The organism is Streptomyces sp. NPDC090442 (genome assembly GCF_044769405.1).
Lineage (GTDB): Bacteria > Actinomycetota > Actinomycetes > Streptomycetales > Streptomycetaceae > Streptomyces.
Genome location: NZ_JBIVXW010000081.1, coordinates 1 through 43,723, shown reverse-complemented (window position 1 = coordinate 43,723; position 43,723 = coordinate 1). Strand labels below are relative to the sequence as shown.

The 43,723-nt window shown below is 72.2% G+C and carries 38 protein-coding genes and 1 riboswitch; of the genes, 21 read left to right on the top strand and 17 right to left on the bottom strand.

Features of this window, described 5'->3' with window-relative positions; translation table 11 throughout:
• Nucleotides 1–95 precede the first annotated feature (95 nt).
• Together ACIQU6_RS37470 and ACIQU6_RS37465 are read left to right on the top strand one after the other, a co-directional pair.
• The gene (locus ACIQU6_RS37470) at nt 96–485 is read left to right on the top strand and encodes a hypothetical protein (protein WP_403486207.1); all 390 of its coding nucleotides are present in this window, start codon (nt 96–98) and stop codon (nt 483–485) included.
• A gap of 83 nt (nt 486–568) precedes the next feature.
• Nucleotides 569–1,858, top strand: a complete 1,290-nt coding sequence (locus ACIQU6_RS37465; protein WP_403486206.1) for a cytochrome P450 — start codon at nt 569–571, stop codon at nt 1,856–1,858.
• A 163-nt stretch (nt 1,859–2,021) separates the two neighbouring features.
• Here ACIQU6_RS37465 and ACIQU6_RS37460 read toward each other — a convergent pair whose 3' ends face one another.
• The 5 genes from ACIQU6_RS37460 to ACIQU6_RS37440 form a co-directional block, all read right to left on the bottom strand.
• Nucleotides 2,022–5,405 (bottom strand): CHAT domain-containing protein, encoded by a 3,384-nt coding sequence (locus tag ACIQU6_RS37460; protein ID WP_403486205.1) that lies wholly within the window; start codon nt 5,403–5,405, stop codon nt 2,022–2,024.
• A gap of 614 nt (nt 5,406–6,019) precedes the next feature.
• Nucleotides 6,020–6,448 (bottom strand): MerR family transcriptional regulator, encoded by a 429-nt coding sequence (locus tag ACIQU6_RS37455; protein ID WP_403486204.1) that lies wholly within the window; start codon nt 6,446–6,448, stop codon nt 6,020–6,022.
• A gap of 126 nt (nt 6,449–6,574) precedes the next feature.
• Nucleotides 6,575–7,177, bottom strand: coding sequence for a nitroreductase family deazaflavin-dependent oxidoreductase (locus tag ACIQU6_RS37450; protein ID WP_403486203.1), 603 nt, complete (start codon nt 7,175–7,177; stop codon nt 6,575–6,577).
• A gap of 416 nt (nt 7,178–7,593) precedes the next feature.
• Nucleotides 7,594–8,007 carry an MFS transporter gene (locus tag ACIQU6_RS37445; protein WP_403486202.1) on the bottom strand — a complete coding sequence of 138 codons (414 nt, stop codon included), beginning with the start codon at nt 8,005–8,007 and terminating at the stop codon, nt 7,594–7,596.
• Nucleotides 8,008–8,303: 296 nt separating this feature from the next.
• A complete protein-coding gene (locus ACIQU6_RS37440; protein ID WP_403486201.1) occupies nt 8,304–8,597 on the bottom strand; it encodes a hypothetical protein in 294 nt (97 codons plus the stop codon).
• Between the two features lie 90 nt (nt 8,598–8,687).
• Between ACIQU6_RS37440 and ACIQU6_RS37435 the strand changes: the two genes are divergently transcribed.
• Complete coding sequence (locus tag ACIQU6_RS37435; RefSeq protein WP_403486209.1) at nt 8,688–9,206, top strand: GNAT family N-acetyltransferase; 519 nt, start codon at nt 8,688–8,690, stop codon at nt 9,204–9,206.
• 235 nt (nt 9,207–9,441) lie between these two features.
• Nucleotides 9,442–10,500, top strand: coding sequence for a chitinase (locus ACIQU6_RS37430; protein ID WP_403486200.1), 1,059 nt, complete (start codon nt 9,442–9,444; stop codon nt 10,498–10,500).
• Between the two features lie 28 nt (nt 10,501–10,528).
• Here ACIQU6_RS37430 and ACIQU6_RS37425 read toward each other — a convergent pair whose 3' ends face one another.
• Nucleotides 10,529–11,317: a LysR family substrate-binding domain-containing protein gene (locus ACIQU6_RS37425; RefSeq protein ID WP_403486199.1), complete on the bottom strand. Its 789-nt coding sequence runs from the start codon at nt 11,315–11,317 to the stop codon at nt 10,529–10,531.
• A 70-nt stretch (nt 11,318–11,387) separates the two neighbouring features.
• Between ACIQU6_RS37425 and ACIQU6_RS37420 the strand changes: the two genes are divergently transcribed.
• Complete coding sequence (locus tag ACIQU6_RS37420; protein WP_403486198.1) at nt 11,388–11,774, top strand: DUF5997 family protein; 387 nt, start codon at nt 11,388–11,390, stop codon at nt 11,772–11,774.
• Between the two features lie 127 nt (nt 11,775–11,901).
• Nucleotides 11,902–12,306 carry a thiol-disulfide oxidoreductase DCC family protein gene (locus ACIQU6_RS37415; RefSeq protein ID WP_403486197.1) on the top strand — a complete coding sequence of 135 codons (405 nt, stop codon included), beginning with the start codon at nt 11,902–11,904 and terminating at the stop codon, nt 12,304–12,306.
• Nucleotides 12,307–12,545: 239 nt separating this feature from the next.
• On the opposite strand, the gene ACIQU6_RS37410 is transcribed toward ACIQU6_RS37415, so the two are convergent.
• Nucleotides 12,546–13,553 (bottom strand): hypothetical protein, encoded by a 1,008-nt coding sequence (locus tag ACIQU6_RS37410; RefSeq protein ID WP_403486196.1) that lies wholly within the window; start codon nt 13,551–13,553, stop codon nt 12,546–12,548.
• A gap of 274 nt (nt 13,554–13,827) precedes the next feature.
• Here ACIQU6_RS37410 and ACIQU6_RS37405 point away from each other — a divergent pair, with 274 nt between their 5' ends.
• From ACIQU6_RS37405 to ACIQU6_RS37390, 4 genes are read left to right on the top strand one after another with little or no spacing between them, the layout of a single operon-like run.
• Complete coding sequence (locus ACIQU6_RS37405) at nt 13,828–16,011, top strand: HAMP domain-containing protein (protein ID WP_403486208.1); 2,184 nt, start codon at nt 13,828–13,830, stop codon at nt 16,009–16,011.
• 4 nt (nt 16,012–16,015) lie between these two features.
• The gene (gene pgsB / locus ACIQU6_RS37400; protein WP_403486195.1) at nt 16,016–17,467 is read left to right on the top strand and encodes a poly-gamma-glutamate synthase PgsB; all 1,452 of its coding nucleotides are present in this window, start codon (nt 16,016–16,018) and stop codon (nt 17,465–17,467) included.
• On the top strand, nt 17,464–17,946 hold the full coding sequence (locus ACIQU6_RS37395; protein ID WP_383418519.1) for a poly-gamma-glutamate biosynthesis protein PgsC/CapC: 483 nt from the start codon (nt 17,464–17,466) through the stop codon (nt 17,944–17,946). Before pgsB ends, ACIQU6_RS37395 begins: the two co-directional genes overlap by 4 nt.
• Before the next feature lie 22 nt (nt 17,947–17,968).
• A complete protein-coding gene (locus ACIQU6_RS37390; RefSeq protein ID WP_403486194.1) occupies nt 17,969–19,039 on the top strand; it encodes an NlpC/P60 family protein in 1,071 nt (356 codons plus the stop codon).
• A 34-nt stretch (nt 19,040–19,073) separates the two neighbouring features.
• Here ACIQU6_RS37390 and ACIQU6_RS37385 read toward each other — a convergent pair whose 3' ends face one another.
• Complete coding sequence (locus ACIQU6_RS37385) at nt 19,074–19,775, bottom strand: metal-dependent hydrolase (protein ID WP_403486193.1); 702 nt, start codon at nt 19,773–19,775, stop codon at nt 19,074–19,076.
• Nucleotides 19,776–19,989: 214 nt separating this feature from the next.
• A riboswitch (cobalamin riboswitch) is annotated at nt 19,990–20,210 on the top strand.
• A gap of 209 nt (nt 20,211–20,419) precedes the next feature.
• On the opposite strand from ACIQU6_RS37385, the gene metE reads away from it, so the two are divergent.
• The gene (gene metE, locus ACIQU6_RS37380) at nt 20,420–22,729 is read left to right on the top strand and encodes a 5-methyltetrahydropteroyltriglutamate--homocysteine S-methyltransferase (protein ID WP_403486192.1); all 2,310 of its coding nucleotides are present in this window, start codon (nt 20,420–20,422) and stop codon (nt 22,727–22,729) included.
• Nucleotides 22,730–22,870: 141 nt separating this feature from the next.
• On the opposite strand, the gene ACIQU6_RS37375 is transcribed toward metE, so the two are convergent.
• The 3 genes from ACIQU6_RS37375 to ACIQU6_RS37365 form a co-directional block, all read right to left on the bottom strand.
• Complete coding sequence (locus ACIQU6_RS37375; RefSeq protein ID WP_403486191.1) at nt 22,871–23,755, bottom strand: DUF4190 domain-containing protein; 885 nt, start codon at nt 23,753–23,755, stop codon at nt 22,871–22,873.
• A gap of 184 nt (nt 23,756–23,939) precedes the next feature.
• Nucleotides 23,940–24,473, bottom strand: a complete 534-nt coding sequence (cpt, locus tag ACIQU6_RS37370; protein ID WP_403486190.1) for a chloramphenicol phosphotransferase CPT — start codon at nt 24,471–24,473, stop codon at nt 23,940–23,942.
• 154 nt (nt 24,474–24,627) lie between these two features.
• The gene (locus ACIQU6_RS37365; RefSeq protein ID WP_403486189.1) at nt 24,628–24,825 is read right to left on the bottom strand and encodes a hypothetical protein; all 198 of its coding nucleotides are present in this window, start codon (nt 24,823–24,825) and stop codon (nt 24,628–24,630) included.
• Between the two features lie 303 nt (nt 24,826–25,128).
• Here ACIQU6_RS37365 and ACIQU6_RS37360 point away from each other — a divergent pair, with 303 nt between their 5' ends.
• A complete protein-coding gene (locus ACIQU6_RS37360; protein WP_403486188.1) occupies nt 25,129–28,062 on the top strand; it encodes an AfsR/SARP family transcriptional regulator in 2,934 nt (977 codons plus the stop codon).
• A gap of 227 nt (nt 28,063–28,289) precedes the next feature.
• Here ACIQU6_RS37360 and ACIQU6_RS37355 read toward each other — a convergent pair whose 3' ends face one another.
• From ACIQU6_RS37355 to ACIQU6_RS37345, 3 genes are all read right to left on the bottom strand, one after another.
• Complete coding sequence (locus ACIQU6_RS37355; RefSeq protein WP_403486187.1) at nt 28,290–29,057, bottom strand: serine hydrolase; 768 nt, start codon at nt 29,055–29,057, stop codon at nt 28,290–28,292.
• 413 nt (nt 29,058–29,470) lie between these two features.
• Nucleotides 29,471–29,893 carry a secondary thiamine-phosphate synthase enzyme YjbQ gene (locus tag ACIQU6_RS37350; protein ID WP_403486186.1) on the bottom strand — a complete coding sequence of 141 codons (423 nt, stop codon included), beginning with the start codon at nt 29,891–29,893 and terminating at the stop codon, nt 29,471–29,473.
• Nucleotides 29,894–30,006: 113 nt separating this feature from the next.
• Nucleotides 30,007–30,216: a hypothetical protein gene (locus ACIQU6_RS37345; RefSeq protein WP_403486185.1), complete on the bottom strand. Its 210-nt coding sequence runs from the start codon at nt 30,214–30,216 to the stop codon at nt 30,007–30,009.
• Nucleotides 30,217–30,519: 303 nt separating this feature from the next.
• Here ACIQU6_RS37345 and ACIQU6_RS37340 point away from each other — a divergent pair, with 303 nt between their 5' ends.
• The 6 genes from ACIQU6_RS37340 (at nt 30,520) to ACIQU6_RS37315 (ending at nt 36,492) form a co-directional block, all read left to right on the top strand.
• On the top strand, nt 30,520–30,615 hold the full coding sequence (locus ACIQU6_RS37340) for a putative leader peptide (RefSeq protein ID WP_403486184.1): 96 nt from the start codon (nt 30,520–30,522) through the stop codon (nt 30,613–30,615).
• A 324-nt stretch (nt 30,616–30,939) separates the two neighbouring features.
• Nucleotides 30,940–31,815, top strand: a complete 876-nt coding sequence (locus ACIQU6_RS37335) for an ABC transporter permease (protein WP_403486183.1) — start codon at nt 30,940–30,942, stop codon at nt 31,813–31,815.
• Nucleotides 31,788–32,747 (top strand): ABC transporter ATP-binding protein, encoded by a 960-nt coding sequence (locus ACIQU6_RS37330; protein ID WP_403486182.1) that lies wholly within the window; start codon nt 31,788–31,790, stop codon nt 32,745–32,747. Before ACIQU6_RS37335 ends, ACIQU6_RS37330 begins: the two co-directional genes overlap by 28 nt.
• A 101-nt stretch (nt 32,748–32,848) precedes the next feature.
• Nucleotides 32,849–33,991, top strand: a complete 1,143-nt coding sequence (locus ACIQU6_RS37325) for an ABC transporter substrate-binding protein (protein ID WP_403486181.1) — start codon at nt 32,849–32,851, stop codon at nt 33,989–33,991.
• Between the two features lies 1 nt (nt 33,992).
• Nucleotides 33,993–35,198: an LLM class flavin-dependent oxidoreductase gene (locus ACIQU6_RS37320; protein WP_403486180.1), complete on the top strand. Its 1,206-nt coding sequence runs from the start codon at nt 33,993–33,995 to the stop codon at nt 35,196–35,198.
• 67 nt (nt 35,199–35,265) lie between these two features.
• A complete protein-coding gene (locus ACIQU6_RS37315) occupies nt 35,266–36,492 on the top strand; it encodes an NAD(P)-binding domain-containing protein (RefSeq protein ID WP_403486179.1) in 1,227 nt (408 codons plus the stop codon).
• On the opposite strand, the gene ACIQU6_RS37310 is transcribed toward ACIQU6_RS37315, so the two are convergent.
• From ACIQU6_RS37310 to ACIQU6_RS37300, 3 genes are all read right to left on the bottom strand, one after another.
• Nucleotides 36,420–37,592 carry an adenosine deaminase gene (locus ACIQU6_RS37310; protein ID WP_403486178.1) on the bottom strand — a complete coding sequence of 391 codons (1,173 nt, stop codon included), beginning with the start codon at nt 37,590–37,592 and terminating at the stop codon, nt 36,420–36,422. The two genes, ACIQU6_RS37315 and ACIQU6_RS37310, sit on opposite strands and share 73 nt — an antisense overlap.
• 90 nt (nt 37,593–37,682) lie before the next feature.
• Nucleotides 37,683–38,429, bottom strand: coding sequence for a GntR family transcriptional regulator (locus ACIQU6_RS37305; RefSeq protein WP_403486177.1), 747 nt, complete (start codon nt 38,427–38,429; stop codon nt 37,683–37,685).
• Between the two features lie 537 nt (nt 38,430–38,966).
• Nucleotides 38,967–40,277 carry an MFS transporter gene (locus ACIQU6_RS37300; RefSeq protein ID WP_403486176.1) on the bottom strand — a complete coding sequence of 437 codons (1,311 nt, stop codon included), beginning with the start codon at nt 40,275–40,277 and terminating at the stop codon, nt 38,967–38,969.
• A gap of 266 nt (nt 40,278–40,543) precedes the next feature.
• Between ACIQU6_RS37300 and ACIQU6_RS37295 the strand changes: the two genes are divergently transcribed.
• Genes ACIQU6_RS37295 through ACIQU6_RS37285 form a run of 3 tightly spaced genes read left to right on the top strand, consistent with a single transcriptional unit; the run spans nt 40,544 to nt 43,478 of the window.
• Entirely contained in the window at nt 40,544–41,326 is a 783-nt protein-coding gene (locus tag ACIQU6_RS37295; protein ID WP_403486175.1) for a (Fe-S)-binding protein, read from the top strand.
• Complete coding sequence (locus ACIQU6_RS37290) at nt 41,323–42,816, top strand: lactate utilization protein B (protein WP_403486174.1); 1,494 nt, start codon at nt 41,323–41,325, stop codon at nt 42,814–42,816. The genes ACIQU6_RS37295 and ACIQU6_RS37290 overlap by 4 nt, the downstream gene beginning before the upstream one ends.
• Nucleotides 42,813–43,478, top strand: a complete 666-nt coding sequence (locus ACIQU6_RS37285) for a lactate utilization protein C (protein ID WP_403486173.1) — start codon at nt 42,813–42,815, stop codon at nt 43,476–43,478. The genes ACIQU6_RS37290 and ACIQU6_RS37285 overlap by 4 nt, the downstream gene beginning before the upstream one ends.
• The last annotated feature ends 245 nt before the right edge of the window (nt 43,479–43,723 follow it).

The window sequence follows — 43,723 nt, the reverse complement described above, 5'->3', positions numbered from 1 at the left end:
CCTGCCCAACCACGGAGGTGCCCCGCGCGTTCTCCCCTGCGTCAACCTCATAGCCACACCCAACCCTCCAGAGCTACAGATGGAAAAGGCTCCTGATGGCGCTCAACGACCAGGTCCTGCTGCGCTATCTCGAAGTGCTGCGGTACCACGGGCTGATCCGTTCCGACCTCGACGTGCAGCACCAGCAATACGCGCTCCTGTCCACGGCCACCGGGTTCTTCATGGCCGAGGCCATGCTCTACGACCGGGCGCCGGAGAATCCGGAGGTGCGCGGCGACCTCCTCGCCGAGACGCTCCGCAGGATGCTGGAAACGTCGGCGGAGGAATTCCGCGCGGCCCGGACCGAGTCCAACGCGCTCGTCCAGCCGCTGCGTCACAGCAGCATGCAGGAGGCGGCGGCCGCAGCCGCGCCCGAAGTCATCGCCCTGTACGAGCAGTTGGAGGAATGCAGTGCCAGGGAGATGCGCCGGCAACTGCGCGAGTGACCTCCCCTGCGGGCCGCGGGCCCGCCCCGGCCGCGGCCCATCGCGGCTCCGTTTCGCCCAGGCTCATTTCACGGGAGAAAGACATGACCGAATCGGCGGACAACCCCTTCAACGCATACGTCGGCAAACACCCCGGCGAGCCGAACGTGCTGGAACCGGCCCTGCTCACCGACCCGTTCACCGGATACGGCGAGTTGCGCGAGCAGGGGCCCGTGATCCGCGGCCGCTTCGTCGACGACACCCCCGTGTGGTTCATCACCCGCTTCGATGAGGCTCGCGCGGTTCTGCGCGACCACCGGTTCGCCAACAACCCCGCGTTCTCCAAGGACACCGCGGGCGGGGGAAACCCGCGCAACCGACTGATGGAGATGATGGGGCTGCCCGAGCACTACCGGGTGTATGTCGACGGCTCCATCCTCACCATGGACGCCCCCGACCACACCCGGCTCCGGCGGCTGGTCTCCCGCGCCTTCACCGCCCGTAAGATCACCGATCTGCGGCCCCGGGTGGAGGACATCGCGGACGATCTGCTGAGCCGGCTCCCGGAGCACACCGAGGACGGTGTCGTCGACCTCATCACGCACTTCGCCTATCCGTTGCCCATCACGGTCATCTGCGAACTGGTGGGGATCCCGGAGGCGGACCGGCCGCAGTGGCGGGCATGGAGCTCCCAACTCGCCTCGCTGCGGCCGGATCGGCTCAAGTACTCGTTCCCGGCGATGATCGACCACATCCACGAGCTCATCCGTGAGCGGCGCGCGGCGCTCAGCGACGACCTGCTCAGCGAGCTGATCCGCACGCACGACGACGACGGCAGCCGGCTCAGCGACGTCGAAATGGTCACGCTGGTACTGACCCTGGTCATCGCGGGGCACGAGACCACCGCCCACCTCATCACCAACGGCACGGCCGCCCTGCTCACTCACCCCGACCAGTTGCGGCTGCTGAAGGCGGATTCGGGACTGCTCCCCCGCGCGGTGCACGAGCTGATGCGCTGGTGCGGCCCGGTGCACCTGACGCAACTGCGCTACGCCACCGAGGACACCGAACTGGCGGGCGTGCGGATCGCGAAGGGCGAAGCCGTCATGCCCATCCTGGTCTCGGCGAACCACGACCCCCGCCACTACGCCGACCCCGCCCGACTCGACGTCACCCGCCACCCGGCGGGCCGCGCCGAGGACCACGTCGGCTTCGGCCACGGCATGCACTACTGCCTGGGCGCCACCCTGGCCCGGCAGGAGGGCGAGGTGGCCTTCGGCAAGCTGCTCGCGCACTATCCGGACGTGTCGCTGGCGGTGGAGCCGGAGGACCTCCGACGCATACCCCTGCCGGGCAACTGGCGGCTGAGCGAGCTCCCGATCCGGCTCGGCTGAGTCTCCGGGACGCGGGCCGGGTGCCGCCGCCCCTCGGCAGGGGCGGCGGTGCCCGGTCCCACCGTGGGGCGGCACGGTGTCGCCGCCGGTTGCACGCGCGTCTTTACCGATCTTGTCTGTCTTGCTGGGCTCTGGGCTCCGGGCCGGTGGGCGTGGTGCTTCCTCAGGGGCCGTAATGGGCGTGGGCCGCCCACTGGTTCGGGTGCGAGGGGGCGGCCGACCGAAGGGTGCGGACGGTCTGGTGGAGGGCGTGCGCGGGGGTGGGGTGGGGGCTGGTGTGGAAGAGGCGAGCGGTGTGGGTGGCGGTGGTGTCCGTTACGGGCCAGAGGGGCGCGACGACCTGGGTGAAGCCGGCGAGGTGCATGGCGGCACCGAGGTGGACGGCCTCGTCGGCGAGGGGGTCGGGGCCGGTGGTGGTGCAGGTCGAGAGGTAGCAGGACTCGGCGTCGGTGAGGCGGAGTCGGGATATCTCGGAGAGGGTGAGCGGCTGGTCGTGGAGGACCAGGTGGTCGATGTGGGGGTGGGTCGGGTCGGCGACCGCATGGCCGACGAAGTGGAGGTGGTTGGTGAGGGGGAGGACCGCCAACAGCCTTGTGTGGGTGGATTCTTCGTCGTCCAGCAGGACGGTGTCGGGGCCGTAGTGACGGGCGGCGTCCTGGGCCTGGGTCGGGGCGTCCGGCAAGGGGGCGAAGCCGGGGGTGTGGGGCAGTGCCACCACCAGGGGTGCGAGCCAGTGCGGCCGGGCGTCTCGACGGGAGGTGACGCGGACGGCCGCGGCGAGTGCCGCGACGGACGGGGTGTAGGAGGGGACCGTCCGGTCGAGGAGGCTACGGGTGCCGTCCGGGTCGGTGTGGTGGCCGGCGGCGTGCAGGGGGAGCAGGGCCAGTGGGCCGGTGGCGGAGAGCCAGATGCGGGGCAGTTGGGGGGCGTCGGTGTGGTCGTCGGGGGTGTGGTGATCGGGAGTGCGGGCGAGGTGGTTCAGGACGGGGGCAGCCGTGGTGTCCCAGAGCCATTCCAGGGTTGCGCGGAGGTACGCCTGAGCCGCGTGGCGCTCGGCCGGCGCGGCGTCGGGGTTCTCGGCGGTGCGCCACGCCTCGGCGAAGCGTGCGGCGCGGGTCTCCGCCTCGTCGTACGAGAGGGCGGGGAGCGGTACGGCGGTCACTCCGCTGCTGGTGAGGATCAGCGCGTCGCAGCGCAGCGGGCTGGTGTTGACGGTCACCACCGGGCCGCCGGCGGCCGCCGGGCGGAGTGTGGCGAGCCGCGGCGGCCTGCGGAAGCCTTCCAGACCGGGCCGACGCCGGACCTCGGCGAGCAACGCGTGCCATTCCTCACCCAGTTGGTGACGGCGGTCGGATGCGGCCGGGACGGTGGCGAGGGCGATGCGCAGCTCCGCCAGTCGGGCCGCTAGCTGCGGGGCGGTGGCCCGGAGGGCCTCGTCCTCGCCGTGAAATCCGAGGGCGCTGGTGAGCAGGGTGGCGCGGGCCCGTTCGAGGAGTTCCAGGGCGCGGGCGGGGGCGTCGGGGCCGCCGGCGGTGAGGACGGCCGCCGCTGCGTCGGCGGCCAGGCCCCGGGCGTGTCCGTTCGGTTGGGTCTCCGAGGTGCTGCCGTGGAGTTGGTGGGGCACCACCTGGGGCAGCGGCGCGACGGCCCGGGCGTACGCCGCCGCGGCCTCCTGGTGGCGGCCGGTGGCGGCCGCCAACTCCGCCAGTGTCCGGTGCAGCCGGATCAGTTCGTGGGGAGGACCGGTGGCGTGGCGGGCGGCGGCCTCGGCGAAGGCGTGTGCCTCTCCCAGGAGCTTGGTCTCCGGTGCGTCGCCCTCGGTGTGGCGTTGGCGTTCCAGGAGGGCGGCGGTCAGGTGGGCCAGCATGCCCGAGCGGACACCGTGGGCGGGGATGGCGGTCTCAATGGCCTCGCGCAGCAGGGCGATCGCCTCGTCGAGGGCTTCCGGGCGGCCGGTCCGACGGGCCCGCTCGCACAGGCTGCGGGCGAGGTCACGGAGGTAGCCGGGCCGCTGCGGGTCGTCGGCCCCGCTCGCCGCGACCGCTTCGCGGTGGACCGCGATCGCCTCGCGCAGCAAGGGAGGTTCGACGGGCCGTTGGTCAGCCGGGGCGGGAACGGAGTGGTCGGAGGGGGCGGAGTGGTCGGGGCGCTCAAGTGGATCGAAGTGGCCGGCGTGATCGGAAGGGTCGGGGTGGTCCGAGCTGTTGGGATGGTCGAAGTGCTCGGCCTGGTCGGGGTGGTCGTCGTTGTGGGAGTCGGCGCAGTGGTCGTGCAGGGCGTTGCCCAGACGGCTGAGGGCGTTCGCCAGGGCGGTGGAGTTGCCGCGGCGGGCCCGCCGTTCCTCGGCCGCCTGGCGGTACAGCGCGATGGCGTCGTGCAGTACGTCCGCCAGCCCGGTGCGCCGGTAGTGGGCGTGCAGCACCTCCGCGTGCTGGTCGAGGACCCCGTCGCGGCCCGGGGTGGGGAGCGGTTGGGGCTCCCCGCGGACCAGTTGCACGGCTTCGTCCAGTGCGGCTCCGTCGCCGGTGGCTCGGTGGCGCTTCACCAACAGGCCGGCCAGGCGGGCCCGGTAGGGCGTGACGTCCGGGGAGCCGGCGGGGGTGGCCCGGACGGCGCCGCGGCAGGCGTCGATCGCCGCGTTGAGATCGGCTATGGCGCCGGTGACGTCGTGGCGCAGGGACAGGTGCAGGCCGAAGGTGTCCAGTCGGGCCGCCAACCGCTCGCTGTCCGGCGGGGTGTGCCGGAGGGCTTCCCGACCGCGGTCGATCGCCTCGTCGAGGTCGTGGCGCTCGTGGGTGTGCCGGTAGTGGTCACCGATCACCCGGGCGTGGTGGGCGACCGCGTCGGCCCAGTGCGCTCCACCGGCGGGGATGAGCAGCAGCAACTCGCGGCCGAGGCGGACGGCTTCAGCCAGCGCGGCGGCGTCGCCCGTCTCGCGGTATGCCGTCTGGAGGGTGACCGTCAACAGGCGCAAGGACCGTACGCGGTCCGGGCGATGGCGTGGTGTCAGGTCGAGGAAGGGGCGCAGGGCCTCGGCGTCCTGGTATGGCCGACCGCCGTGTGGATCGAGCCCGCGGGCGACCGTGACGAACTCCTGGGACAGTTCCTCGCGCCGCCGCAGGCCGGCCAGCGCCTGGCGGCGCACCTCCCGGGACACCCGGGGGCCGTTCAGGCGGCGCCCGGACCGCAGCGCCTCCAGCACCGCGGCGGCCTCGGACGGCACCGCGTCCCGCTCCCGGGCGTAGACGTGTGCCAACGGCCTTAGGGACGCCTCCCGTTCGGCGTGGTAGGCGCCCTCGGCGCCGGCGACGTGCTGGAGCCAGCGGGCCACACCGATGGCGTGCAGGGCCGCGAGGTCCGGCCAGTCGGTGTCGGCCGTGGTGATCACCAGCCGGGTGATCGAACCCTGGCGCTCCAGCAACCGGAGCTCGGCGAGGTCGCCGGTGTCGCGGACGGCGGCGATGGCTCGCCGCACCGCGATGAGCAGCCGGTCCCGTGAACCGTCCCGCGAGGAGTCCCTCGCCGGGTCCCGTGAATGCTCTCGCATGACGCCCCCGTTGGACCGAGAAGGCGGTGGCCGATACTCACCCCCATGGAGCCGCACGGCGGTTCCCCTGCCGCACGGTCCCTGCGGACTCTCTAGGCAGCCCAGCATAGGACTCATCGGACCGGCAGCACATGCCTTCCGCAGCACCGAGGGGCGGTGGCGAAGAATCCGCGCCACGGCCGTCGTCACCCATCTCAGTGCGCCGCGCCAGGAGTTCGGGCGGCGCGGGGCGCGGGGCGCCGTCGGCGGCTCACCCGCTGGGTTCCGGACATGGCCGTGGCCATGGCTGCGGAGACGGGCGACGCTGTGGCTGCAGGCACAGGTACAGGTACAGGTACAGAAACGGTCGCGGTTGCCGTCGTGGCTGAGGTGGGTGGTACGGCTGCTCGGCCGTGTGGGCAGGAGTCGGTTGGCTTCGATCACGACTCAACCGTGCCCGGCGGGGCCGGTCGGTCGCGTCAACCCGTGGTGCGCACTTGGCGGGCCCGTCGACTCAACCCCAGGTATGGGGCTAGCCCCCTGGTACCAAGGCGTCCGGGGCGGGGGCGGATCCAGGTGTGCGGGTGGTGTCCCCATGAGTCGACCGGCGGGTCGGGTTAGAGGCACCGTCCGGCTCACGCCGCGGTGGCGTGTTCGGCTCGTGGGGTCGTCGGCGGGCAGTGCGGGCGCCCGGGCCGGGCCGGCTGCCCGCGCAGGTCGGACAGCCGGTCCAGGAGTTGGTCGCGGACCGCGGCCAGGTCGTCGACGCGGCTCTGGAGCAGGGCGAGCCGCTGCTCGAAGACCTCGATCTTGGGGTTGGGGTCGGCGCAGGCGTGCGAGCCGGTCAACTCGTCGCGCAGGCAGCCGTCGAGCAGCCGCAGGTCGTCGGTCGTCAGGCCGGCGGCCAGTAGCAGTCGGATGTTCGCCACCACCCGCACGGCGCCCTCTCCGTAGCTGCGGTAGCCGTTGGTCGAGCGGTCGGGGCGGAGCAGGCCCTGCTCCTCGTAGTAGCGCAGCGCCCGAGTGGTGGTACCGGTGATACGGGCGAGTTCCCCGATGCGCATGGTGTTCTCTCTCCTGGTGGCTGACGTCCAGAGGGAGCGTAAACCTTGCCGCCGACGTGAAGGTCAAGTCGGTGACGGTGACGCCGGGCCGCGGTCATGCCTGGCCGCGGTCATGCCGGGTCATCGTCAAGCCAGGGCGTCGTCAAGTGGGGGCTCGTCAAGTGGGGGCTCGTCGAGCGGGGTGAGGACGACGACCGGGATGGGGCGTCCAGCGCGCTCCCGGAAGGTGGCGAACTGCGGGTCGGCCGCGACCTGTCGGCCCCAGAGGCGGGCCCGGTCGGCGCCGGTGGTCTCGGTCGCGCGGGCCCGGTAGACACGGGTGCCGAGCTCCACGGTGACCTCGGGGTGGGCGATCAGGTTCCGGTACCAGGCCGGCGGGGTGGTCGCGCCGCCGTTGGAGGCGAAGACGGCGAGCCGCCCCGGGCCGTCGGTCAGATGGCAGACCGGCGTGGTGCGCGGCCGGCCGGTCCTGGCTCCCCAGGTGGTCAGCAGGAGCAGCGGCCGCCCCGCGAACGGGCCGCCGACCGCGCCCCCGTTGGCGCGGAACTCCGCGATGACGCGACGGTTGACCTCGTTGTCACCCGAGGCGAGTGGGTTGCCGTGCGGCCCCCTCGGGGCGCCATGCGGCTGCCGGCCGGTTTCCTGCGTCGGCCGCTCGGTGTCATGCGGCTTCGATCCGACTCCCTTCCCATGCGGTTCCGTTGTGACGGTGTCGTGGTTCTTGTCCATGGTGGTGTCCTTGTCCTCCTGCCAGTCGCGTCGGCTGAGGCTGCTTGCGCCGGTGGATGTGGGCTGGAGCTTGTGGTCCGACGGTCGTGGGTTGATGGTTGAGGGCTGAGAGCTGATGGTTGAGGGCTGGAGCTGGTGGGCTGGCGACTGCGAGCTGGCGGCTCTGGGCGGTGCGCTGCGCTTGGCATGTGGGGCTTGGGCTTCATGTGGTGCCCGTGGGTGGCGAGTTGGGGTGCCGCATGTCGTCGTGGTCCTCGTCGACGGCGTGCCGGGCTGCGTTCGAGGTGATGTCCCGGGCGCCTTGCTGGTCACGCTCCGGGGGCGTGCGGGGCCGCGTTCGAGGTCATGTGCCGCCGTTCGCCTCGGTGTTTCGACACGGGCGACCACCAGGGCGAACAGGGCCACCAGCCCGCCGGTCACGGGTACCCAACGCAGCGCCGCCCCATGGCGATCACCTGGCCGCCGAGCCAACCGCCCACCGCAATACCCGAGTTGAACGCCGAGCTCTGCACGGTCAGGGCCAGGGTCCTGGCCCGTTGCGGCGCCACGGTCAGCGTCCGGGTGTTGACCGCGGGGATGACGGCGTAGTACGCGGCCCCGAAGAGGAAGGGGGAGCCGACCGCCACGGGCGTGACGTCCACCGAAGCCCCCAGGAGGAGCAGCGATCCGGTGAGCGCCAGTATGTCGATGCGCACCGCGCCGGTCACCGAACGGTCCGCCAGCCTCCCGCCGACCAGGTTGCCGACCGTACCGCCGACGCCGAAGAGCAGCAGCAGGACGGTGGCGGCCGGGGCGCTGACGCCGATGGTGTCGGTGAGCAGGGGCGCCACCTAGCTGTACGCGGTGAATGCGGCGGCGGCGCTCAGCGCGGTGGCCGTCACCACGGACCGCACGCGGCACTCCCCCAACACCCGCAGTTCGCCGGCCCGGGGGCGGTCGGCGTCGGTGTCCGGGGCGGTATCCGAGGCGATGCCCGGGGCGGCGTTCGCGTCGGATGCGGCGGGCCGCCCCTCTCGGGCCAGGGCGAGCGGGGCCCGTGACGGCGGCGGTGAGGAGCGCCACCGCTACGAAGGGGGCGCGCCAGGAGAGCCACTGGCCGAGGGCCGTGCCATCGGCAGGCCGGCGCTCACGGCCAGGCTGAGGCCCGGGGAGACGCGGGCCACCGCGGTCCGCGTTGGCGCGCGGGCACCGCGTCCGCGGCCAGGCCGAAGAAGAGCGGCATCAGACCGGCGTGCGCCAGCGCGGCCACGACCAGGCCGGCCGCGATCACGGCGAAGGCCGGCGTCGCGGCGGACACCGCGTTGCCCAGCACGAACAGCGTCAGCCACACGGCCAGTAGGGTCCGTCGGCGGGCCCCGGTGGTGGCCGGCGCCAGCAGCGGCCAGCCGACGACCACGGTCGACGCGAAGGCGCTGACCAAGAGGCCGGCCGTGGGCAGGGAGAGGCCGGCATCCGCCGCGAGCGCCGGCAGGATCCCGGCGATGTGGAGCTCGACAGCGACCCGGCGGTCATGCGATACCTCACCGGTGGCCGCCCGATGACGCGGGAGGAGATCCGGGCCGAGTCCTTCCAGCGGATGCTGCCGGGCGGCTTCTGGGCCACTCAACTGCGCGCCACCGGCGAATTCCTGGGCTGGCACTGCCTCAGTCCGGTCGAGGACAGCCTGATCGAGGACCGGCAGGTCAAAGGCAGTCAGGTCGCGGACGGTCGGGTCAAGGGCAACCGGACCAAGGACAGTCCGGTGAACTCGGCCGATCTGGGCTACCGGCTGCGCAGCTCCGCCTGGGGCAAGGGGTTCGCCACCGAGGGCGCGCTCGCCCTCGTTCGGAAGGGTTTCGGCGAGCTGGGGTACGACCGGATCATCGCGGACACCATGTTCGTCAACGCGCGCTCCCGCCGGGTGATGGAGAAGTGCGGACTCTCCTACGTTCGCACCTGCTTCGGGGAGTGGCCCGACCCGATCGAGGGCGCCGACCAGGGCGATGTGGTGTACGCGCTGACCCGCGAGGAGTGGCTGGCGCGCCAGTAGGGGACGCCCCCCGCCCGTGGCGGCGAGTCACCACCGCGGCCCGGCCCGACCGCGCCCCGGCCCGGCGCCTGGCGTCCACCAACGCCTCCCCCAACTCCACTACGCGCCCCACCCATTGACGAAAGGTATGGACCAATCTACGGTGTGCGCACCACCCCCCAATCCCCCGATTCCCCGCCCTGATTCCCCGTCACTGACGCTGACGCATGCCGTCGGGGCGCGAAGGGAGCCCAGCGTGACCGGTCGGATAGCGCGTCTGCTGAGAAGCGGCCTGGCGGCCGCGTGCCTGCTGCCGATGCTGGGTGCCGCGGCCCCCGCCACGGCCGCGCCCCGCGACGACACCTGCGCCGTCAAGCCGAAGCCCGACGGCAAGGTCCTCCAGGGGTACTGGGAGAACTGGGACGGCGCGGCGAACGGCGTCCACCCGCCGTTCGGTTGGACGCCGATCACCGACCCGCGGATCGGCGCCCACGGCTACAACGTCCTCAACGCCGCGTTCCCCGTGATCAGTTCGGACGGCACCGCCCTCTGGGAGGACGGCATGGACGCGACGGTGAAGGTGGCGACGCCGGCCGAGATGTGCCAGGCCAAGAGCGCGGGCGCCACGATCCTGATGTCCATCGGCGGCGCGACGGCCGGCATCGACCTCAACTCCACGTCGGTCGCGGACCGTTTCGTGGCGACGATCGTGCCGATCCTGAAGAAGTACAACTTCGACGGCATCGACATCGACATCGAGACCGGCCTGTCCGGCAGCGGCGACATCAACCAACTCTCGCCCTCGCAGAGCAACTTGATCCGCATCATCGACGGCATCCTCGGCCAGATGCCGGCCGGCTTCGGCCTGACGATGGCCCCCGAGACCGCCTATGTCACCGGCGGCACCGTCACCTACGGCTCCATCTGGGGCGCGTACCTGCCGATCATCAAGAAGTACGTCGACAACGGCCGCCTGTGGTGGCTGAACATGCAGTACTACAACGGCAGCATGTACGGGTGTTCCGGCGACTCGTACGAGGCCGGCACGGTCGAGGGCTTCACCAAGCAGACCGACTGCCTCGCCAACGGGCTGACCGTCCAGGGCACCACCGTCAAGGTCCCCTACGACAAGCAGGTGCCCGGCCTGCCCGCCCAACCGGGCGCGGGCGGCGGCTACCTGTCCCCGGACCTGGTGAGCCAGGCGTGGAACACCTACCACAACGGTCTCAAGGGCCTGATGACCTGGTCCCTCAACTGGGACGGCGCGAAGGGCTGGACCTTCGGCGACAACGCCAAGGCCGCCCAGGGCCGTTGAGCCGCGGGCCCGTCACGTGAGGGGACCGCTACGACCGCCGGCGCGGGCCACCGCGCCGGCCACCGCCCTTGGTGCCGCCGGTCCCGCGCCGCGCGGTACGGCCGCCGGCCGGCTTCCCCTGGGCCCTGCCCGCGGTCTTCGCTTTGCTGGCGGCCTTGGACTTGTCCGCAGATCGGGCCTTGTCCGTGGACTCCGCGGTCGCGGACCGGCGACCGCGCGTGCTGTTCACCGTCCGTCCACGGACGATCCCGATGAAGTCCTCCACCTGGTCGGTGGTCCGCTCCTCGGGCCAGGACAGCGCGACCCGGGACTGGGGGGTGCCGGTGATCGGCCGGTAGGTGAGGTCCCGGCGGTGGTGCAGCCGGGCCAGCGACTGCGGGACGATCAACAGGCCCACGCCGGCCGCGACCAGTTCGATGGCGTCCGCGGTCGTGGCGGGGCGCTCGATCGCGGGCCGACCCGGCGGGTGCTCCCACTCCAGGACGTCGTCGAGCGGGTGCAGCACCAGCTCGTCGGCGAGGTCGTCGACGGAGACCTCTTCGAAGGCGGCCACCAGGTGGTCCTTGGGGACCACGACCACGGTCGTCTCGGTGTAGAGCGGGATGGCGCTCAGGTCCGTACGGTCGACCGGCAGGCGCAGGAAACCGGCGTCGGCGGCGCCCTCGCGCAGCGCCCCGGTCGCCTCGGCGGCCGACACCTGGACCAGGGTGAGGGGGATCTCCGGCAGGCGCTCGTTCCAGATCCGCACCCACTTGGCGGGTGTCACTCCCGGTACATACGCGAGCCGGAACGAGAGGGGTGCTTCCGTGCCTGTCACCCCGCCAGGTTACCCGGCGTGGCCGGAGCCCGTGGTCAGCAGCGGCGTCCACGCTCGATACCCTGGAACCATGAAGTCGCACCAGACCGCCCAGACGATGAAGCCCGCCACCGCGGCGAAGAAGCTGGGTGTGTACCTCCAGGCCACCCCCGCAGAGTTCCAGGAGGGTGTGGTCTCGCGCACCGAGCTCAACGCGCTCCAGGCGGATCCGCCCGAGTGGCTGCGCGAGCTGCGGCGCAACGGCCCGCACCCCCGCCCGGTGGTCGCGTCGAAGCTCGGCGTCTCCATCTCCGGCCTGGCCCGCGCCGGGATCACCGAGGCGCTCACCACGGAGCAGATCGACGCCCTGAAGGACGAGAACCCGGAGTGGCTCCAGAAGGAGCGCGCCACCCAGGCCGACGTCCGCAAGGAGGCGCTCCGCCTCAAGGAGAAGAAGCAGGCGCACGACGAGGCGTGAGCACGCCGTTACGGCCGGCGGCGGCCCGCCCCGCGGGCCCGGCCGGCATCGGTGCGTCTCGGCCTGTCACATCGGCCTGTGACGTTCGCAGGCCCGCACGGCCCGCAACATTCCGGATGAGGGGCGCATGACGACCACCACGACCGTGCCGGTACTCGTCTACGACGGCGACTGCGGTTTCTGCACCACCTCCGTGCGGTACGCCGAGCGGCATCTGCGGCCCCGCTGCACGATCACCGCCTGGCAGTTCGCGGACCTCGACGCGCTCGGGGTGACGGAACGGCGCGCGGTGCACGAGGTGTTGTGGATCACCCCGGCGGGCGTGGTCCACGGCGGCGCGCAGGCCGTCGCCAAGCTGCTGCTGAGCGCGGGCGGCCCCTGGTCCGTCGCGGGAGCCGTCCTCACCCTCCCGCCGGTGCGTTGGCTGGCCCACGGCGTCTACCGCCTCGTCGCGAACAACCGCCACCGCATGCCCGGCGGCACCGCGGCCTGCGCCCTGCCTGCCAACGGCCGCCCGGGCCAGGGGCGTTGAGGACGCGGCGCATCGCGCCACAGCTCAGCACAGAGCGCGTCACAGTTCAGCGCGTCGAGCACACACGTCGCGGGCGCATCGCAGGGCGTCGGGCGCATTCGCGCGCCTGGACGGGCTTCACGCCAGACGCACCGCGCACCCGACAAGGGCGCGCGGTGCGCCCACGAGCGGCCGGAAACCCACCAGCCGGCGCCCCATGAGCCGACGGCCCAGCGCCCGATCGAACGGGCCCTCCGCCGTCAGCCCCGGTCCCCCACCGTCCGTCGCTCCCCCCACTCCCGGACGAGGGACTGCACGGCGGACACCGCCCGGGCGACCTGCCAGCTGTCCGTGCGGACCGAGTTGGCGAACTCGACGTGCAGGAACGGGACATGGCGGTCGGCGGCCGCCTGCCCCTGGACGTTGGTGGCGCCCTCCAGGGGGCAGGAGCGGACCCAGGCCCGGCAGACCCGGAAGGAGCGGTCGGTCAGGGCCCCCGCGAGGAGCCGGCCGTCGGCGCGGCCGACGCTGCCGACGCCGGGCGAGGCGATGACGTCGTAGTCGGAGGCGGAGTCGTCGGCGAAGCCGTGCACCTGGACGCCGGGGAGGCCGCGGGCGGCCAGTTCGTCGCAGACGGCGTCGAAGACGGTGTCGCGGCGGTGGGCGACGTCCGCCGCGCCGTCCCGCCCGGCGTCGCGGTGCGCGCCGGCGATGACCAGGACACCCCCGGGGGAGCTCAACAGCGCGCGGGCGCCCAGCACTTCGGTGTGCTGGTCGGCGACCGGGTGCGGCACCTGGACCGACCAGCGCACCGGCGCGGAGAGGTCGACGTAGACCCGGCCCCAGCCGCGGGGCGCGGGGCTCCGGGTCGAGCGGTCGGCGATCTCCGCGTACTCACGGCCCGTCGCCGCGTCGACGTGGACGGTCAACGCGTAGTCGACGGTGGCCAGTTCGCGGGTGGCCTCCGTGCGGCGGCCGTCGAGGACCAGTCCGACGGCCCCGGCCACCGTCCGCCGGTCGTCGCGGCTGGGCTGCTGATAGCCGGTGCGCGCGGAGAACACGGCCGCGTAGGCGGCGATCCGGCGGTCGAGCCGGACCGTCGGGGGGCCGCTCGGCTCCGCCGTCGCGCTCGGCCGGGGCGTCCCGGTGTCGTGCGGGGCGCGGCCGCCCGAACGGTCCGCACCGCAGCCGACGAGCGAGGTGAGCAGGGCGAACAGGACGGCCGACAGGGCGGCGAGGCGGGCGGGGGACTTCCGGTGCGCAGTCATCGCGGACCCACGATACGGGGGCTCATCCCCCAGCCCGGATCCGCCCGGTTTGGCATTCTTCAACCGATTGATCCGGAGATCAAATTCACTTTTCTTGAGGAAGTCACAACTCTTTCTTTAACCTTCGGGTCGCACGTATCCGGATGCCCCACGGCACCTCCGGCGTTCCCTCCGCAATCGGCGGATGGACGTGCGGAATCCGGATTCGTGAAAGGAGCACGGGGTGGCCGCTTCGCGTCCGAAGCGACGACACAAGGTCCGCCGGCGAGCAGACATGTCCCTCATCGGCGGGATACGTCCACCGATCGCCGTGCTGTCGGCACTGCTGTTGACCCTCGCGGGAATCACCGCGCTCACCCTCGGCACCCCGGAGAAGGTCCGGGTGCCGGAGGCCGTGCGCACCTCCCAGCAGTACGTCGCCGAGGACGCCGCCCTCGCGCTGCGCGCCTCGCTCGACGAGTCGATCACCGACCTCACCCGCACCGCCACCCTGTTCAACCAGGGCCGGCCGGCCTCGCCGGACACCGTCCTGGACAAGGTCGGCAGCGCCTACCAGAAGTGGCGCGGCACCGCCGTCATCGAGATCAGGTCCGGCAAACTCCTCGGCGCGCGCGGGGAGAACGTCCCGCTCTCCGCCATCGACCGGACCCGGCTCGACGGCCCGGACGGCCTCGCCCCACGCCTGGTGCGGCTGCCCAACGGCGAGTCCCGGCTGCTCACCCTCGCGCTGCTGTCCTGGGACGGCCGGCCGCAGCAACTGCTGATCGGTTCCAGCAGCCTGAACGTGCCGGGCGTCAGCCTCGGCGCGCACCGCGCCATCGGCGTGGTGGCCGCCGACGGGCGGGTGGTCAGCAGCCGCGGCGCGCTCGGCGGGGCCGCGGAGCGGGACCGGCTGACGTCGTTCGCCCGGACCGCGGCGGAGCGGGCGAAGCAGAACCCGCTCACGACCAAGCAGCCCGGCGCGGGCGGTTATCCGGGCGTCAGCGGCCATCTCACCGCGGACGCCCCCGACGACCGGCAGGCCGTCGCCGGCTACGCCTCGCTGGCCTCCGGCGCGCCGGACGACGCCACCGGCGCCGCCGGGCTCGGCCTGACCGTCGTCACCCAGGTCCGGGTCGCCGAGCCGGCCGGCCAACTCGCCGGTCCGGCCTTCGGCCTGGCCGCCGCCGGCGCCCTGCTGCTCATCGGCGCCCTCGCGGTGCTCCTGCTGCTCTCGACCGTCCAACGCCCGCTGATCCGACTGTTCCTGGAGAGCCGCCGGCTCACCCGGGGCGACCTGGAGCGCCCGGTGACGGTGCCGCGGTCCGGCGAGGCCGCGCGGATCGGCGCGGCGCTGGAACGGCTGCGCCGCCAACTGCGCGGCGCCCCGGCCGAGTCCACCGCCGAACCCACGCCCCGACGCCCCGGCCTCGGCGCCCGCGCCCTGCTCGCCGTCGGCGCCGTGCTGCTGCTGGCCTGGTCGGTGCCGCTGATGTTGCTGCTCAACCGGGCCGACAACGGCGTCCACATCCCGACCCAGACCGTCCGCGACCAGAAGGCGCGCACCGCGACGCTCAGCGACCGCGTGCGCCGGGCCCTCAACGAGGGCCATGCCGATCTGACCGCCGTCGCCGCCCTGATGGGCGAGGACACCTCGCCGGACACCATGCGGACTGTCCTGGCCCGCACCGCCCACGACCACCAGCGCTACGAGTCGCTCGTGGTGCGCGGCCCGGACGGCACGGTCCTCGCCCAGGCCGGCCGCGCGCCGCACACCACGCCGGGCAAGGGCCCGTCCCAGGCGCCGTTCCAGGTGAGCGGGCACGGCGGCACCAAGCCCGTCGTCACCGCCACCGCCGAGATCCCCGGCCGCCGCGGCACCGCCGTGGTGGGCGAGCTCCACATCGACTTCCTCAACGGGCTGCTCGGCCGACCGGGCCTCGGCGAGGTCCGCGTGGTCGACGCCCAGGGCCGCGTCGTCGGCAGCAACACCGGCTACCGGGCCTTCCAGAAGCTCCCTGACCACCTCGCCCCGCTGCACGCCAAGAAGGAGGCGTCGGCCGCCGTGCAGCGCGACGGCGGGCACGTCCGGATCGCCGCGGCCGCCCCGTTCGCGGGCGGCGGCGCGGCCAAGGACCTGAACTGGACGGTGGTCAGCGTCCAGCCCGCGTCCGCGCTGGACATCCCCGAGTACGCGCGGCAGAACCGCACGGTCCTGGTGGGGCTGCTCGGCGTCACGGCGGCGGCCGCCTGCCTGGGTTGGCTGCACATCGTCGTGGTCCGGCCGCTGCGCGCCCTCGCCGGGCACGCCGAGCGCCTGGCGGACGGCGACCGCAGGACCGTGCTCTTCCCTCGTCACCACGACGAGGTGGGCGCCGTCACCCGCAGCCTGGAACTGATCCGCCAGCAGTTGCAGAACCAGCAACGCCCGCGCGAGGGCGCGCCCCGCGCCTCGGCCGAGGCCGGAAGGACCCTCTGACACCGTGCGTTTCCTCTACACCGTGCTCGTGGTGTGCGGTGCCGTGCTGCTGATCGCCGGAGTGATCGAGCAGCGCCGGCACTTCGCCAACCTCGACCGCATCCCGTCCCGCGTGCTGGTCAACGGCATCCGCGGCAAGAGCTCCATCACCCGCCTGTGCGCGGGCGCCCTGCGCGGCGGGGAGCTGACCACCGTCGCCAAGACCACCGGCACCGCCGCCCGCTTCATCCACCCGGACGCCACCGAGGAGCCCGTCTACCGCAAGTTCGGCATCGCCAACGTCGTCGAGCAGATCGGCATCGTGCGGCGCGCCGCCGCCTACCGGCCGGACGCCCTGGTCATCGAGTGCATGGCGGTGATGCCCGCGCTCCAGGAGATCAACCAGTCCAAGCTGATCCGCTCCACGATCGGCGTGCTCTGCAACGTCCGGGAGGACCACCTCGCCGAGATGGGGCCGACCCTGGACGACGTGGCGCGTTCGCTGTGCCGTTCCATGCCGGAGAACGGGATCTGTGTGACGGCGGAGAAGGACCGTTTCGCCATCCTCCAGGAGGAGGCCGACGCGCGGAACTGCCAACTGGTCTACGCCGATCCGGACACCGTCACCGACGAGGAACTGCGCGGCTTCAGCTGGTTCACCTTCAAGGAGAACGTCGCCATCGCGCTCGCCGTCGCCGAACTCCTCGGCGTGGAGCGGCGCACCGCGCTCCAGGGCATGTACGACGCGCCGCCGGACCCCGGCGTCCTCTCCGTGGAGCGGTACCGCACCCCCGAGGGCAAGAGACTCCGCTTCGCCAACGTCTTCGCGGCCAACGACCCCGAGTCGACGCTGATGAACATCAACCAGCTGCTCGACCTCGGCGCCGTCCACCGCCCGCTCAACGTGGTCATCAACTGCCGCCCGGACCGGGTCGAACGCAACGGCCAGATGGGCGAGTTGATCCCCGCCCTCGACCCGGAGCAGGTCTTCGTCATCGGCCACCCGGCCAAGTCCGCCATCGACGCGATCCCGGCCGCCTTCCGGGACCGGGCGGTGGATCTCGGCGGGGACCGGCGCGATCCGGAGGAGTTCATGGGCCAGTTGCTGGACCGGCTCGGCCCCGACTCCTCGCTCGTCGCCATCGGCAACATCCACGGCCAGGGCGAGGTGCTGCTGGAGCACCTCGCGGAGCTCGCCCCGGACGAGGAGGCCGCCGACCGCGCCGACGGGGGCGCCACCGCACCCGACGAGCCGGGACCGCGGTACGCCCCGCACCTCGACCCCTACCAGCACTACCCCCAGGCGCGCGAGGAGCGGTACGCCGCCGCGCCGCACCGGCCCTCGCACCCGGCCCCGGGCGGACCCGAAGGGCTCGAACCGGCCCGGGTCCGGGGCCCGTTCGAGCCCCCGGTCCCGCCCGCGCGCCCCACCGACGACGCCCCGCAGTGGCACACCCCAGGAGAGCAGCACCGTTGATCCCCTCCGTCCTCACCCCCGAGATCGCCGCGATCGGCATCGCGATCGGGCTGCTCTTCTCCCTGGTCTGCTACCTGACGACCAACCTCTCCCCCGGCGGCATGATCACCCCGGGCTGGCTGGCCCTCACCCTCGTCGAGGACCTCCAGCGCGCCGCGATGGTGCTCGGCGTCACCGTCCTCACCTACCTCGGCACGCTCCTGATGCAGCGGTACGTGATCCTCTACGGCAAGCGGCTGTTCGCCGCGGTCGTGCTGCTCGGCGTCACCCTCCAGGCGACCGTGATGATCGTGCTGTCCATGGAGTTCCCGCTGATGTACGCGAACCAGACCCTCGGCTTCATCGTGCCGGGCCTGATCGCCTACCAGTTGGTGCGCCAGCCCAAGGGCCCCACCCTCCTGGCCACCGGCTCGGTGACGCTCATGGCCTATGTCGTCCTCACCGCCGGAATCCTCCTCGGCGTCATGCCGTCCGCTTGACCCCTCCCCCGGAGCCCACCGCATGCCCCCCAAGAAGCGCCCCCTGCTGCACACCGCGACCGTCCTGACCCTCCTGGCCGGCAGCGCCTACCTCACCGTGGAGCTGCGCAAGGACGAACAGGACAAGGCGCCCCGGGCCCAGGCCGTCACCGACACCCCGCTCAACGGCTCCGCCTCCGGCGAGCAGCGCGGGCAGACCTGGGAACGCCTGAAGAACCCCGACCGCACCGTGCTGCGCGGCGCGGGCGGCCAGGTCCTGGCCACCTTCACCGACCGGTCCCGCACCGCCACCCTCAAAGGCCCCTCGCGCACCTTCAGTGAGTCCGAGAACACCGCGACCAAGGTGGTCACGGAGGACTGGGTGCGTCTGATGCCCGAGGCGTGGCGCGCCGGCGCGGAGAAGGAACGCTGGTTCCAGGAGTGGTTCCGGCGGTACCACGACAGCCGGGAGGACGACCTCTTCGCCGTCGCCTTCCAGTACATCACCGGAGCGCCCGCCAAGAAGGACGAGCGGGGCGTCGTGTACGCCGGCGACGCCAAGTTCGGCCCGGTCAACCCCGACCTGGCCAAGCACCGCGGCACGCCGCTGCTCGAACAGTCCGACTTCTTCGACTACTTGGGCATCCCGTACACCTTCCGCGACGGCACCGCCAGGAGCCCGGAGACGGCCCGCTACCGCGCCGTCGACTGCTCCGGCTACATGCGGCTGGTCTTCGGCTACCGGGCCCGCTACCCGCTGGCCCCCGCCGACGGCAGGGGCGACGGCCTGCCCCGCACCGCCAACGGGATGGGCCGCTCCCAACTGGGCGCCGAGATCATCCCGTTGTCCGGTCCGGCCCCCTGGTACGAGCGCCCGCAGAACATCGACGTGCTCCAGCCGGGAGACCTGGTCTTCTTCAAGATGGACCACCACACCGGCAACCGCCTGGACCACGTCGGCCTGTACCTGGGCCCCGACACCGAGGGCCACAAGGTCTTCCTCTCCAGCCGCAAGGAGGTCAACGGCCCGACCATCGGCGACAAGGGCGGCGTGTCCCGGCTCGATGGCAACGGCTTCTACGCCCAGCTCCTGCGCAACGCCAAGCGCCTCTGAGACCGGGGACGTTGCGGCCCGACAGGGGCGGCGGCTAGCTGATGGAGTGCGGGGACAGCGCCGTGAACCAGAGCAGGACGACGGTGGCGACACCCATGATCGGGGTCAGTATCTCCGTCTCCACCTTGTTGCCGCTGTGCTTGATGAGGACGATCTCGTAGCGCGTCTTCAGCGGCCACAGCCACGGCGCGCCCATCTTCGTGATGGAGTCGCCGAGCAGGTGGGCCAGACAGCCGAGCCCGATGGCGTACGGCAGCCAACCGGGCGCCGACGGGATGAACTTGGCGATGACCCCGGTCCCTATCCCGGCCATGGCGACGATCGTCGCCCAGGCGGAGAAGCCGTGGCCGGGCGGGCAGAGGTTGAGCGCGCGCACCGCGAGGGCCAGCAGGAAGAAGGTCATGCCCAGGGTGAAGGGCCGGCCCAGGTACGTCACGCCGGCCCAGCTGCCGAAGGTCATCAGTGCCACGAAGAACAGCGAGTGGGTGGCGTGGCGGTGCCCGCCGGAGATCCAGGCCACGAACCGGCACAGGATCTTGGAAACCGGGCCGAGGAAGTTGGCGATGGTGCCGTCGTGGTGGTCCAGGTCGGGCAGGAGCGCGGCGCCGGCGCACAGCACGGTGCCCATCAGGATCTCCTGGGGCATCAGGTGGGTGTGCATCAGCAGCGGTGGCAGGAACGGCGTGGTACCCGCGAAGAGCAGCGCGCCGCTCACCGCATGCGAATGACCCATCATGGTGCGTCGTCCTCCCCGTATGTGGCGCGTCGTTGACGCGCCCTCAGCCACGGCGGAGACGGTACCAGCGCGATCACGGCGGCGGCGCCACAGGGCGGCGAAGCGCGACCGCGGGTCGTTACCCCTCCGCGCCCCGTTCAATCCCGACGGGCACTTGTCCCATCTCACCATCCGAATGCTGGACGACATCCAGCGCGTCACGGCTCCGCACCGTAAGGTGACCGGTGCAGCTGGTTCGCCCCGTCCGCCAGGCGGGAGGCGTCGCAAGAGGGAACCCGGTGAGAATCCGGGACTGCCCCGCAGCGGTGAGCGGGAACGACCGCCGTCATACGCACTGGACCCACCCGGGTCTGGGAAGCGACGGCCACTAGGTGCCTGGTGAGACACGAGGCGCGCCCGCGAGTCCGAAGACCTGCCAACTGCCCGCGTGCGGACGATCCGTGCACGGTTTCCCGGTGACCTTCGAGGGCGGGTCGGGAGCACCCCGGACACCGCCCGGGGAGCAGGCACCAGACGGTGCCCGTGTCGCGCGCCATGCCATGCGCCGCGCCATACGGGCCGCCGCATCCGGTGCGTTCCGTCACCCTTCGCGCTCTCGTCCCGTTCCCGGGATCTCAGGGATTCATCTCGCGAAGGAGATCTCCGTGACCACCAAGTCCGCAGCCGCGGCAGCACGGGCCACCGTGTACGGCTACCCGCGTCAGGGCCGGCACCGGGAACTGAAGAAGGCCATCGAGGGCTACTGGAAGGGCCGGGTCACCGCGGACGCACTGCGCGCCACCGCCGCCGAACTGCGCCGCACCACCTGGCAGGAGCTGGCCGAGGCCGGCATCGACGAGGTCCCGACGGGCGACTTCTCGTACTACGACCACGTCCTGGACGCCAGCGTCATGGTCGGCGCGGTCCCCGAGCGCCACCGCGCGGCCGTCGCCGCCGACCCCCTGGACGGCTACTTCGCCATGGCCCGCGGCACCCAGGACGCCGCGCCCCTGGAGATGACCAAGTGGTTCGACACCAACTACCACTACCTGGTCCCCGAGTTGGGCCCGGACACCGTCTTCTCGGCCGACTCCACCAAGCAGGTCACGGAATTCAAGGAGGCCCTCGCCCTGGGCCTGACCGCCCGGCCGGTCCTGGTCGGCCCGGTCAGCTACCTCCTGCTCGCCAAGCCGGCCCCCGGCGTGGCCGACGGCTTCGACCCGCTCACCCTCCTCGACCGGCTGCTGCCGGTGTACGCCGAGGTCCTCGCGGACCTGCGCGCGGCCGGCGCGGAGTGGGTGCAGCTCGACGAGCCCGCCCTCGTCCAGGACCGCACCCCGGCCCAACTGAACGCCGCGGAGCGCGCCTACCGCTCCCTGGGCGCCCTCGCCGACCGACCCAAGCTGCTGGTCGCCTCGTACTTCGACCGGCTCGGCGACGCCCTCCCGGTGCTGGCCAAGGCCCCGGTCGACGGACTCGCGCTGGACTTCACGGAGGCGGCCGCCGGCAACCTCGACGCCCTCGCCGCCGTCGGCGGCCTGCCCGGCAAGCGCCTGGTCGCCGGCGTCGTCAACGGCCGCAACATCTGGGTCAACGACCTGGAGCGGTCGCTGTCCGTGCTCGGCACCCTGCTGGGGCTGGCCGACCGGGTCGACGTGGCCGCCTCCTGCTCCCTGTTGCACGTCCCGCTCGACGCGTCGCTAGAGCGGGACATCGAGCCGCAGATCCGGCGCTGGCTCGCCTTCGCCCGCCAGAAGACCGCCGAGCTCGTCACTCTCGCCAAGGGCCTGACCCGCGGCACCGACGCCATCGCCAGCGAACTGGCCGCCAACCGCGCCGACCTGGCGTCCCGGGCCAGCTCCCCGATCACCCACGACCAGGGGGTGCGGGGCCGCACCGCGGCGGTCACCGAGGCCGACGCGCGCCGCTCCCAGCCGTACGCGGAGCGGACCGCCGCCCAGCGCGCCCATCTCGGCCTGCCGCTGCTGCCGACCACCACCATCGGCTCCTTCCCGCAGACCGGCGAACTGCGGGCCGCTCGCGCCGACCTGCGCGCCGGCCGCATCGACACCGCTGGCTACGAGGAGCGCATCAGGGACGAGATCCGCGAGGTCATCTCCTTCCAGGAGAAGACCGGACTGGACGTGCTGGTCCACGGCGAGCCCGAACGCAACGACATGGTCCAGTACTTCGCCGAGCAGCTCACCGGCTACCTCGCCACCCGGCACGGCTGGGTCCAGTCCTACGGCACCCGCTACGTCCGCCCGCCGATCCTGGCCGGCGACATCTCCCGTCCCGAGCCCATGACGGTCCGTTGGACGACCTACGCCCAGTCGCTCACCGAGCGCCCGGTCAAGGGCATGCTCACCGGCCCGGTCACCATGCTCGCCTGGTCCTTCGTCCGCGACGACCAGCCGCTCGGCGAGACCGCGCGGCAGGTCGCCCTCGCCCTGCGCGACGAGGTGCGCGACCTGGAGGCGGCCGGCACGTCCGTCATCCAGGTCGACGAGCCCGCGCTGCGCGAGACCCTGCCGCTGCGCACCGCCGACCGCCCCGCCTACCTGGACTGGGCCACCGAGGCGTTCCGCCTCACCACCGCCGGGGTGCGCCCGGACACCCAGATCCACACCCATATGTGCTACGCCGAGTTCGGCGACATCGTGCAGGCCATCGACGACCTCGACGCCGACGTCATCAGCCTGGAGGCGACCCGCTCCCACATGCAGGTCGCCCGCGAACTCACCGCCCACGGCTACCCGCGCGAGGCCGGCCCCGGCGTGTACGACATCCACTCGCCCCGGGTGCCGAGCACGGAGGAGGCGGCGGACCTGCTCCGCATCGGCCTGCGGGCCATCCCCGCCGAACGCCTCTGGGTCAACCCCGACTGCGGGCTGAAGACCCGCGACTGGCCCGAGGTCCGCTCCTCCCTCGAACACCTCGTCACCGCGGCCCGCACGGTGCGCGCCGAGTTGTAGACCGCACCCGCGGAAGGACGCAGAAGAGCGCGCCCGCCCCGGCAACCTGGCCGGGGCGGGCGCGCTCCCGTCTGACGTCATGCCACCCCCTTGAGGGGGGAGTTGGCATCGGTCGGAGTGACGTGTGCGTGGGGTGATCGGTCAGGAGGTGGGACCGCTCCAGTACGCGTCGTCCCACTCCAACGCGTCCGGGGTGAACTCGACCTCCATCCGGTCGGCCGCGTCGGCCGGCAGCGAGAAGGCGTACTTGCCCACCACGTCCTTGCCGGGGAGGACGTACCCGGTGATGACCTTCTGTCGCCCGCTCCCGTCGATCACCAGCTCCGCCGACGCACCCTTCGCGTCGTTGACGTCGGGCAGCCCGGTCTCGACGGAGATCCGCTTGCTGCTGGTGTTGACCACGGTGACGGTGACCTGGACGGCCTTGTTCCCCTTGGCGTGCCCGTTGGCGAACGCGTCCGGCTCGAACGGCTCGGGCTTGGCGACCGTGACCTTCAGCCCGTTCTCGAAGGTGTACGGCTCGCCGAAGGACAGGTGCCGGGCCTTCTCCTCGGCGGCCGCCGACTCCTCGGCCGCCTTCTTCTCGGCCCGCTGCTCGGTCTTGACCTCCTTGATGCGCGTAGGGGCGTCATCAACCAGCACGGCGGTGAGCACCGCGCTCGCCACCGCCGCGAGGAGACCGAAGATGCCGAGGACGAGGCCGGCGATCGCCATACCCTTGTTGGTCGCCCGGCCGGAGCGCGCCTGGCTCAGCCCGACGCCGCCGAAGATCACGGCCAACACCGCCGGCACCCAGGACATCCAGAACAGGACGATGAACACCCCGAGGGCGCAACCGACCAGGCCGAGCACCAGGGCCGCGACGCCCATGCCGTTGCTGGGCTGCGCCACCCCGACCGCCCGCACATAGGGCGCCCGCGGCGGCTCGTGGGTGACACCCTCCGCGCTCGGCGGGGCCCACGGGTCGCGGTCCGGCGACGACGGTTCCCCGGACGCGGGACCGTCGGGAGAGACGGGCGTGGTCATGCGGATTCCTTCAGCCAGGCAGTTCAAGTCAGTTCAGGTCACCTCATTCGGTGAATTTCCGACCCTACCAGGAGTTTTACTCTTTTATTACTTCTCGCTCAGCTCCCGCTCAACTCCCCTGCGCCCCTGGGGTGTTGCGCACCCGCGAAGGAAGTCGAGCGCCCCCACCCCACGCCCCTCACCCTCACGTCACCTGCGCGGCGATGATCCGCGCGCACTCCATGGACTCGGCGCGCGCGGTGTCCACCTCCAGGTCGTAGACCATGCCCCGGTGCACCGCCTCGGCCTGGGACGCGGCCATCCCGACGATCCGGTCACCCCGCGCCACCTCGCGGCCGGCGGCAACCGCACCGTCACACCTGACGCCCACCCACAGCACCCGCAGCTCCCCCAGCACCTTCTGCCACCGTCGTTGGGAATCCGCTCCCGCGAGAAACACCTCGTCGAGAATGATCCGGGCGCCCGCCCGGGCCATCGCGGCGACCCCCTCGGCCCAGGCCGCCTCCACCGCCCGGAACTCCGACCCGACGACCACCTCACCGTCCGGCGCGAACGCGATGCCACCGCTCGCCGCCCGCATCGACGCGGGCATCGCGGCCACCAGCGCGTCCGTCCCGAGCGCCAGCCACGGTTCCGGCAACACCGCCTGCAGGCACCGCACGATCCCGGACTTCCCCGAGCTGGAACCACCGTTGAGCACGATCACCTGAGTCAGCACGGCGACACGGTAGTAGGCGGCACGGCACCACCGAAACGGATTTCCTCCGGCTCGGGGGCGCACACCCCAACCGCCAGCCCGCCCGGCATGACGGAGGCGGCGGAAGTGCGCGCCCACGGCCGTATCCCCGCGCCTACCGGCGCTCAGCGACGCGTCAACTCGCCGCGGTGAGCGCGTAGTACAGCGCGTACAGAATCGCGGGGAGCGCGCCGACCAGGCCCGTGATGGCCGTGATGACCACGGGGAGTCGGCGGGTGGACCGCAGCGTCTTGGCCAGATAGCCCACGAGAACGAAATAGGCCAGGGCGACAACCACCCCGGCCAGGACCCACGGTGGACCCAATGCGTGCATGACAGCTCTCTTCTCTTGTGCGGACGTGCCCAGCCCGGATCAGCGACACGCGCGGCGGAGCGTCCGTACACGGCTCGTGGCATGGTGAGCCCGAATCGCTTGCGGCGACGTGACGTTGGAGGGGACAGTAGTCCAAGTGGCCCTCGGTGGGCCAGAGTTGAGAGAACGCACAGGAGGAGCAGGGCCCGGGGATGCCGCCCCGGGATCCACTGCCCTCGTCAACTCCGGGCTGGGCAAGCCGAAGAGACTGTGTGAGCGACAAGCCTCTCACCACCAGATATACGATCCATATACGTACCCTCGATGGCGATGTACGGTTGCCGGGAGGGGGTGACGGCGATGCCGGAGACGCAACTCCGCTTCGCCGTGCTCGGCCCGGTACGGGCCTGGCGCGGCAACGAGCCCCTGCCCGTCGGCAGCCCACAGCAACGCGCGCTGCTGGCCGCACTGTTGCTCCGCCGGGGCGGCATCGCCACCATTCCGGAGCTGGTCGACTGCCTGTGGGGCGACGAGCCGCCGCACAGCGCCATGCCCGGCATCCGTACCTACGCCTCGCGGCTGCGCAAGGCGCTGGGACCGGAGGTGGTCGTCAGCGAGTCGGGCGGCTACGGCATCCGGGTGCCGGACGCGTCGTTGGATCTCCGCGAGGCCGAGCGGTTGGCGGAGGAGGCGGAGCGGGCGGCGAGCAGCGGCGACCGGGCGTCGGCACACCGACTGATCTCGGCGGCACTGGACCTGTGGGAGGGCGAGCCGCTGGCGGGGGTTCCCGGCCCGTTCGCGGAGATCCAGCGGACGCAACTGTACGAGTGGCGACTCCACCTCACCGAAGAGCGACTGGAGTTGGACCTGGAGGCCGGTCGTCACTCCGAGGCAGTCACCGAACTCACCGCGCTGACCGCCGCGCACCCCCTGCGCGAGCGCCTGCGCGAACTGCTGATGCTCGCCCTGTACCGCAGCGGCCGCCAGGCGGAGGCTCTGGCCGTCTATGCGGACGTCCGAAGGTTGCTCTCTGACGAGTTGGGCGTGGACCCCCGCGCCCAACTGTCCGAACTGCACATGCGCATGCTACGGGCCGACCCCGAGTTGTCGAGGCAGGCCCCACAGGAGCCGACCACCGAGCGCGCCGGACTCCCGCGTCCAAGCCAACTCCCCGCCCCCGTACCCGACTTCACCGGCCGCTCGGCCGTGGTGCACCAACTCACCGAAGAACTACAGGCCGCGCAGCTCGACGGCGGATCCCTGATGGCGGTCTGGTCGGTAGCCGGCCTCGCCGGGATCGGCAAGACGGCCCTGGCCGTCCACGTCGCACACGCCGTACGGGAACACTTCCCGGACGGCCAGCTCTACGCCGACCTCCGGGGCTCGACCTCGCAGCCGGTCGCTCCGGAGGGCATCCTGGGAGTGTTCCTCCGCGCACTGGGCATGCCCGTCAGCGAGATCCCGGACGGTCTGGAGGCCCGCGCGGCCTGGTACCGCACCATGCTCACCGGACGCCGCGTCCTCGTCCTCCTCGACGACGCCCGAGACGCCGCCCAGGTCCGCCCGTTGCTGCCGGGAACGGAGGGGTGCGCGACCCTCATCACCGGACGCAGCCACCTGATCGGCCTCGCCGGCGCCCGCCTGGTCGACGACCTCGACGTCCTGTCGCCGAGGGAAGCCCTGACGCTCTTCACCAGGATCGTGGGCGAGGCCCGGGTCCGGTCCGAACTCGACCCCGCCAAGGTCGTCGTCGCGGCCTGCGGTGGTCATCCGCTGGCCCTCCGGATCGCCGCCTCCCGCCTGGCGTCCCGCCGCACCTGGACCGTCTCCGTACTCGCCCACAAACTCACCGTCGAACAACGCCGCCTGGACGAACTCCTCGCCGGCGACCTCTCGCTACGGGCCGCCTTCGACCGCGGCTACGAACAACTTCCCCCGAGCGCGGCCCGCGCCTTCCGCCTGCTCGGCCTGGCCCACGGCCCCGACATCTCGCTCCCCGCCGCAACCGCACTGCTCGACCACCCCGTTGACGAGACCGAGAGAGCCCTCGAATCACTCGTCGACCTCTCACTACTGCAGTCCACATCACCCGGCCGCTACCGCTTCCACAACCTCGTCCGCCTCCACGCGCACTCCCGCGCCGAACACGACGAGCCCACCGAGACACGCAAGGCAGCCCAATCACGCCTACGGGACTTCTACCTGTCTGCCTCGACCGCGGTGTACTCGATGGAGCACCCCGCCCACCACCCACTGCTCGGTCGACCGCCCGGGCCCACGGAGCCACCCGACCACCCCTTCCAGGACCTCCACGGAGCCCGGGACTGGCTGTACGGGGAGGCGGACAACCTCCTCGCGTGCGCGCGGGGCGCGGCGGCCGAGGGCCAAGTGGGTTTCGCCGCCGACCTGTTGTGGGTGACGAGGGAAGCCCTCGCGGGGTCCGGGGTCAGCGGACGCGCCTACGTCAGCGCGGCGGAGGCGGTCCGGGACGCGGCCCGAAGCCCCCGGGACGCGGCACTCGCCCGTATGGCGCTGGCCGACGCGCACCTCGTTCAAGGCCGCTTCGACCAGGCACACGACGAGGCCGAGCAGGCAGCGGCACTGGCTCAGGAAACCGGCGAGGCAGCCCTGCAGCCCTGGGCACTCGACATCCTCGGCTCGGCCGCCATCGGCCGAGGCCACCTGCCCGACGCCGAACACTCGCTCCTCAGCGCCCTCGAAGGCTTCAACAAGACGGAAGACGAGTCCGGTACGGCAGCCACACTGACGCGTCTCTCCCGACTGCGCCTGGCCCAGGGAGACACGAACGGCGCGCTCGACGCGGCCCGGGACGCCCTCACCCGCTACGACCGCCTGGGCGACGACGTACCCGCCGCCACGGCCCGTCTAGCCCTGGGCACGGCCCTCGCGAGCACCCGCCAACGCGACGCGGCAACGGACCACCTCACCCGCTCCCTTGGGGTCTTCCACAACGCCCGACGACACGTGTGGGAGGCTCTCACCCTGCGCCAGATGGCCGAGGTTCGCCTCGCCGCAGGCCATCCCGCACAGGCCGCGAGCCTGGCAGAACAGTCACTGGCCGTTCTACGGCCTACCGACAACACCTGGCTCCGTGCCAACACACTGACCCTCCTCGGAGCGGCCCTCACCGACCTCGGCCACCACGACCGAGCCCACGCCTGCCGACAGGAAGCGCAGTCCCTCCGCGAAACCCTCGACTCCCCCGAAGCGGACCTGCTCCTCGCCCCGAAAAGCTGATCCGGCCCTCCGGCGGTTCAGGCAACCGCCCAAGAAAACCGCCCGCGACGGTCCGGCGACAACCACCGTCGATCACAACTGCCAGGATGTCGGCCCCGACCAGCATTTTCACATCCTCCAGCACGGTCGGGGCCTTCTCCGTTTACGCGTCGGAATTCCCTAAAGCCCACCTAAGCCAGATCCGGAAATCCAAGCAAATTCCCTGCCAAGGACCAGTCATGGCACACTTACCGGCCACTCTCAGGGACGCGCGAACCGTCGGAAGTGGTGGGCAAAGACCGGCTGCGCAGGGAGTGGCCCGCACTTGCGGGGGTCTTGTTGACATCCGCGTGGATCCTACGCGCGAGGCCCTCTATCACCCCCACACCGGCGGACATGCTGGCATGGTCCGAGGTCAGGACGACAAGGCCGTAGTCGTAGTCGCCTCCGGTGAATGCGCCAACGCTGTGCACCCGCCAGCCGCCACCGGTGCGCTGTAGCCAGCCGTTCTTCACATGGACCCGCGCCCCGCTCGGCGCGCCGGCCGGAACGCCCCAACGCTGAGCGGGAATCACCTGGTTCATCAGATCCAGCGCGAAGGCCCGAGAGTCATCTTCAAGGACGGAATTCGTGGCAGTGAACAGCTCCATCAGCGTGAGCTGGTCGGCGGCATTGATCTGGGTCAGCCCCCAGTAGCCGTCGGGATCGGGAACGGTGTGCCGCATCCCTGCCAGGCGCAGGAACTCCTTGATACGGGTGAGGCCGAGCTGCTTCCACAAAGCGGTGGTGGAGTCGTTGTCCGACGCCGTGATCATTTTCGTGGCAAGGGTCCGCTCGGCTTCGCGCAATGCACGGTGCTCGTCCTGGACCTGGCGCAGCAGCGCGCCCAGCACGATGGTCTTGACGACACTGGCCGAGTCGTGTTGCCGGTCGGCGTCGAACGTGCAACTGGTCTTGGTGGTGCGGTCGTACAAGGCGACCGAGGTGTGCCCCTTGGCGTCGGGGGAATTCACCACGGCGCTGATGTCCTCGGCGAGTTGGTCAGCGAGACCGGGCTTCGCGGACGTGCATAAAACCCGGGGCGTCGCCGCCCCGTTCCCGGAGACCGGGGCCGCGCTCGCCGGCCCGGCGGCCACGGTGACCGACGAGAACACTCCAACGAGAGCCGTCACCGCCAACGACCGGCGCACGCCACCGACAGGGACACATATCCGAGAGGACAAGAGGGGCATTCCTTCGTTCTTTCGCTGTTCATCATGACGCGGGGCCCGCCAACTTCCGTAGCCGGCAGGCCCCTTCGATCGAAAGTCGTGATCATCGGGCACGCGACGCGATCGCCCGTACCACCCATCACGACGCGAACGTACCGGTCTCAGTTCCGCACGCGAACGATGCGAAGAATGCGCGACCATCCCAGGATGCTCTCGGCTCACCCCACGAAGCTCAACCGCACCCGGCGGTGGGGGTTGTCGACGTTGGTGTCGACCAGGCAGATCGATTGCCAAGTGCCCAGGGCCAGATGGCCGGCGAGGACCGGGAGGGTGGCGTGGGGTGGGACGAGGGCGGGGAGGACGTGGTCGCGGCCGTGGCCGGGGGTGCCGTGGCGGTGTTGCCAGCGGTCGTCGGCCGGGAGGAGGGCGTGGAGGGCGGACAGGAGGTCCTCGTCGCTGCCGGCGCCGGTTTCCAGGAGGGCCACGCCCATGGTGGCGTGCGGGGTGAAGACGTTGAGCAGGCCGTCCCGTCCGTGGGCGGCGTCCCGCAGGAAGGACTCACACTCGCGGGTCAGGTCGTAGACGGTTTCCCGTGAGCCGGTTCGGATGTCGAGCTCGCGCGTCGTGAAGTTCTCGGGCATGGGGCGATCTTCTCAAGATTCCCGAAAGGGGCGCGACGGGTGTTGGGGCATACGACAACGTCGGCCTTCAGGACCGCTGACGGGTGCTGAAGGCCGACGCGTGGTGGTGTGTCTCAGCCGCCGATCGGGCCCAGCGGGATGTCCTGGACGGAGATGCTGACGGACTTTATGGAGCCGCCGGTCAGGACGGGCACGCCGTTGGGGCCCGGGGCGAACTTGGCGGTCAGGCCGTCCAGCGAACCGCTGACGGAGAGACCACCCGCGACGTTGTCGAGGTCGTCGTCGGCGATTTCGCGGGTCTCAATGCCGGGGGTGTTGCTCATGGTGGCGAGCATCCTCTTCCTGTGGTGACGAAGAGCACCGCGCAGGGCGCGCGGTGCGACAGGAGCCCCTTGAATGACCCCCGTCATGGTCCAGATTGCACTGTCACGGGGGGCCTGGGGCGCGAATCGCCAGTCTCTTCACTCGCCGTGCACACCGGGGCCTTAAGCGGAAGAGGCGCGTCACGAGGGGGAGTTGACCGTGGGGAGGGGCGGGCAACGGGCCTGCAATGCCGTGGAAACAAAGGTCCAGCAGGCGAGACGGGGGTTTGACCCTGCTTCGCGGACCGGGCTACGTTCGTCGACATGTTGACGTCAGCCCTGCTCACCACGCGCGGTCACATCGACCTGCTGCGGGTGGCGTCCGCCGCGTGTCGTCACCGCGGCCGCTGTTGTTGCTGACGTTCGTTTCTCAGCGGAGTTCCTGTCGGTGGGATTCCTGACATCGGAGTCCCTGTCGTTGGGATTCCTGTCGTTGGGGTTCCTGACGTTGGGGTTCCTGCCGTGGGATTCCTGTCGTTGGGGTTCCTGTCGTGGGGTTCCCGTCGTTGGGGTTCCCGTCAGGCCGCGTTCCGTTGGGTTGATTCCCCCTGGGGGTCCTCCCGTTGGGGTTCTTTCGTTTGGTGTCGGGTGCGTTGGTGCCGAGCGCGATGGCCGCGTGGGGGGTGCGGAGTCGCGGCACGGTGCGGCGCGGGACCGGCGCCCGGGTGAGTGGGTGGGTTGTCGATGAGCGGTGATGGGCAGGTCGCCGTGGTCAGGCGGGTTCCGGTCGGGGTGCCGGGGGCGGCGGGCGGTGTCGTCGAGTTGTCCCGGGTGGTGCCGGTGTCCGCGCGGCGGTGGCGGGTGCCACGGTGGGTCCGACGGGCCGTGGGACCGGTCGGACTGGTCGCGTTGTGGCAGGCGTTGAGCTCCGGAGGGGTGCTGCCGGCCGACATGTTGGCGTCACCGGTGGACATCGCGCGGACGGCCGGCGGGATGGTTGCGGACGGGACGCTGCCGTCGGCGATGGTCGTGTCGCTCCAACGGGTCGTCGTGGGGCTGGTGTTGGGCGGGGTCGCCGGGGTCGCGTTGGCGTTGGTGTCGGGGCTGTCGCGGCTGGGCGAGGACCTGGTCGACGCGACGGTGCAGATGCTGCGGTCGATCCCGTGGGTGGGGGTGATTCCGCTCTTCATCATCTGGCTGGGGATCGGAGAGGCCCCGAAGATCGCGTTGATCTCGGTCGGGGTGGCGTTCCATCTGTATCTGAACGTGTACGCCGGAATCCGGGGCGTGGACGCGCAGTTGGTGGAGGCCGGGACCTCGCTGGGGCTGGGTCGGTGGGGGCTGGTCCGGCACGTGGTGCTGCCCGGGGCGTTGCCGGGCGCGATGACCGGGTTGCGGTACTCGTTGGCGACCGCCTGGCTGGCGCTGGTCTTCGGCGAGCAGGTCAACGCCGACGACGGGCTGGGTTTTCTGATGAACCAGGCACGGGAGTTCTTCCGCACCGACGTGATCGTGGTCTGCCTGGTGGTCTACGCGGTCCTCGGGCTGCTGGCCGATTTCCTTGTCCGCACCCTCGAAAGGCTGTTGTTGCAGTGGCGACCGACGTTCACGGGGCAGTGAGTCCCCGTCTCCCCGACACCCCCAGCACCCCCGACACCTCCGACACCTCCGACACCCCCGGCAACCCCGGCAACCCCGCCACCCGTACCGAGGAGCATGCGGGGTCGCGTGACCTCGCCGTCCAAGTGCAGGGATTGGTCAGGGAGTTCGGCCGGCGGCGGGTGGTCGACGGACTGGGGTTGGAGATCGGCGCCGGCGAGTTCGTGGCGTTGTTGGGGCGCAGCGGGTGCGGGAAGTCGACGTTGTTGCGGGTGTTGGCCGGGTTGGACCGGGAGATCGGGGGCGAGGTGCTGGTTCCGCGACGCCGGGCGGTGGCGTTCCAGGCACCGCGGTTGATGCCGTGGAAACGGGTCTGGCGGAACGTGCTGCTGGGTTTGCCGGGGCGACCCCAACGGGCGGATGCAGTAAGGGCGTTGGAGGAGGTCGGGCTCGGACACCGGGCGGATGCCTGGCCGAAGACGCTCTCCGGTGGCGAGGCGCAACGGGCCTCGCTGGCACGGGCGTTGGTGCGCGATCCCGATCTGTTGCTGCTCGACGAGCCGTTCGGGGCGCTCGACGCGCTGACCCGGATCAGGGCGCAGCGACTGGTGGCCGAGCTGTGGCGGGAGCGGGGCTGCGCGGTGCTGCTGGTCACCCACGACGTGGAGGAGGCGCTCCTGTTGGCCGATCGCGTGCTGGTGATGGAGGAGGGCCGGATCGCTTACGAGACGGAGGTGTCGCTGCCCCGGGCGCGGGAGGTCACCGACCCGCGGTTCGCGGAGCTGCGCGCCCGGCTGCTCGGCCGGCTGGGCGTGGCGGACGAGGACGAGGACGACGGGCCAAGCGCGTCGCCGACGCCGGCGGAGAGCGCGGCCGCGGACGGGGGTCGCGCGGACCACGGGAGTCGCGGGAGCGAGCGGTCGCCTGAGCCCGCATGCCACTCAGCGGCATGAGCCTGGCCTCGACCGCGAGCGTCGACACGGTCACCCACTCCCCCCATCCCCCTTGCACGGAACGGCAGAACGGACCCACACCCATGAAGCCTGCACCGACCATGACACCTGCACCGACGAGCCGACGATCGGGAAGACGAACGGGAAGACAGGCGAACGGACAGGCGACCAGAGCGACGACCGGACAGGCAGCGGGCCGTCGACGACGGGCCCTCCCCCTCGCCCTGGCCATCCTCCCCCTCGCCCTGTCGCTGGGTGCCTGTGGGGGCGCCTCGCGCGCCGACGGGGCCGGTGGTGGGGGCGGCGGACACACCGACGGCAAGGGGGCGCTGACCCTCAACGTCGGTGATCAGAAGGGGGGTTCGGAGGCGATGCTGCGGGCCGCGGGCGAGCTGGCCGACCTGCCCTACAAGATCAAGTGGTCGACGTTCACCTCGGGGCCCCCGCTGCTGGAGGCGATCAACGCCGGCGCGGTGGACGTCGGGGCGGTCGGCAACACCCCGCCGGTCTTCGCGGGCGCGGCGCACTCGAAGATCAAGGTGGTCGCCGGGACGCACAGCCGGTCGGACGGCGAGGCGATCCTGGTGAAGAAGGGTTCGCCGCTGACCTCTCCGGCGCAGTTGAAGGGGAAGTCGATCGCGGTGTCGCAGGGCAGTTCCGCGCACCTCCAGTTGGTCTCGTCGCTGGAGCGGGTGGGATTGTCCCCCAAGGACGTCACGCTCAACTACCTCCAGCCGGCGGACGCGTTGGCCGCGTTCACCCGGGGGAAGGTCGATGCCTGGGCGGTGTGGGACCCGTACACCTCGCAGGCGCTGGACCAGGCGGACGCGCGGGTCCTGACGAGCGGTCAGGGGCTGGTGAACGGGTTGGGTTTCCAGGTCGCGGCGCCCGCCGCGCTGGACGACAAGGCGAAGGCGGCGGCGCTGAAGGACTACACGGCGCGGCTGCGGCGGGCCCAGGACTGGGTGTTCAGGCACCCGTCGGCCTGGGCGAAGGCGTGGGCGAAGGCGACCGGGCTGCCGGAGAAGGTGGCGCTGGACGCGGTCCGGCGCACCCGGGCGACGGCGGTTCCGGTCGCCGTGGACAAGGGGGCCGTCGCCTCCGAGCAGCGCATCGTCGACACCTTCGCGCAGTTGAAGCTGATCCCGCGCGCTTTCGACTTCGGGGAGTTGGTCGACCCCCGGTTCAACGGCGGTCTGCCGCCTTCGGATACGGCGCCGCGTAGCTATGGAAAGGCCCAGTGATATGTCCGTACACCTGCATTGGTTCCTGCCGACCGGCGGCGACGGGCGGACGCTCGTCGACCGGCACGCGTACACCGACGGGGGCATCCGGCGGGACCGGATCACCCCGGTGAGCGGGGTGCGCGCCCCGGACGTGGAGTATCTGGCACAGATCGCCAAGGCCGCCGAGCAGTTGGGGTTCGAGGCGGTGCTCACCCCGACCGGGACGTGGTGCGAGGACGCCTGGTTGACGACGATGGCGCTGTCCCAGGTCACCGAGCGGCTGAAGTTCCTGGTGGCGTTCCGGCCGGGGGTGATCTCGCCGGTGCTGGCCGCGCAGATGGCGGCCACGTTCCAACGGGCCTCCCGGGGGCGGCTGCTGCTGAACGTGGTGACGGGCGGGGACTCCACCGAGCAGAGGCGGTTCGGGGACCGTCTCGACCACGATCAACGGTATGCCAGGACGGACGAGTTCCTCCAGGTCGTGCGGGGGGTGTGGGGCGGGGCGCCGTTCGACTTCCGGGGCGAGCACTACCAGGTCGAGGGCGGGCTGACGGCGCTGCCGCCGGACCCGCTGCCGGAGATCTTCTTCGGCGGGTCCTCGCCGGCGGCCGGGCCGGTGGCCGCACGGAACGTCGACGTCTATCTGACCTGGGGCGAACCGCCGGAGCAGGTGCGGCAGAAGGTCGAGTGGATCCGCGGCTTGGCGGAGCAGGAGGGGCGGTCGGTCCGGTTCGGGATCCGGCTGCACACCCTCGCACGGGACTCGTCGAAGGAGGCGTGGGCGACGGCGAACCGGCTGCTGGACGATCTCGATCCGGAGACCATCGCGGCCGCCCAACAGGCCCTGGGCAAGAGCGAGTCGGTGGGGCAGCAGCGGATGCTGGCGCTGCACGGTGGCTCGCGGGACGAGCTGGAGATCTCGCCGAACCTGTGGGCGGGGGTGGGGCTGGTGCGCGGTGGCGCCGGCACCGCGCTGGTCGGCAGTCACGCCGAGGTGGCGGACCGGATCGAGGAGTACCACGCGCTGGGCATCGACCACTTCGTGCTGTCCGGGTACCCGCACCTGGAGGAGGCGTACTGGTTCGGGGAGGGGGTCCGGCCGGAACTCGCCGCGCGCGGGCTGTTGGAGGCCGGGCCGTCGCCGCTCGCCGGGGTGCCGGCGGCGAACGGGCGGCCGGCGTCGGCCCCGGGTGGCGCTCCGTTGCTGGTGTCGGGCGGGCGCTGACCGGGCGCCCGCGCGAGCGGTGGGGTCGGGCGGGAAGATCCCGGCCCCGTCGCGAGTTGGTGGAAACATGAACCACATCGGGGTGCGCGAGGTCGAGGTCGTGGTGATCGGCGCCGGGCAGGCGGGGCTGGCGGCCGCCTTCCACCTGCGGCGCAGCGGCTACCGCCCGGACCGGGACTTCGTGGTGCTCGACCACTCCCCCCGGCCGGGCGGCGCCTGGCAGTTCCGGTGGCCCACCCTCACCTACGACAAGGTGCACGGCATGCACGCGCTGCCCGGCATGGCGCTGACCGACGCCGATCCGGCGCGGCCGTCGGCCGAGGTGGTCGGCGGGTACTTCGCGGAGTACGAGCGGCGCTTCGGGCTGCGGGTGCACCGGCCGGTGAGCGTCACCGCGGTGCGGGACGCCGGCGGCGGTCGGCTGCGGGTGGAGACCTCGCGCGGGACGTACGCGACGCGGGCCGTGATCAATGCGACCGGGACCTGGGACCGGCCGTTCTGGCCGCGGTTCCCGGGCCAGGAGGGCTTCCGCGGGCGGCAGTTGCACAGCGCGCGGTACCGCGGGCCGGAGGAGTTCCGCGGCGCCCGGGTGGTGGTGATCGGGGGCGGCACCTCCGCCGTCCAGCAGTTGATCGAGATCGCGCCGGTCGCGGCGGCGACGACCTGGGTGACCCGGCGGGAGCCGGTGTTCCGCAGCGGGCCGTTCGGGCCGGACGAGGGGCGGGCCGCGGTGGCGCTGGTCGAGGAGCGGGTCCGACAGGGGCTGCCGCCGCGCAGCGTGGTGAGCGTGACCGGGCTGGCGATGACCGAGACGGTCCGGCGGGCCCGCGAGAGCGGCGTGCTGGACCGGCTGCCGCTCTTCGCACGGATCACCCCCGACGGGGTGGCCTGGGACGACGGCCGCACCGTCGAAGCCGACGCGCTGCTCTACGCGACCGGCTTCCGGGCCGCCGTCGACCACCTGGCACCGCTGCGGCTGCGCGAGGCGGGCGGCGGCATCCGGATGGCCGGGACGCGGGCGGAGCGCGACCCCCGGGTGCACCTCGTCGGCTACGGGCCCTCGGCCAGCACCGTCGGCGCCAACCGGGCGGGGCGGGCCGCGGTCCGGGAGATCCGGCGGCTGCTGGCGGGGACGGCGACCGTGCCGCCGGGGCCCGGGCAGGGGAGTCGGGGCCCGGAGGACCCCGGCCCGGCCCGCGCGCTTCCCGGAGGCGGTGTCGACTACGCGGCCGGGGCGGCGGCCGGCTCCCCCACCGGGACGCGGCTGAGCTCGGCCGCCCGCAGCTTGGCGTAGCCGGGGCGGATCACCTCGTTGATCAGGGCGGTGCGCTCGTCGAAGGGGAGGAACGCGGCCTTGGCGGCGTTGAGCGTGAACTCCTCCAGTTCGGCGGCGCGGTAGCCGAAGGTCTCCTGCAGGTGCTGGAACTCCCGCGTCATGGTGGTGCCGCTGACCAGCCGGTTGTCGGTGTTGAGGCAGACCCGGAAGCCGAGTCGGCGGAGCAGGTCGATGGGGTGCTCGGGGTAGCTGGTGGCGGCGCCGGTCTGGAGGTTGGAGGTCGGGCAGACCTCCAGGGCGATCCGCTGGTCGCGGACATAGGAGGCGAGGCGTCCGAGGGTGACGTTGCCGGCGGCGTCGATCGCGATGTCGTCGGTGATCCGGACCCCGTGGCCGATGCGGTGGGCGCCGCAGCGCAGCACGGCCTCGCGGATGGACTCCGCGCCGACCGCCTCGCCGGCGTGGACGGTCACCCGGGCACCCTGGCTGCGGAGGTAGTCGAAGGCGTCGGCGTGCCGGGCGGCGGGGTTGCCGATCTCGCCGCCGGCGATGTCGAAGCCGGCCACCCCGCGGTCGCGGTGGGCGACGGCGAGTTCGGCGATCTCCCGCGCGCGGTCGGCGTGCCGCATGGCGCACAGCAGGGTGCCGACGCGGATCCGACGGCCGGTCGCCGCGGCGCGCCGCTCGCCCTCGCGCAAGCCGGCGTTGACCGCCTCGACGACCTCGTCAAGGGTCAGGCCGCCGGTGAGGTGCTGCTCGGGGGCGTACCGGACTTCGGCGTAGACCACGCCGTCGGCGGCCAGGTCCTCGGCGCACTCCGCCGCGATCCGGTACAGCGCCTCGGCGGTCTGCATCACGGCGCAGGTGTGCGCGAACGTCTCCAAGTACCGCTCCACGGAACCGGAGTCGGCGGCGTCCCGGAACCAGGCCGCCAGCTCGGCCGGATCGGTGGTCGGCAGCGCCCGGTAGCCGAGGGCACCGGCCAACTCGATGATCGTCTCCGGACGCAGGCCACCGTCGAGGTGATCGTGGAGCAGCACCTTGGGGGCGCGGCGGATCTGCTCCGGGGCGAGCACATCGGCGGACTGCGGGGCAAGCAACTTGTCAGACAACGTCATGGGGCGCGAGTATGACACGTCCCGCCGCCACCGGGCGACCGGGTGTCGGCGACTGGACGGGGCGGGGCGCGCGGCGGGTGTTCCGGGGCGTCAGCGCGCCTGCCACACCGGGAGCGCGGGGGCGCCCGGCGGCACCATGTGCTTGGCGGCCAGCAGCGGGGTGCGGTCGAGCCGTACGACCTGGGTGACCAGGACGCCGGGGGTGTCCGCGGGGCGGCCCAACTGGGCGCCGCGCTGCCGGCCGAGGGTGGTGGCCACGATGGTGCTGCCGCCGGTCAGCGGCAGCCCCCGCCCGGCGGCCAGCAGCAGCCGCAGCATCGACGAGGTCCGCCCGTCGGGCCCGTCGAACGCCGCGACGGCGTCCGGCAGCAGCTCCGCGACGGTCTCGTCCGCGGCCCACTCCTGGGTCAGGCAGGCCGGCACGCCGTCGACCTCGATCACGCTCTCCCAGAAGCGCACCTCGCCGTGGGCCGGCAGGACCAGGTGCTGGGTGGAGAAGTCGGTGGGCTCCTCGCGGGTCCGGGCCAGCGGCACGGTCGCGGTCTGCCGCCCCTCGCCCAGCAGTTGCTCCACCGGCTTGAGGAACTCGAAGCCGCGCGGCGGCAGATGGCGGCTGACCGTGCGGCCCACCCCGCGCCGCACCGTGATCACACCGTCCTCCTGGAGCAGGATCAGCGCCTCGCGCAACGCGGGCCGGCCGACGCCCAGTTCGGCGGCGAGCCGGGGCTCGGTGGGCAGGGTGGAGCCGAGCGGGTAGGTGCCGGCGCGGATGGCCTCGACCATCCGCTCGTAGAGCGCGACGACGGGCCGTCGCCGCTGGGGTTGTCCGGCAGCCATATCCCTCTCCCGAATCCGTGGTCGGACCGGCCCGCGGGCCGTCCGTGTGCGCCGCGCCGCACGGTTGCGGCCCGTGCCGCGGGAGGAGTTTCCCATCGATCGGCGCCCTGGTGACGCCCCGCCAGCCTCGTGCGCGCGGCTCCGCGCAACGCTTCTTGTCTGACAAGGATGCCCAAGCTCGCGGATTATGCAGCGTTACCCGTCGTACGTACGAACACTAAATCCCATGTTCGCCAGAAAGTGTGATCGAGCCCGAAATGGCTTTCCTGCGGGCTTCGCGACGGGTGATGCTTACGGGGCGCAAGCGACGGGCTGCAGACCGTAGGCGGCGCCTCCGGTCGACATCCCTTGCTGGGCCGGAGAGTTGGTCCCACACCACACTTCATGAGGAGACACAGCCAGATGAACATCGTCACCAACCTGCTTGCCGGCATCCTGCACTTCGTGGGTTGGCTCGTCTGACGGATTGGCAGCACGACAGGGCGCCGCTCCTCCACGTCCCGGGAGGAGCGGCGCCTTCCGCGTGTGACGGCCCCTTCAGCGCTCCAGCGGCCGCCGCGCGGTCTCCGGGAGCGTCAGGTAGACGACGAAGGACACCAGGCAGAGCGCGGAGACGTACCAGGGGAAGAGGTCCGGGTGGCCGGCCTGCTTGAACCACGTGCCGACGTAGGGGGCGGTGCCGCCGAAGAGGGCGACGGTGACGGAGTACGGGAAGCCGATGCCGGCGGCGCGCACCCGGGCCGGGAAGATCTCGGCGTTTACCGCGGCGGCGATCGAGGTGTAGCCGGTGAGCAGCACCATGCCGACGCACTGCACCAGCAGCAGGGAGCCGAACGCGTCGGTGACCAGGTGGAGCAGCGGCACCGCCAGCACGGCGAAGCCCAGCCCGAAGGTAAGCAGCAGCGGCTTGCGTCCGATGCGGTCCGAGAGCAGGCCGCCGAGCGGTTGCAGCACCGCGAAGAAGGCCAGCGACAGGGTGCCGGCCAGGAGCGCGTCGCCCTTGTCGAAACCGGCGTTGACCTGGGCGTAGGTGGGCAGGTAGGTGGTCCAGGTGTAGTACGCGAGGGTGCTGCCGGCGGTGATGCCGCAGATGAGGAGCGACTGCCGCGGGTAGCGGCGCAGGGCCTCGAAGAGGCCGGGGCGGGCGGCCGGTTCCCCGTCCCGGGCGGAGACGAGGGTCTCCTGGGCGCCGCGCCGGATCCACAGGCCGAGCAGGCTCAGCAGGGCGCCGCCGAGGAAGGCGACCCGCCAGCCCCACCGGCCCATCTGGTCCTCGGTGAGCAGCGCGGCGAGCAGCGCCCCGACGCCGGAGGCGAGCAGTTGGCCGATGGTGGTGGAGATGTACTGGAAGCTGGAGAACAGGCCGCGCCGGCCCGGCCCGGCGGACTCGACCAGGAACGTGGTGGAGGCCGCGAACTCGCCGCCCACCGACAGCCCTTGGACCAGCCGCGCGAGGACCAGCACGATCGGGGCGAGCAGTCCGGTCGCCGCGTAGGTGGGGGTGAGCGCGACCAGCAGGCTGCCGCCGCCCATCAGCAGGATGGTGAGGGTCAGGGCGGTGCGCCGGCCGCGTCGGTCGGCGACCGCGCCCATCAGCAGCCCGCCGACCGGGCGCATGAAGAAGCCGACGGCGAAGACCGCGAAGGTGGACAGCAGCGGCACCAGGGAGTTGCCGGCGTCCTTGGGGAAGACCTGGTCGGCGAAGTAGACCGCCAGGAAGGAGTAGGCGTACCAGTCGTACCACTCCACGGCGTTGCCGATGGAGGCGGCGGCCAACTGCCGGGTGCGCGACGGCGGACGGGCACCGCCGGGCGCCCGGTCCTCGGCTATGGGCTGTGCGTTCGACATGGTCCGTGAACCCCCGGTTCTTCTCCTCGGCCTGCTGCTGGGGCAGGATGGCCCGAAAGGTGATCATGTACCGGTGAGGCGGGTGTACGCCAGGGGTGCGGCGGTGGCGTCGCGTCCGTCATGCCGTGGCAAGGCGCCGGCAACGGTGCGGCAATGCGGCGGCAACACCCGGCCCGCACCGCCCCCGGGTCGGTGGCCCGCCCGCCGCGGCCCGGTACCGGCCGACCGCCGGCGGGAGCGCCGGGAGGAGAGCGAGGAGGCACACCGTGCGGGTAGCACTGTTCGTCACCTGCATCAACGACACGCTCCGACCACGGACCGGGCAGGCGGTGGTGACCCTGCTGGAGCGGCTGGGCGTCGAGGTCGACTTCCCCGATGCGCAGAGCTGTTGCGGCCAGCCGCAGTTCAACACCGGCTACCGGCACGCCACCGAGCCGCTGGTGCGCCGCTTCGACCGGGCGTTCGCGGAGTACGAGTACGTGGTGACCCCGTCCGGTTCCTGTGCGGCGATGGTGCGGGACAACTACCCGCGGATCGCGGCGCGGGCCGCGGCGGAGGGGCGCGGCCCGGAGCTGGCCGGGGCCGCGGCGCGGGCGGTGCCCAAGACGTACGAGCTGACGGAGTTCCTGGTGGACGTGCTGGGGGTGACCGACGTCGGCGCGTACTACCCGCACACCGTCACCTACCACCCGACCTGCCACGGGCTGCGGTTGCTGGGTCTCGGTGACCGGCCGCGGCGGCTGCTGGAGCGGGTGCGGGGGCTGACGCTCAAGGAGTTGCCGGGCGCCGAGGAGTGCTGCGGGTTCGGCGGGACGTTCGCGGTGAAGAACCCGGCGGTGTCGGCCGCGATGGGCGCCGACAAGGTCCGGGCGGTCACCGGGACCGGCGCGGAGGCGGTGTGCACCGTCGACAACTCCTGCCTGCTGCACATCGGGGGCATGCTCACCCGGCAGGGGGCACCGGTCCGCCCGGTGCACCTGGCGGAGATCCTGGCCAGTACGGAGGCCGACACCCAGCGCGGCGGGGCCGTGAAGGAGGGGGTCCGATGAGCCGCAGCTTCCTCGGCATGCCGGCGTTCCCGCGGGCCGCGGCGGTCTCCACCCGGGACACCCGGCTGCGGGCCAACCTCACCCACGCCACCCACACCATCCGCGACAAACGGGCCGGTGCGGTGGCCGAGTTGGACGACTGGGCGCAGTTGCGGGCCGCGGGCGCCGCGATCAAGGACCGCACGCTCCGCCATCTCGACCACTACCTGGAGCGGTTGGAGGAGGCGGTGACGGCCGCCGGCGGCCGGGTGCACTGGGCGGCGGACGCCGACGAGGCCAACCGGATCGTCACCCGGCTGGTCCGGGAGACCGGCGAGCGCGAGGTCGTCAAGGTCAAGTCGATGGCGACGCAGGAGATCGGGCTCAACGAGGCGCTGGCGCAGGCGGGCATCCGGGCCTACGAGACGGATCTGGCGGAGCTGATCGTGCAGCTCGGCGACGACCTGCCGTCGCACATCCTGGTGCCGGCGATCCACCGCAACCGCGGGGAGATCCGCGACATCTTCCGCCGGGAGATGGGACGTTGGGGCCGCCCGGCGCCCGAGGGACTGTCCGACTCCCCCGCCGAGCTGGCGGAGGCGGCCCGGCTGCATCTGCGGGAGAAGTTCCTGACCGCGAAGGTGGGGATCTCCGGCGCCAACTTCATGGTCGCCGAGAGCGGCACGCTGGTGGTCGTGGAGTCCGAGGGCAACGGCCGGATGTGCCTGACCCTGCCGGAGACCCTGATCTCCGTCGTCGGCATCGAGAAGGTGGTGCCGACCTGGCAGGACCTGGAGGTCTTCCTCCAGGTCCTGCCCCGCTCCTCGACGGCCGAGCGGATGAACCCGTACACCACCACCTGGACCGGGACCACCGACGGCGACGGGCCGCGGACCTTCCACCTCGTGCTGCTCGACAACGGCCGGACCGACACCCTGGCGGACACCGTGGGCCGGCAGGCGCTGCGCTGCATCCGCTGCTCGGCCTGCCTGAACGTCTGCCCGGTCTACGAGCGAGCCGGCGGACACGCGTACGGGTCGCCCTACCCCGGGCCGATCGGGGCCATCCTCACCCCCCAACTGCGCGGCATCTCAGGCCCGTTGGAACAGTCACTGCCGTACGCGTCGTCGCTGTGCGGGGCGTGCTACGAGGTGTGTCCGGTGGCCATCGACATCCCCGAGGTGCTGGTACATCTGCGGGAGCGGGTGGTGGAGGGCGGTCCGGTCACCCGGCGCGGGGCGCGGGTCGTCCTCAAGCCGGCGAAGGGGCACGCCGCGGAGCGGGCCGCGATGCGGGCCGCGGCCTGGGCGTTCGACCATCCGGGGGCGCTGCGCGGCGGGATGCGGTGGGCCGCGCGGACCCGGCGGCTGCATCCCGATCGGCTGCCGGGCCCGGGCCGGGCCTGGTCCGACACCCGCGCGCTGCCGGCGGTGCCCGCCGAGTCGTTCCGCGACTGGTGGCAGCGCACCCGGGGCGGGGCCGACGGGTCGAGGCGAGGAGGTGCCAAGTGAGCAGCAGGGACGTGGTGTTGGCGCGGGTACGGCGGGCGCTGGCCGATGTGCCGCGGGGCGAGGGGCCCTACGATCCGCCGGTCCCCCGTGACTACCACCGGGTGCACGGGGCGCGGACGACCGAGCAGACCGTGGAACTGCTCGCGGAGCACCTGGCGGACTACCGGGCGGTGGTGCACCGCTGCTCCGCCGACGACCTGCCGGCGCTGATCGGCCGGCTGTTGGCGGAGCGCGGGGCGCGGACGGTGGTGGTGCCGCCGGGGCTGGACCCGCGGTGGCTGTCCGCCACCGAGGCGACCCGGGTCCCGGACCGGGCCACGGACACCGCGGGCGAACTGGACGCCGTGGACAGCGTGGTGACCGGCTGCGCGCTGGCCGTCGCGGAGACCGGCACGCTGGTACTGGACGGCGGTCCGGACCAGGGCCGGCGCCGGATCACCCTCGTCCCGGACCACCACGTCTGCGTGGTGCGCGTGCCGGACCAGGTGGTCGGGTCGGTCCCGGAAGCACTGCCGCGGCTCTCCCCGGAACGCCCGCTGACCTGGATCTCCGGGCCGTCCGCCACCAGCGACATCGAACTGGACCGGGTGGAGGGGGTGCACGGTCCACGAACGCTGGAGGTGATCCTCGTCCCGAAAGACCGTGGGCCTGCGGCCGGCTGAGCCCCACGTTGTCGGCTTTCCCGCCATGCGCTGCGCGGGCCTGCCGCCCACGTCGTCGGCTTTCCCGCCATGCGCTGCGCGGGCCTGCCGCCCACGTCGTCGGCTTTCCCGCCATGCGCTGCGCGGGGCTGTCGGGTGCGGTGACGGGTCTCCGGGGGTGGTAGGCCAGACTGCTTCGCTTTACGTCTGGCCTACCACCCCCCGAGACCCCCCCCCACCCCGGGTGGGGGGGGAAATAAACCAGC

Excerpts from the sequence above, each read along its gene's own strand:
- ACIQU6_RS37470 (WP_403486207.1), top strand. The coding sequence starts at position 96 with ATGGCGCTCAACGACCAGGTCCTGCTGCGCTATCTCGAAGTGCTGCGG.
- ACIQU6_RS37465 (WP_403486206.1), top strand. The coding sequence starts at position 569 with ATGACCGAATCGGCGGACAACCCCTTCAACGCATACGTCGGCAAACAC.
- ACIQU6_RS37460 (WP_403486205.1), bottom strand. The coding sequence starts at position 5,405 with ATGCGAGAGCATTCACGGGACCCGGCGAGGGACTCCTCGCGGGACGGT.
- ACIQU6_RS37455 (WP_403486204.1), bottom strand. The coding sequence starts at position 6,448 with ATGCGCATCGGGGAACTCGCCCGTATCACCGGTACCACCACTCGGGCG.
- ACIQU6_RS37450 (WP_403486203.1), bottom strand. The coding sequence starts at position 7,177 with ATGGACAAGAACCACGACACCGTCACAACGGAACCGCATGGGAAGGGA.
- ACIQU6_RS37435 (WP_403486209.1), top strand. The coding sequence starts at position 8,688 with ATGCGATACCTCACCGGTGGCCGCCCGATGACGCGGGAGGAGATCCGG.
- ACIQU6_RS37420 (WP_403486198.1), top strand. The coding sequence starts at position 11,388 with ATGAAGTCGCACCAGACCGCCCAGACGATGAAGCCCGCCACCGCGGCG.
- ACIQU6_RS37415 (WP_403486197.1), top strand. The coding sequence starts at position 11,902 with ATGACGACCACCACGACCGTGCCGGTACTCGTCTACGACGGCGACTGC.
- ACIQU6_RS37410 (WP_403486196.1), bottom strand. The coding sequence starts at position 13,553 with ATGACTGCGCACCGGAAGTCCCCCGCCCGCCTCGCCGCCCTGTCGGCC.
- ACIQU6_RS37405 (WP_403486208.1), top strand. The coding sequence starts at position 13,828 with ATGTCCCTCATCGGCGGGATACGTCCACCGATCGCCGTGCTGTCGGCA.
- ACIQU6_RS37390 (WP_403486194.1), top strand. The coding sequence starts at position 17,969 with ATGCCCCCCAAGAAGCGCCCCCTGCTGCACACCGCGACCGTCCTGACC.
- ACIQU6_RS37385 (WP_403486193.1), bottom strand. The coding sequence starts at position 19,775 with ATGATGGGTCATTCGCATGCGGTGAGCGGCGCGCTGCTCTTCGCGGGT.
- ACIQU6_RS37375 (WP_403486191.1), bottom strand. The coding sequence starts at position 23,755 with ATGACCACGCCCGTCTCTCCCGACGGTCCCGCGTCCGGGGAACCGTCG.
- ACIQU6_RS37365 (WP_403486189.1), bottom strand. The coding sequence starts at position 24,825 with ATGCACGCATTGGGTCCACCGTGGGTCCTGGCCGGGGTGGTTGTCGCC.
- ACIQU6_RS37360 (WP_403486188.1), top strand. The coding sequence starts at position 25,129 with ATGGCGATGTACGGTTGCCGGGAGGGGGTGACGGCGATGCCGGAGACG.
- ACIQU6_RS37350 (WP_403486186.1), bottom strand. The coding sequence starts at position 29,893 with ATGCCCGAGAACTTCACGACGCGCGAGCTCGACATCCGAACCGGCTCA.
- ACIQU6_RS37345 (WP_403486185.1), bottom strand. The coding sequence starts at position 30,216 with ATGAGCAACACCCCCGGCATTGAGACCCGCGAAATCGCCGACGACGAC.
- ACIQU6_RS37340 (WP_403486184.1), top strand. The coding sequence starts at position 30,520 with ATGTTGACGTCAGCCCTGCTCACCACGCGCGGTCACATCGACCTGCTG.
- ACIQU6_RS37335 (WP_403486183.1), top strand. The coding sequence starts at position 30,940 with ATGAGCGGTGATGGGCAGGTCGCCGTGGTCAGGCGGGTTCCGGTCGGG.
- ACIQU6_RS37325 (WP_403486181.1), top strand. The coding sequence starts at position 32,849 with ATGACACCTGCACCGACGAGCCGACGATCGGGAAGACGAACGGGAAGA.
- ACIQU6_RS37320 (WP_403486180.1), top strand. The coding sequence starts at position 33,993 with ATGTCCGTACACCTGCATTGGTTCCTGCCGACCGGCGGCGACGGGCGG.
- ACIQU6_RS37315 (WP_403486179.1), top strand. The coding sequence starts at position 35,266 with ATGAACCACATCGGGGTGCGCGAGGTCGAGGTCGTGGTGATCGGCGCC.
- ACIQU6_RS37310 (WP_403486178.1), bottom strand. The coding sequence starts at position 37,592 with ATGACGTTGTCTGACAAGTTGCTTGCCCCGCAGTCCGCCGATGTGCTC.
- ACIQU6_RS37305 (WP_403486177.1), bottom strand. The coding sequence starts at position 38,429 with ATGGCTGCCGGACAACCCCAGCGGCGACGGCCCGTCGTCGCGCTCTAC.
- ACIQU6_RS37300 (WP_403486176.1), bottom strand. The coding sequence starts at position 40,277 with ATGTCGAACGCACAGCCCATAGCCGAGGACCGGGCGCCCGGCGGTGCC.
- ACIQU6_RS37290 (WP_403486174.1), top strand. The coding sequence starts at position 41,323 with ATGAGCCGCAGCTTCCTCGGCATGCCGGCGTTCCCGCGGGCCGCGGCG.